The organism is Allobosea sp. NPDC003192 (assembly GCF_050275675.1).
GTDB lineage: Bacteria > Pseudomonadota > Alphaproteobacteria > Rhizobiales > Beijerinckiaceae > Allobosea.
In genome coordinates, this window is the sequence record NZ_JBNNPK010000009.1 from 54184 (window position 1) to 109814 (window position 55631).

General features: G+C 67.2%; 53 protein-coding genes and 2 riboswitches. Of the genes, 16 read left to right on the forward strand and 37 right to left on the reverse strand.

From position 1 onward, the window contains the following. Window positions 1–124: 124 nt before the first annotated feature. Window positions 125–2017, forward strand: a complete 1893-nt coding sequence (locus ACQKLX_RS14060) for a methyl-accepting chemotaxis protein (RefSeq protein WP_427362190.1) — start codon at window positions 125–127, stop codon at window positions 2015–2017. Between the two features lie 61 nt (window positions 2018–2078). Here ACQKLX_RS14060 and ACQKLX_RS14065 read toward each other — a convergent pair whose 3' ends face one another. The 3 genes from ACQKLX_RS14065 to ACQKLX_RS14075 form a co-directional block, all read right to left on the reverse strand. Next, window positions 2079–2987: a DUF937 domain-containing protein gene (locus tag ACQKLX_RS14065; RefSeq protein WP_427362191.1), complete on the reverse strand. Its 909-nt coding sequence runs from the start codon at window positions 2985–2987 to the stop codon at window positions 2079–2081. Between the two features lie 125 nt (window positions 2988–3112). After that, window positions 3113–4486, reverse strand: a complete 1374-nt coding sequence (locus ACQKLX_RS14070; RefSeq protein WP_427362192.1) for an MATE family efflux transporter — start codon at window positions 4484–4486, stop codon at window positions 3113–3115. Continuing rightward, the gene (locus ACQKLX_RS14075; RefSeq protein WP_427362193.1) at window positions 4483–6348 is read right to left on the reverse strand and encodes a monovalent cation:proton antiporter-2 (CPA2) family protein; all 1866 of its coding nucleotides are present in this window, start codon (window positions 6346–6348) and stop codon (window positions 4483–4485) included. Before ACQKLX_RS14075 ends, ACQKLX_RS14070 begins: the two co-directional genes overlap by 4 nt. A gap of 191 nt (window positions 6349–6539) precedes the next feature. On the opposite strand from ACQKLX_RS14075, the gene ispH reads away from it, so the two are divergent. The 4 genes from ispH to argC all read left to right on the forward strand — a co-directional run bounded on the left by ispH (window position 6540) and on the right by argC (window position 10203). Continuing rightward, complete coding sequence (gene ispH / locus ACQKLX_RS14080) at window positions 6540–7511, forward strand: 4-hydroxy-3-methylbut-2-enyl diphosphate reductase (protein WP_427362194.1); 972 nt, start codon at window positions 6540–6542, stop codon at window positions 7509–7511. A 15-nt stretch (window positions 7512–7526) separates the two neighbouring features. Continuing rightward, complete coding sequence (locus tag ACQKLX_RS14085; RefSeq protein ID WP_427362195.1) at window positions 7527–8492, forward strand: homoserine kinase; 966 nt, start codon at window positions 7527–7529, stop codon at window positions 8490–8492. Further along, window positions 8489–8935, forward strand: a complete 447-nt coding sequence (rnhA, locus tag ACQKLX_RS14090) for a ribonuclease HI (RefSeq protein WP_427362196.1) — start codon at window positions 8489–8491, stop codon at window positions 8933–8935. Before ACQKLX_RS14085 ends, rnhA begins: the two co-directional genes overlap by 4 nt. A gap of 293 nt (window positions 8936–9228) precedes the next feature. Next, window positions 9229–10203, forward strand: coding sequence for an N-acetyl-gamma-glutamyl-phosphate reductase (gene argC, locus ACQKLX_RS14095; protein ID WP_427362197.1), 975 nt, complete (start codon window positions 9229–9231; stop codon window positions 10201–10203). Between the two features lie 132 nt (window positions 10204–10335). Here argC and ACQKLX_RS14100 read toward each other — a convergent pair whose 3' ends face one another. Beyond that, the gene (locus ACQKLX_RS14100) at window positions 10336–11358 is read right to left on the reverse strand and encodes an LLM class flavin-dependent oxidoreductase (protein WP_427362198.1); all 1023 of its coding nucleotides are present in this window, start codon (window positions 11356–11358) and stop codon (window positions 10336–10338) included. Between the two features lie 206 nt (window positions 11359–11564). Then, a complete protein-coding gene (locus ACQKLX_RS14105; protein WP_427362199.1) occupies window positions 11565–12041 on the reverse strand; it encodes a MarR family winged helix-turn-helix transcriptional regulator in 477 nt (158 codons plus the stop codon). Window positions 12042–12137: 96 nt separating this feature from the next. Here ACQKLX_RS14105 and ACQKLX_RS14110 point away from each other — a divergent pair, with 96 nt between their 5' ends. Beyond that, window positions 12138–12653 (forward strand): hypothetical protein, encoded by a 516-nt coding sequence (locus tag ACQKLX_RS14110; protein ID WP_427362200.1) that lies wholly within the window; start codon window positions 12138–12140, stop codon window positions 12651–12653. 197 nt (window positions 12654–12850) lie between these two features. On the opposite strand, the gene ACQKLX_RS14115 is transcribed toward ACQKLX_RS14110, so the two are convergent. From ACQKLX_RS14115 to ACQKLX_RS14125, 3 genes are all read right to left on the reverse strand, one after another. Continuing rightward, window positions 12851–13300 (reverse strand): GNAT family N-acetyltransferase, encoded by a 450-nt coding sequence (locus ACQKLX_RS14115; RefSeq protein ID WP_427362201.1) that lies wholly within the window; start codon window positions 13298–13300, stop codon window positions 12851–12853. Window positions 13301–13455: 155 nt separating this feature from the next. After that, on the reverse strand, window positions 13456–13941 hold the full coding sequence (locus ACQKLX_RS14120; RefSeq protein ID WP_427362202.1) for a peroxiredoxin: 486 nt from the start codon (window positions 13939–13941) through the stop codon (window positions 13456–13458). 45 nt (window positions 13942–13986) lie between these two features. Next, window positions 13987–14826 carry a protein-disulfide reductase DsbD domain-containing protein gene (locus tag ACQKLX_RS14125; protein ID WP_427362203.1) on the reverse strand — a complete coding sequence of 280 codons (840 nt, stop codon included), beginning with the start codon at window positions 14824–14826 and terminating at the stop codon, window positions 13987–13989. Between the two features lie 205 nt (window positions 14827–15031). On the opposite strand from ACQKLX_RS14125, the gene ACQKLX_RS14130 reads away from it, so the two are divergent. Beyond that, window positions 15032–15643: a YqgE/AlgH family protein gene (locus ACQKLX_RS14130; protein WP_427362204.1), complete on the forward strand. Its 612-nt coding sequence runs from the start codon at window positions 15032–15034 to the stop codon at window positions 15641–15643. A gap of 188 nt (window positions 15644–15831) precedes the next feature. Here the strand turns inward: ACQKLX_RS14130 and ACQKLX_RS14135 are convergent, their stop codons facing one another. From ACQKLX_RS14135 to coxB, 12 genes are all read right to left on the reverse strand, one after another. Then, entirely contained in the window at window positions 15832–18684 is a 2853-nt protein-coding gene (locus ACQKLX_RS14135; protein WP_427362342.1) for an EAL domain-containing protein, read from the reverse strand. 131 nt (window positions 18685–18815) lie between these two features. Next, complete coding sequence (locus ACQKLX_RS14140; protein WP_427362205.1) at window positions 18816–19427, reverse strand: GNAT family N-acetyltransferase; 612 nt, start codon at window positions 19425–19427, stop codon at window positions 18816–18818. Between the two features lie 5 nt (window positions 19428–19432). Then, window positions 19433–20785, reverse strand: a complete 1353-nt coding sequence (locus tag ACQKLX_RS14145) for a M16 family metallopeptidase (RefSeq protein ID WP_427362206.1) — start codon at window positions 20783–20785, stop codon at window positions 19433–19435. Then, on the reverse strand, window positions 20782–22197 hold the full coding sequence (gene thrC, locus ACQKLX_RS14150; protein WP_427362207.1) for a threonine synthase: 1416 nt from the start codon (window positions 22195–22197) through the stop codon (window positions 20782–20784). Before thrC ends, ACQKLX_RS14145 begins: the two co-directional genes overlap by 4 nt. An 87-nt stretch (window positions 22198–22284) precedes the next feature. Then, window positions 22285–23067 (reverse strand): SURF1 family protein, encoded by a 783-nt coding sequence (locus ACQKLX_RS14155; RefSeq protein ID WP_427362208.1) that lies wholly within the window; start codon window positions 23065–23067, stop codon window positions 22285–22287. Next, a complete protein-coding gene (locus tag ACQKLX_RS14160; protein WP_326873222.1) occupies window positions 23064–23438 on the reverse strand; it encodes a DUF983 domain-containing protein in 375 nt (124 codons plus the stop codon). The genes ACQKLX_RS14155 and ACQKLX_RS14160 overlap by 4 nt, the downstream gene beginning before the upstream one ends. Before the next feature lie 75 nt (window positions 23439–23513). Continuing rightward, the gene (locus tag ACQKLX_RS14165; RefSeq protein WP_427362209.1) at window positions 23514–24371 is read right to left on the reverse strand and encodes a cytochrome c oxidase subunit 3; all 858 of its coding nucleotides are present in this window, start codon (window positions 24369–24371) and stop codon (window positions 23514–23516) included. 49 nt (window positions 24372–24420) lie between these two features. Next, the gene (locus ACQKLX_RS14170; RefSeq protein ID WP_427362210.1) at window positions 24421–24999 is read right to left on the reverse strand and encodes a cytochrome c oxidase assembly protein; all 579 of its coding nucleotides are present in this window, start codon (window positions 24997–24999) and stop codon (window positions 24421–24423) included. Between the two features lie 4 nt (window positions 25000–25003). Then, window positions 25004–25180: a hypothetical protein gene (locus ACQKLX_RS14175; protein ID WP_427362211.1), complete on the reverse strand. Its 177-nt coding sequence runs from the start codon at window positions 25178–25180 to the stop codon at window positions 25004–25006. Further along, window positions 25177–26133 carry a heme o synthase gene (locus tag ACQKLX_RS14180; RefSeq protein ID WP_427362212.1) on the reverse strand — a complete coding sequence of 319 codons (957 nt, stop codon included), beginning with the start codon at window positions 26131–26133 and terminating at the stop codon, window positions 25177–25179. Before ACQKLX_RS14180 ends, ACQKLX_RS14175 begins: the two co-directional genes overlap by 4 nt. A 135-nt stretch (window positions 26134–26268) precedes the next feature. Then, complete coding sequence (ctaD, locus tag ACQKLX_RS14185) at window positions 26269–27903, reverse strand: cytochrome c oxidase subunit I (RefSeq protein ID WP_427362213.1); 1635 nt, start codon at window positions 27901–27903, stop codon at window positions 26269–26271. Window positions 27904–27959: 56 nt separating this feature from the next. Further along, complete coding sequence (gene coxB / locus ACQKLX_RS14190) at window positions 27960–28841, reverse strand: cytochrome c oxidase subunit II (RefSeq protein ID WP_427362214.1); 882 nt, start codon at window positions 28839–28841, stop codon at window positions 27960–27962. Between the two features lie 361 nt (window positions 28842–29202). Between coxB and ACQKLX_RS14195 the strand changes: the two genes are divergently transcribed. The 7 genes from ACQKLX_RS14195 (at window position 29203) to ACQKLX_RS14225 (ending at window position 36681) form a co-directional block, all read left to right on the forward strand. Next, complete coding sequence (locus ACQKLX_RS14195) at window positions 29203–29712, forward strand: invasion associated locus B family protein (protein ID WP_427362215.1); 510 nt, start codon at window positions 29203–29205, stop codon at window positions 29710–29712. Further along, on the forward strand, window positions 29709–30326 hold the full coding sequence (locus ACQKLX_RS14200; protein ID WP_427362216.1) for a hypothetical protein: 618 nt from the start codon (window positions 29709–29711) through the stop codon (window positions 30324–30326). Before ACQKLX_RS14195 ends, ACQKLX_RS14200 begins: the two co-directional genes overlap by 4 nt. Before the next feature lie 76 nt (window positions 30327–30402). Further along, window positions 30403–30502: riboswitch (glycine riboswitch) on the forward strand. Window positions 30503–30506: 4 nt separating this feature from the next. Next, window positions 30507–30604, forward strand: a riboswitch (glycine riboswitch). A 59-nt stretch (window positions 30605–30663) separates the two neighbouring features. After that, a complete protein-coding gene (gene gcvT, locus ACQKLX_RS14205; protein ID WP_427362217.1) occupies window positions 30664–31812 on the forward strand; it encodes a glycine cleavage system aminomethyltransferase GcvT in 1149 nt (382 codons plus the stop codon). 28 nt (window positions 31813–31840) lie between these two features. Next, the gene (gene gcvH / locus ACQKLX_RS14210) at window positions 31841–32215 is read left to right on the forward strand and encodes a glycine cleavage system protein GcvH (protein WP_427362218.1); all 375 of its coding nucleotides are present in this window, start codon (window positions 31841–31843) and stop codon (window positions 32213–32215) included. 104 nt (window positions 32216–32319) lie between these two features. Beyond that, complete coding sequence (gene gcvPA / locus ACQKLX_RS14215) at window positions 32320–33660, forward strand: aminomethyl-transferring glycine dehydrogenase subunit GcvPA (protein ID WP_427362219.1); 1341 nt, start codon at window positions 32320–32322, stop codon at window positions 33658–33660. Continuing rightward, window positions 33660–35234: an aminomethyl-transferring glycine dehydrogenase subunit GcvPB gene (gcvPB, locus tag ACQKLX_RS14220; protein ID WP_427362220.1), complete on the forward strand. Its 1575-nt coding sequence runs from the start codon at window positions 33660–33662 to the stop codon at window positions 35232–35234. Before gcvPA ends, gcvPB begins: the two co-directional genes overlap by 1 nt. Window positions 35235–35364: 130 nt before the next feature. Next, entirely contained in the window at window positions 35365–36681 is a 1317-nt protein-coding gene (locus ACQKLX_RS14225) for a L,D-transpeptidase family protein (RefSeq protein WP_427362221.1), read from the forward strand. A 94-nt stretch (window positions 36682–36775) separates the two neighbouring features. Here the strand turns inward: ACQKLX_RS14225 and ACQKLX_RS14230 are convergent, their stop codons facing one another. The 10 genes from ACQKLX_RS14230 to ACQKLX_RS14275 all read right to left on the reverse strand — a co-directional run bounded on the left by ACQKLX_RS14230 (window position 36776) and on the right by ACQKLX_RS14275 (window position 45797). Further along, window positions 36776–37258: a F0F1 ATP synthase subunit B family protein gene (locus ACQKLX_RS14230; RefSeq protein ID WP_427362343.1), complete on the reverse strand. Its 483-nt coding sequence runs from the start codon at window positions 37256–37258 to the stop codon at window positions 36776–36778. Window positions 37259–37266: 8 nt separating this feature from the next. Further along, on the reverse strand, window positions 37267–37821 hold the full coding sequence (locus ACQKLX_RS14235) for a F0F1 ATP synthase subunit B (protein ID WP_427362222.1): 555 nt from the start codon (window positions 37819–37821) through the stop codon (window positions 37267–37269). Window positions 37822–37947: 126 nt separating this feature from the next. Further along, complete coding sequence (locus ACQKLX_RS14240) at window positions 37948–38175, reverse strand: F0F1 ATP synthase subunit C (protein WP_091831801.1); 228 nt, start codon at window positions 38173–38175, stop codon at window positions 37948–37950. A gap of 62 nt (window positions 38176–38237) precedes the next feature. Next, the gene (locus ACQKLX_RS14245) at window positions 38238–38984 is read right to left on the reverse strand and encodes a F0F1 ATP synthase subunit A (RefSeq protein ID WP_427362223.1); all 747 of its coding nucleotides are present in this window, start codon (window positions 38982–38984) and stop codon (window positions 38238–38240) included. 48 nt (window positions 38985–39032) lie between these two features. After that, window positions 39033–39407, reverse strand: a complete 375-nt coding sequence (locus ACQKLX_RS14250; protein WP_427362224.1) for an AtpZ/AtpI family protein — start codon at window positions 39405–39407, stop codon at window positions 39033–39035. 315 nt (window positions 39408–39722) lie between these two features. Continuing rightward, the gene (smc, locus tag ACQKLX_RS14255; protein WP_427362225.1) at window positions 39723–43178 is read right to left on the reverse strand and encodes a chromosome segregation protein SMC; all 3456 of its coding nucleotides are present in this window, start codon (window positions 43176–43178) and stop codon (window positions 39723–39725) included. Window positions 43179–43205: 27 nt separating this feature from the next. After that, window positions 43206–43826 (reverse strand): DsbA family protein, encoded by a 621-nt coding sequence (locus tag ACQKLX_RS14260; protein WP_427362226.1) that lies wholly within the window; start codon window positions 43824–43826, stop codon window positions 43206–43208. A 184-nt stretch (window positions 43827–44010) separates the two neighbouring features. Continuing rightward, window positions 44011–44481, reverse strand: coding sequence for a DUF721 domain-containing protein (locus ACQKLX_RS14265; protein WP_427362227.1), 471 nt, complete (start codon window positions 44479–44481; stop codon window positions 44011–44013). A gap of 40 nt (window positions 44482–44521) precedes the next feature. Further along, entirely contained in the window at window positions 44522–45079 is a 558-nt protein-coding gene (locus tag ACQKLX_RS14270; RefSeq protein WP_427362228.1) for a GNAT family N-acetyltransferase, read from the reverse strand. Between the two features lie 25 nt (window positions 45080–45104). Then, a complete protein-coding gene (locus ACQKLX_RS14275) occupies window positions 45105–45797 on the reverse strand; it encodes a DUF4336 domain-containing protein (protein ID WP_427362344.1) in 693 nt (230 codons plus the stop codon). 118 nt (window positions 45798–45915) lie between these two features. Here ACQKLX_RS14275 and mutY point away from each other — a divergent pair, with 118 nt between their 5' ends. Further along, window positions 45916–46986, forward strand: coding sequence for an A/G-specific adenine glycosylase (gene mutY, locus ACQKLX_RS14280; protein ID WP_427362229.1), 1071 nt, complete (start codon window positions 45916–45918; stop codon window positions 46984–46986). Here the strand turns inward: mutY and ACQKLX_RS14285 are convergent. From ACQKLX_RS14285 to ACQKLX_RS14295, 3 genes are all read right to left on the reverse strand, one after another. Then, window positions 46983–48188, reverse strand: coding sequence for a site-specific DNA-methyltransferase (locus ACQKLX_RS14285; RefSeq protein ID WP_427362345.1), 1206 nt, complete (start codon window positions 48186–48188; stop codon window positions 46983–46985). The genes mutY and ACQKLX_RS14285 overlap by 4 nt on opposite strands. Before the next feature lie 314 nt (window positions 48189–48502). Continuing rightward, window positions 48503–49114 carry a ribonuclease HII gene (locus tag ACQKLX_RS14290; protein ID WP_427362230.1) on the reverse strand — a complete coding sequence of 204 codons (612 nt, stop codon included), beginning with the start codon at window positions 49112–49114 and terminating at the stop codon, window positions 48503–48505. 235 nt (window positions 49115–49349) lie between these two features. Then, entirely contained in the window at window positions 49350–50537 is a 1188-nt protein-coding gene (locus ACQKLX_RS14295; RefSeq protein WP_427362231.1) for a PA0069 family radical SAM protein, read from the reverse strand. A gap of 116 nt (window positions 50538–50653) precedes the next feature. Between ACQKLX_RS14295 and ACQKLX_RS14300 the strand changes: the two genes are divergently transcribed. Beyond that, window positions 50654–51142 (forward strand): hypothetical protein, encoded by a 489-nt coding sequence (locus ACQKLX_RS14300; protein ID WP_427362232.1) that lies wholly within the window; start codon window positions 50654–50656, stop codon window positions 51140–51142. Window positions 51143–51145: 3 nt separating this feature from the next. Here ACQKLX_RS14300 and ypfJ read toward each other — a convergent pair whose 3' ends face one another. The 4 genes from ypfJ to ACQKLX_RS14320 all read right to left on the reverse strand — a co-directional run bounded on the left by ypfJ (window position 51146) and on the right by ACQKLX_RS14320 (window position 55498). Further along, complete coding sequence (gene ypfJ, locus ACQKLX_RS14305; protein WP_427362233.1) at window positions 51146–52036, reverse strand: KPN_02809 family neutral zinc metallopeptidase; 891 nt, start codon at window positions 52034–52036, stop codon at window positions 51146–51148. 73 nt (window positions 52037–52109) lie between these two features. Next, window positions 52110–53114, reverse strand: coding sequence for a cytochrome d ubiquinol oxidase subunit II (gene cydB, locus ACQKLX_RS14310; protein ID WP_427362234.1), 1005 nt, complete (start codon window positions 53112–53114; stop codon window positions 52110–52112). 11 nt (window positions 53115–53125) lie between these two features. Then, window positions 53126–54556 carry a cytochrome ubiquinol oxidase subunit I gene (locus tag ACQKLX_RS14315; RefSeq protein ID WP_427362235.1) on the reverse strand — a complete coding sequence of 477 codons (1431 nt, stop codon included), beginning with the start codon at window positions 54554–54556 and terminating at the stop codon, window positions 53126–53128. A gap of 141 nt (window positions 54557–54697) precedes the next feature. Then, window positions 54698–55498: a uracil-DNA glycosylase gene (locus ACQKLX_RS14320; RefSeq protein ID WP_427362236.1), complete on the reverse strand. Its 801-nt coding sequence runs from the start codon at window positions 55496–55498 to the stop codon at window positions 54698–54700. Window positions 55499–55631 lie beyond the last annotated feature (133 nt).

Below are 55631 nucleotides of genomic sequence, written 5' to 3' on the forward strand. Positions count from 1 at the left end.
GACGGTCCGGAAGCCATCGTTAACGGCTGAATCCGTAGCGTAACGCTTCATTCAGCAAGTTCGACCACATTTGCGCCGCATTGCGCCGACTCCGGCGCCCCGATCCCTCGCCCCGGGGTTTTCCATGCGACGCTTTCGCTTCCGCCTGCATGATCTCAGGATCAGGACCAAGATCGCCATTCCGATGCTCGTCATGGGAGCGATCGGTGTCGGCTCCGCCGTCTATGGCGCGCTCGAATTCGGCAGGATCGAGAAGACCTATTCGGATCTGGTCTCGCAGCGTGCAGCCGCCATCCTCGACTCGGCGCGCGCCGCCAGCGCCATGGGCGAGATCGTCGGCAATCTCTACCAGGCGATCGCCTATCCCGAATTCATGAAGCAGAACGCGACCAGCATCGAGGAGGTGAAGACCGCCTATACGGCCTCGCTCCAGGCGCTGGTCGAAGCCAAGATCAGCTTTCCGCAACGGGCCGAGAGCTTCGACGAACTGAGCCGGCGTCTGCAGGCGGCCAAATCCGACATCGACCAGATCATCGCCCAGGCCAGCCGCGACGAGGACCTGCCGGCACTCTCGATCATGTCGCAGCTCGACAAGACGATCAGCGAGATCGCCGGCGCAGCGGCCAAGATCAATGACGAGATCAAGAAGGACACCGAGGCGACCTCGGACGTGCTGGCGGCGGATGCGCACCGCGTCACCATGGTCGCGATCGGCCTCAGTATCGCCGGCACCCTGCTCGGTCTGCTTGGTGGCGCGCTGCTCACCGGCGCCGCCATCACCCGCCCGCTCGAGCGGCTCAAGCTCCGCATGGGCCAGATCGCCAGGGGCGACTATGCCGCCGAGATCGAGGGCCAGGACCGCAAGGACGAGGTCGGCGAAATGGCCCGCGCCGTCCAAGTGTTCAGGGAGAACGGCCTCGCCGTCCAGCGCCTTGAGAGCGAAACCGAAGCCGGACGCAGCGCTGCCGAGCGCCAACGCCTCGCCGCCGAAGCCGAGCGCACGGATGCAGCCGTGGTGCAGCAGCGCCTCGCGGCGGAGCAGGCGATCGTGGTCAAGGCCTTGGCGGAAGGGTTGACCCGGTTGTCGCAGGGCGATCTCAGCGCCCGCGTCGACGAAGAGGTGGCCGCGGATTATGTGGCGCTGAAGCAGGACTTCAACGCTGCTGTCAGCCATCTGGCGCAGACGATCGCGACCATTCAGGCGACCTCGGTCGATGTCGGCAGCGCTGCGCGCGAGATCAATTCCGGCGCGACCGATCTGTCGAAGCGCACCGAGGAGCAGGCTTCTTCGCTGGAAGAGACGGCCGCCACCACCGAGCAGCTCGCCGCCTCGGTCAAGGCGTCTGCCCAGGCTTCGCGGCAGGCGGTGCAGCTTGCCAACGAGGCGACGGATGTCGCGGTGAATGGCGGGGCGGTCGCTGGCCAGGCGGTCGACGCCATGGCGCGGATCGAGCAAACCTCGCGCAAGATCTCCGACATCACCTCGGTGATCGACGAGATCGCCTTCCAGACCAATCTGCTGGCGCTGAATGCCGCTGTGGAAGCGGCTCGCGCCGGCGATGCCGGCAAGGGCTTTGCCGTCGTCGCCTCCGAGGTCAGGACGCTGGCGCAGCGCTCGGCCGACGCCGCCAAGGACATCAAGACGCTGATCGGCGAGTCGGGCGCGGAGGTCGAGCAGGGCGTCGGGCTGGTGCGGGCCGCCGGCGAGGCGCTGAGCCGGATCGTCGAGGCTTCCAGGAAGGTCTCGGCCACGGTTTCGGATATCTCGGCGGCCGCGGCCGAGCAGGCGAACGGCATCGACGAGATGAGCCAGACCGTCGCCCATATGGACGAGATGACCCAGCAGAATGCCGCGCTGGCCGAGGAGAGCGCTGCGTCCGCGACTTCGCTGAGCGGCCAGATCGGGCGGCTCAACCAGCTGGTCGCCAGCTTCCGCACCGGCGGCGATGCCGTGGCGTTGGCAGACACCTCGGTCGCCGACGAGGTTTACGAATGGGATGAACGCCGCCGGGCTTGAGCATGAACGGCATCACCGAATTTGATGACGGCCACCTTTCGGTGGCCGTTTGCGTATGGGCTCAGCCCTTGCGCTGGCCGCCGCCGAGCATGGTCTCGAAGATCGAGCGCAGCGCATCCTGCTGGCTCGACTGGACCTGGCGGCCATGCTCGAACATCTGGTTGAGCGCATCGAGTCCGATCGAGCCCGGGCTGGCCTCACCCGATGACGGCGAGGCCTCCTCCGGCTCGGGTTGAGGAGCGGGGCGGCGCGATTTCGGCGCGGGCTGCGGACTGCTCTGCGGCGCCTGTCCCTGCGCACCGCCGAACATGCCGCCGAGAATCTGGCCGAAGATCGCGCCCATGTCGGTCGGCATGCCGGGCATCCCGCCGCCAAAGGGGCCGCTGCCCTGGCCCTGGCCCGCTGGCGGCCTTTGTCCGCCGAACATGCCGCCGAGGATCTGCTCCCAGGGGTTGGCGGTGTTGTTCGCTTGCTGGGTTTGAGGCTGCATGCCCGGCATCTGGCCGCGCATCATCTCGGCGAACTGGCCGAGAATGCCGCCGAGCCCTTGGTTGTTCACCGATTTGAACAGTCCGCCCATCAGGATCGAGGCGATCACCGGCAGCATCTGCTTGAGGATCGCCATGCCGACACCGCTCGTCGCTGCGGCTTGAGCCGCGACGGCGTTGGCGACCTCCTTCGAGCCGAAGAGCTGGGTCATCACGTCCTGCCCGAGCGGCATCGCCCGGTCCGGAATGCCGTCGCCGTCGCTGTCGTACATCTGGCCGAAGGGCGTCGCCGTCATCATCTGGGCGAGGTTGCCGAAGGCGTAGGGGTTCTGGGTCTGGCGCTGCAAACCCATCGTGAAGGCCGGCAGCAGCGCGTCGAGCGCCGCCTGAGTCTGCTGCATCGAGAGACCGTATTGGCGCGCCAGGTTCTGCATGGCCTGGCCGTTCTGGGCCGACTGCATCATCTCGAACAGGTTCATCATGGCGCGCTCTCCCCTTAGAAGCATGGAGACGGATTCACCGGCCAGGCTGTTCGAGCCCGGTCGGATCCGGTTCCTGCGGGACCAGCCCGCCAACTCACGACATCGACGATAGCAGCAGGTCGCCGTCAGGCAAGCGACTGCTTGGCAGCGGCCTGCGCCGCGTTTTCCAGCCTGCTGATGCCGCGATAGGCGGTGACGAGCGCGGCGATGCCGAACAGCACCGCCCCCAGCGCCGCGCCGGCGAGAGCGCCCTTGGGGCCGGCATATTGCGCGCCCAGCCAGGCGAGCGGCACCGTGCCGAGCGTGGCGCGGCCCCAGCTGAACAGGGTCGAGTAGAACGGCATGCCGAGATTGTTGAAGGCGGCGTTGGCGACGAAGAGCGCGCCGACGAAGAGCCACATTGGCCCGGCGATCAGGCAGAAGAAGGCGACGAGCTCGGCGGTCTCGCCGCCGGTCCCGAACAGCGCGGCGATCTGATGGCGCAGCAGTGCCAGCAGTAGCCCGGCGACGGCGACGTAGGCCGCGGCGAAGCCGACGGAATCGGTCAACGCCCGGCGCATGCGGTCATAGCGCTGCGCGCCCCAATTCTGCGCCAGGATCGGCCCCACGGCCCCCGAGAGCGCAAACAGTACGCCGAAAGCGACCGGTACCAGCCGGTCGATGATCGCGCTGGCCGCGATCACCTGGTCGCCGAAGCGGGCGATGATGCCGAAGAAGCAGGCATTGGCGATCGGATTGGCGAGATTGGTGAGGATCGCCGGCGCCGCGATCGCGAAGGTCGGCCTGACGTCGCGGCGGAGCGCGGCAAAGCTCGGGCGCGCGATCATCTTGTGCACGCGCAGCGCGCCCTGGAAGCCGACGGCGAGGAAGACGATGCGCGAGAACACGGTCGCCCAGGCGGCGCCGTCCGGGCCGAGCCCGAGCCCGAAGATCAGCAGCGGGTCGAGCCCGGCCGTGACGATGCCGCCGGCCAGGGTGACATACATCGCCCGCTTGGCGTCGCCGACCGCGCGCAGGACGCCGGAGAGGCCCATGCCGAGCGCCATCAGTGCATTCGAGGGCAGGGTGATCCAGAGGAAGGAGGTCGCGACGGCCAGCGACTCGCCATGCGCGCCGAGCTTCGGCAGCAGCCAGGGCAGCAGCGGCAGCATGATCACGCTCAGGAGCAGGCCGCAGATGGTCGTCGCGGCAAGGGTCGAACCGGCGATGCGGCGCGCGCCTTCGCGGTCGCCGGCGCCGAGCGCCCGCGCCGTCAGCGCGGTCACGGCGATCATCAGCCCGACATTGAAGGAGACCATCAGGTAGAGCACGATCGTGGCATAGCCGACGCCGGCCGTCGCCTCGGGCCGGCCGAGGCGCGAGACATAGAGCAGCGACAGGAAGTCGACGACGAAGATCGCTATCAGGCCGACCGAGGCGGTGCCGGTCATCACCGCGACATGGCGCAGCGTCGAGCCGCTGACGAAGACGGCCTGTTGCGGCTTTTGCGGTGCGTTCACTCGGCCGGCTCCCCGACTCCGCCGACCGCGACCTCGGCGCCGCCATCCTCGATGACCTCCTGGGTCTCCTTGGTGAGCGCCTTCGACTTGCCTTTCGGGGCGACGATAGGCTCGGGCGTGACGCGCGGCACCTTGTCGAGGCCGGCGGCGATGCCCTCGCTGAACTGAATCTCCATGCGCTGCGCGTCGCGATCGCGCACATGCTCGATCACGAAGCTCGCTTCCTCATAGCTGAGACCAAGCGCCTCCAGAGTCACCCGGCCGAAGCCGAGCGCCGATTCGAAGGTCTCGCGCATCTGGTAGTCGACATCGGCGCGCATCAGGTCCATCGCATGGACGCGGTCATAGGCACGGGCGTGGATGCGTGCGGCCGGGAATTCCACCTTGGCCATCTCGACGATGCGCAGCGCCGCCTGCCGATCGTCGATGCAGACGCAGATGACCTTGGCCTTGCCGGCGCCGGCGGCGCGCAGCACATCGAGCCGCGTGCCGTCGCCATAGTAGATCTTGAAGCCGAACTTCGCGGCCGAGCGGATCCGTTCGATGTCGGAATCGATGATGGTGACATCGAGATGCTGCAGCAGCAGCGCCTGCGTCACCACCTGGCCGAAGCGGCCGAAGCCGATCACCAGCACCGAGGGCGTCACGCCGTCGAAGGTCTCCTCGATCTCCTCCGTCGGCGGCGCGTGGGCCGCGAGCCAGATGTCGATCAGCTTGGCGGCGACCGGGCCGATCAGCATGCTGAGCGCGGCGATCGCCATCGCGAGCGCGCCCTGCTTTTCGTCGAGCAGGTTGAGCGATGCGGCGAGCGGCAGCAGCACGAAGGCGAACTCGCCGGCCGGCGAGAGCAGGGCGCCGGCGCGGATCGCCTCGCTCGTCGAGGAGCAGGAGGCGCGCAGGATCGCCGCCGCCGCGGCGATCTTGAACAACACCAGGAGCGGGGCCGCCAGCGCCAGCAGCAGTGCGTTCTCTGCGACCAGCTTGAGGTCGATCGACATGCCGACCGCCATGAAGAACAGGCCGAGCAGCACGCCGCGGAACGGCTCGATATCGGCTTCGAGTTCGTGCCGGAAATGCGAATCCGCCAGCAGCACGCCGGCGAGGAAGGCGCCCATCGCCATGGAGAGGCCGACCTTCTCCATCAGCAGCGCCGCGCCGAGCACGACCAGCAGCGCGGCGGCCGTCATCACCTCCTTGGCGCCGGCCTTGGCCAGCAGGCGGAAGAAGGGGTTGAGCGCATAGCGGCCGGCGAGCACGACGGCGGCGATGGCGAGCAGGGCAAGCCCTAGGCCCGTCAGCGCCTTGGCGGAGCCGCCGCCATGGGCCGCCTCGGTCGTCGCCAGCAGCGGCAGCAGGGCCAGCATCGGCGCGATCGAGATGTCCTGGAACAGCAGGATCGAGAAGCAGCGCCTGCCATAGGGCTCGGCGCCGTCGCCGCGCTCCTCGAGCAATTGCAGCGCGATCGAGGTGGCGGAGAGGGCGAGCGCCAATCCGACGGCCAATGCTCCAGCGGGGCTGAGCCCGAGCTTCCAGGCGACGGCGCCGATCGCTGCCGCACTCAGCAGCATCTGCGCGAAGCCGGCGCCGAGGATGTCCTTGCGCATCGAGTAGAGCCGTTCCGGCTGCAATTCGAGCCCGACAAGGAAGAGCAGCAGCACGACGCCGATCTCGGCGGTGCTGCGCACCGTGTCCGGGTCCTTGATCACGGCGAGCGCCGAAGGTCCGATCACGATGCCAGCGGCGAGGTAGCCGAGCACCGCCGACAGGCCGAAGCGGCGGAACAGCGGCACCGCGATCACCGCGCCGGCGCAGAAGGTCAGGATCGGCGGCAGATAGCTGGCATGCGAAGCGGCATCGGCCATGCAGGAACTCGTGCTGAAGCGAAGATGGGCCGCGCGGAGGCGATGGCCGGTGACGTGTAATGTAGGGCCTGCCGCCGCATCCTGCGAGAGGCGCTTTGCGTCGTCGGCCATGCGCTTGCGGCGTCGGGCTTTCTTGACATCGAAGCCGCCAGACCGAAAGAAGGCGCGACCGTCTCGGAACCAGCGCCCCAGTGACCGCCAAGCCGCCGCTCGACATCCTGCTCTGCGCCCCGCGCGGCTTCTGCGCCGGCGTGGTCAGGGCGATCGACGCCGTCGAGAAGGCGCTCGCCCTCCATGGCGCGCCGGTCTATGTGCGACACGAGATCGTGCACAACAAATACGTGGTCGAGTCCCTGAAGCGGAAGGGAGCTGTCTTCGTCGCCGAGCTGTCCGAGGTGCCCGATGCGACGCGGCCGGTGATCTTCTCTGCCCATGGTGTGCCGAAATCCGTGCCCGCCGAGGCGCAGTCGCGCCAGTTCTTCGCCATCGACGCGACCTGCCCGCTGGTCACCAAGGTCCATCGCGAGGCCGAGGTTCATCACAAGCGCGGCCGGCACATCCTCCTGGTCGGCCATGCCGGCCATCCCGAGGTGATCGGCACGATGGGACAGCTGCCGGACGGCGCGATCACGCTGATCGAGACGCGCGAGGATGTGGCACGGCTGACCCCGCCCGAGGGCAGGGAGCTCGCCTATGTCACGCAGACCACGCTCTCGGTCGACGATACCCGCGAGATCGTGCAGGCCCTGCAGGTCCGCTTTCCGGCGCTGATCGCTCCGCACAAAGAGGACATTTGCTACGCCACCACCAACCGGCAGGAGGCGGTCAAGCGCGTCGCGCCGCTGGTCGACGGGCTGATCGTGGTGGGCTCGCCCAATTCCTCGAACTCGCAGCGGCTGCGCGAGGTCGCCGAGCGCGCCGGCTGCCCGGTCTCCCGCCTCGTCCTGCGCACCGACGAGATCGACTGGTCGCTCTTCGGCGCGATCCGCCGTCTCGGCATCACCGCCGGAGCCAGCGCGCCCGAGGTGTTGGTCGAGGAGATCATCGACGCTTTTGCCGAGCGCTACGAGGTCACGGTCGAGACGGTCTCGACTGCCGATGAGAGCGTCTTCTTCCCGCTGCCGCGCGAGCTGCGCGAGCCGACCCCGACCGCAGCCGAGTGAGCTTCAGAGTTTAGCGTGGCCGTTTACACCGAAGTACCTGATGAGGAGATGGCTGCCTTCGTGGCCGGCTACGGCATCGGCGACCTGCTCTCCGTGAAGGGCATCGCCGAGGGCGTCTCGAACTCCAACTTCCTGCTCCACACCAGCAAGGCCTTCTACATCCTGACGCTGTACGAGGAGCGGGTCGATCTTGCTGACCTGCCCTTCTTCATCGGCCTGATGGAGCATCTGGCGGCGCGCGGGCTGATCTGCCCGCAGCCGGTCAAGGCGCTGAACGGCTCGGCTGTCGGCCGCCTCGCCGGGCGGCCCGCCGCGATCGTGACCTTCCTCGACGGGCTTTCGGTCAGGCGCCCGAACGTGACGCATTGCGCCGAGCTCGGTCGCGGCCTGGCGCTGCTGCATCAGGCCGGCGCCGATTTTCCGATGGAGCGGGCCAATTCCCTCTCGGTGCCCGACTGGCGGCCGCTGGCCGAGCGGGCCGGGGCCGCCGCCGACACCGTCTCGCCTGGCCTCGCCAACCGCGTCATGGCCGAGATCGAGGCCCATGAACGGTCATGGCCGCAAGGGTTGCCGCGCGGCGTGATCCACGCCGATCTCTTCCCGAACAATGTCTTCTTCATCAAGGACAGGCTGTCGGGGCTGATCGACTTCTATTTCGCCTGTACCGACGCCTTCGCCTACGATCTCGCCATCTGCCTGAATTCCTGGTGTTTCGAGGCCGACGCCTCGTTCAACCTGACCAAGGGCCAGGCGATGCTGGCGGGCTACGAGAGCGTGCGCCGGCTCGATGACGCCGAGGTTGGCGCGCTGCCGGCGCTCTGCCGCGGCTCGGCACTGCGCTTCCTGCTGACGAGGCTGGTCGACTGGCTGAACGTGCCGCCGGGTGCGCTGGTCAAGCCGCTCGATCCGCTCGAATACGACCGCAAGCTCGCTTTCCACCAGCGGGTGAGCGATGCGCGCGAGTATGGGCTGCGGCGATGAGCGATCCCGTCGAGATCTGGACCGACGGCGCCTGCTCGGGCAATCCCGGCCCGGGTGGCTGGGGCGCGATCCTCAGCTACAAGGGCAAGGAGCGCGAGCTTTCCGGCGGCGAGGCGCTGACCACCAACAATCGCATGGAGCTGATGGGGGCGATCTCCGCGCTGGAGACGCTGACCCGGCCCTGCACCGTCGCGCTCCATACCGACAGCCAGTATCTGCGCCAGGGCATCACCAGCTGGATCCATGGCTGGAAGAAGAATGGCTGGAAGACGGCGGACCGAAAGCCGGTCAAGAACGAGGAGCTCTGGAAGCGCCTCGATGCTGCCCTCAAGCAGCACAAGATCGAGTGGAAATGGGTCAAGGGTCATGCCGGCGACGAGATGAACGAGCGCGCCGACGCGCTGGCGCGCGCCGGCATGGCGCCGTTCAAGCCGGGGCGGTGAGGGGCCGGGGACGGCAGCTGAGGGGCGGAAGCGGACATTCCGCTTGACGGTGATTATGGGCCGCGACAGTGTCCCGGAGCATGTTCAGGAACCGGACCATTTGCGATCGACGCCGACGCCGCTTCACCCAAGCGGCGGCTTCTTGGCTGCGCGTCGATCAGCGTCCTTCCGCGTGGTGACCGCTTCATTGTAGGTCCCACTCGCCGGAACGGCCCCGGCCCGCATTCCTGATCCCCCGCAGCCCTCGGCTCCGGGGGTTTTCTTTTGCCCGAACCCCAAAAAAGGACATCACCATGAACATTCGCGTAGGCATTGTCGGCATCAGCGGTTTTGGCGGCGGCGAGGCGCTGCGCCTGATCGCGAGCCACCCGTTATTCGATCTGGTCTACGCCGCCGGCGAGAGCAGCGCTGGCAGCCGTCTGGTCGACCGTTTCCCCGGTGTGCCGGCCAGGCTGGCGGGCCTGGTGATCGAGAAATGGGACCCTGCGACCCTGCCGAAGCTCGACGTGCTGTTCGCGTCACTGCCGACGGGTGCCTCGGCCGAGGTGCTGGCGCGCGTCCCCAGGGATGTGAAGATCGTCGATATCGGCGGCGATCACCGCTATGTCGACGGTTGGGCCTATGGCCTGGCCGATATCTGGCCAGCTCAGATCGAGGGCCAGACCCGCGTCGCCAATCCCGGCTGCTTCCCGGCCGCGACGCTGACCGCGCTCGCGCCGCTGCTGGCCGACAAGCTGATCGAGCCCGGCGATATCGTGATCGACGTCAAGACCGGCATCTCCGGCGCCGGCCGGGGCGGCGACAGCAAGTTCGGCTACGCCGAGAGCAACGAGAACCTGGTGCCCTACGGCCTGCTCAAGCACACCCACATGCCCGAGATTGCCAGGACGATCGAGCGGCTGAGTGGCGGCAGCGCGGCCGGGCTGGTGTTCACGCCACATCTGGTGCCGATGACCCGCGGCATCCTCGCAACCATCTACTGCCGCGGCCGCGCCACCACGGACCAATGCCTGGATTCAGCCCGGCGCTTCTACGCCGGGCGCTCCTTCGTCCGCGCGACCGACAAGCCGCCGCAGACCAAATGGGCGACCGGCTCGAACCTCGCTTTCGTCAGCTATGCAGCCGACCCGGAGCGCAATCTGGTGATCGCGATGGGCGTGGTCGACAATCTCGGCAAGGGAGCAGCCGGCCAGGCCGTGCAGAATGCGAACCTGATCTGCGGCCTGCCGGAAACGGCGGGGCTGGACGGCGCACCTGTCTGGCCATGATGAAGGCGGGCTTCCAGGCAGCCGTTCGCTCCGCTTCGTGGGTCCACAGCGGAGCGACGGCAGACCGGTCCGTCGGCACGACAAGCTCTGGCACCCGGCGCTACGAAGGCGCGCACGCCGGAGCGCCAACCCTCACCGCCAGCCCAGCCCCGGCGCGACGTGTTTCAGGATCGCCTCGATGACATGGGCGTTGTAGTCGACGCCAAGCTGGTTCGGCACCGTCAGCAGCAGCGTGTCGGCTTCGGCGATCGCCTCGTCCCGTTTCAGCTCCTCGATCAGCTTGTCGGGCTCGGCCGCATAGCTGCGCCCGAAAATGGCGCGCGTGCTGTCGTCGATGTAGCCGATCGAATCGTCGCTCTGATTGCCGCGGCCGAAATAGGCGCGGTCGCGCTCGTCGACCAGGGCGAAGATGCTGCGGCTGACCGAGACGCGCGGCTCGCGCTGATGGCCTGCCTCCTTCCAGGCCTGCCTGAACAGCTGGATCTGCTTGGCCTGCTGGATGTGAAAGGGCTCGCCGCTCTCGTCGGTCTTCAGCGTCGAGCTCTGCAGGTTCATGCCGCGCTCCGCCGCCCAGACGGCAGTGGCGTCGGAGGAGGCGCCCCACCAGATGCGCTCGCGCAACCCTTCCGAATGCGGCTCCAACCGCAGCAGGCCGGGCGGGTTGGGAAACATCGGGCGCGGATTGGGCTGCGCGAAGCCTTCGCCGCGCAGCACGTCGAGGAAGACTTCGGCATGGCGGCGCGCCATGTCGGCATCGCTCTGCCCTTCCGCGGGCTGGTAGCCGAAGTGGCGCCAGCCATCGATGACCTGCTCGGGTGAGCCGCGGCTGATGCCGAGCTGCAGGCGCCCGCCGGAGATGAGATCGGCCGACCCCGCATCCTCGGCCATGTAGAGCGGGTTCTCATAGCGCATGTCGATGACGGCGGTGCCGATCTCGATGCGCTTGGTCCTGGCGCCGACCGCCGCCAGAAGCGGAAAGGGCGAGGCGAGCTGGCGGGCGAAGTGGTGCACCCGGAAATAGGCGCCGTCCGCGCCCAGTTCCTCGGCCGCGACGGCAAGATCGATCGACTGCAGCAGCGTATCACCAGCCGAGCGGGTCTGGGATTGTGGCGAGGGAGTCCAGTGCCCGAAGGACAGGAAGCCGATTGTCTTCATTGCGTGATGCTCGTGAGCGATCGAGGAGCGGACTTCTCCGCCAAAGGAGAACGCCCGGGCGGCCGGAGCCGCCGGGCGTGCGTGCCTGTCATATAGGCGTGATCCGCGGCCTCGCCTTGGCGTTCATGCACGCACACCAATGTGTCGATGCAATCTCGGTGGCGGCAGCGCATCGGCCCGCATCCGGCGAGCGCGCCGTGTCCGGCTCAGCCCCGCTCTTCGGCATCGGTCTCCCGTTCGAGCTTGTTTCGCAGGACGACCATGACGCGGTGCGCGGCCTCTAGGTCAGCCTCTGAAAGCCCTTCTGCCAGAATATCCGCCTTTGGATTGTAACTTGCCACGGCAGCGGCGTAGGCCTGCTGCCCCTTCTCAGTGAGCAGGACAAGCTGGGCACGTCGGTGATGCGGGTTCGGCGCGAATACGACCAGCCCTTCCTTGTGCAGGTCGTTTACGATGCGCTGCACGTTCTGGCGATTGGCGCCGAGGTCGCGGGCGAGCCACGACACTGGCTGTGGCCTCTCGGCGAAGACGATCGCGCCGAGGATTTGCCAGCGCGCGCTGGTCAGGCCGAATGGGGCCACGAGCTTGTCGCCCCAGCTCAGCGTCAGGTTGTTCACCCGGAACAATATCAGGATGAGGCCGGTCAGGGCGTCCCGGGTGGAGAAGTCGCGTGCCTCGCTCATAGGCATCATGAAAACGATTTGACATCATAATGTCAAATGACATAGGGGATGCGAAACCAAATTGACACTATGATGTCATATAGGAGTGATGGAACCATGATCAGGATCATCCATCCCGTCGCGGGCGCGGTCGCGCTGCTCACGGTCACGACGTTCTGGCTCTCGACAGTCCTGGCCGAATTGTTCGCTTCCGAAGCGACCCTGGTCGCGGTCAAGACGGCTATTCCATGGGGCTTTCTCCTCCTCGTGCCGATGCTGGCTGCGGCAGGAGGGTCGGGATTCGTCTTGGCAAAGGGACGGCGCGCCGGGCTGGTCGGAGCCAAGACCAGGCGCATGCCGATTATTGCGGCGAACGGAATCCTGATTCTCATCCCGGCGGCGCTGTTCCTTGCGGACAAGGCTCACCATGCCGAGTTCGACAGCATTTTCCATGTAGTTCAGGCGCTGGAGCTGATCGCCGGGGCGGTCAACATCACGCTTCTTGGGCTGAATATGCGCGATGGTCTGAAGATGAAGGGGCGGCTGAGATGCCGCCCGGAGACCGGGCCAAGGCAAGCCTTTATCGCCACGGCATCGAGGGCATCGAGCGGACGCAACTCTCACCGTCGCTGAATACGCTCAGCCAGCGGAACGAAAGCGAAGGTCACGGCAATTCCCAGCCAACCTGTCGGCGGGCTTACGCCGATCCGTGCGCGAGGGAATGAACAGCCGCTCACATCCCGCGAAATCGGTTCGATGTGGCGGATTTGCTGCTGATTCCCCGACCGACCAGTGGGTCGGTCATGGTCGGGGACGGGGCGAGCAGCCGGTCAGCCCAGTGGCTGCCGGTAGACGATGAAGCCCGATTTCTGCGCGACCTTGTCGTAGAGCTCCTGCGCCTGCAGATTGCTCTCATGCGTCTGCCAGTAGACGCGGAAGCAGCCCTTCGTCTCCGCCATCTGCCGGACCTGCTCGATCAGCTTGCGACCGACGCCATGGCCGCGCGCCTCCTCGCTGGTGAAGAGATCCTGCAGGTAGCAGATTTCCTTCGGGCTCCAGGTCGTGCGGTGCAGCACATAGTTGACGATGCCGAGAGCCTTGCCGTCGCGCTCGGCGATGAAGCCGCCCATCGGTTCCTGGCCGCCCGTCAGGCGCGAGAAGGTGGTGTCCGTCGTCTCCGGCGTCAGCGAGGCCTTGTAGAAGGTGAGATAGCCCTGCCAGAGCGGCTCCCAGGCGGCGCGATCATCGGCCGTAAGCCGGCGGATGGCGATCTCTGACATGGTCGGCGTCTCCTCGATGTTTTCGCGAGGCTAACGAGCGCCTGTCGCGCTGTCTCATGACAAGCGCAGATCGGATCGATCGGATTTGGTGCTGGAAAACCAAAGCCCGCGCCAAGGTGGCGCGGGCTCAGAACGACTGGGGTTGATGTCGAGGCTCAGAGCTGGTTCAGCATCGTCTCGGCGCCGGAGAGGTCGGCCTTGCCCGGCGCGTCCTCGACGTTGAGCGCGGTGACGACGCCGTCCTCGACGACCATCGAATAGCGCTGCGAGCGGGTGCCGAGGCCAAAGCCCGAGCCGTCCATCGACAGGCCGATCTCCTTGGCGAAGTCGGCATTGCCGTCGGAGAGGAAGGTGATGACGCCGGCCCCGCCGGTCGCCTTCGACCAGGCGTCCATCACGAAGACGTCGTTGACGCCGGTGACGAAGATCTCCTCGACGCCCTTGGCCTTGATCTCGGCCGCCTTGTTCACATAGCCGGGCAGATGGTTCTTGTGGCAGGTCGGCGTGAATGCGCCCGGCACGGCGAAGAGCACGATCTTGCGGCCCTTGAACAGCTCGTCCGAGGTCTTGGCCGCCGGCCCGTCGGCCGTCATCACGCGAAACGTCGCCTGCGGAAGCTTGTCACCGACCTTGATCGCCATAGGGGGTTCTCCTGCTCGCGGCGGTGCGCCGCTTCGAGGGCAGGGTTACGGCTTCGCGGTGCCGATGTCGAGTTCGAGCCTCGTCTCGACCGCCTGCGGTTTTCCGCGCACGGTGATGATCAGGGGGGTCGGCCCCGTCGCGCCCTTGGGGCGCTCGACGATCTTGAGCTTGGCGATCACCGTGCCGTCCGGCTGTGGCGTCAGCATTGGCCGGCCGAAGGACCACATGCCGGCTCCCTCGACGAAGACGTCGTCGACCGAGCCGCTCTCGGGCGCTTTCAGCGACAGCTTCACCGCGGCGTCGCTATGCGTGACCTCCAGGATCGACAAGCGGTCGCCGGTCGACCCAAGCTTGACCGCGTGCGGAATCCGCGCCTCGAATTGCTCCAGCCGCGGCGAGGTCACCGAGGTGACGCCGGGCTCGAGCCAGAGGCGGGCCTCACCTTTGGCGGGAACGCAGATCTTGTCGCAGACCGCATAGTCGAGCTTCAGCACCACGGTGACCGGCCGAGCGGGATCGATCGGCTGGACCGAGACCGGCACCACCACTTCGCCGACATAGCCGATGCCGGAGCCGGCGCCGTCCTCGAAGCGCTCAGGGGTCGGCCAGCGCACGTCGAGGCCGCCGACATTCTCCGAGCCGCTCCAGTCGAAGACCGGCGGCACACCGGCATCGCCGGGGCTGCGCCAATAGGTCTTGAAGCCCTGCGACATCGTGATCTCGACGCCGACGCGCTGCTTGCCCGACGGGGCGGTGGCGCCGGCGATCAGGCGCATCGACGAGTAGGCGGCCTTCGACCATGGCGAAACCGCGGCCTCCTGGGCGGAGGCCGGTGCGCCGAGCGCCAGCGCGGCGAAGAGGGGGAGGGCCGTGATCGTTTTCACGTGGTCTGATTTAGGCGATCCAGCCGAGTTTTGCGAGGACGATGCCGGTGCTGTGATCCGCACGAGCATCGCCAGCTTTGCGCCAGCATTGCGGCGGAGGCTGGGCCGGCGTTCCAGGCAGCGTTCGGTCCATCTCCGAAGGTGGGGATCGAACCTCGAGCCAAAATGGTTCCCACATCGGCCCATCATGCTCTAGCATGGCGGCATGAATCTCGGGTCGAACCAGCGCATCAGCGGCCGCAGCTATCTCGACGGGCAGTGCCTGATCGCCATGCCGGGCATGAGCGATCAGCGCTTCGCCCGCAGCGTCGTCTATCTCTGCGCCCATTCCGAGGACGGCGCGATGGGGATCATCGTCAACAAGCCAGCCGCCGACACGCATTTTCCGGAATTGCTGGTCCAGCTCGACGTGATACCGCCCGACCAGGCGATCCGCTTGCCGAGCCAGGCCGAGAAGATGAAGGTGCTGCGCGGCGGGCCGGTCGAGACCAAGCGCGGCTTTGTCCTGCACAGCGCCGATTTCTTCCTGGAATCGGCGACGCTACCGATCGATGACGGCATCTGCCTGACCGCGACGCTTGACATCCTGCGCGCCATCGCCGTCGGCACCGGGCCGGAGAATGCGGTTCTGGCGCTCGGCTATGCCGGTTGGGGTGCGGGGCAGCTCGAATCCGAGATCCAGTCCAATGGCTGGCTGCATTGCGCCGCGGACCAGGCGCTGCTCTTCGACGACGCGCTCGACACCAAATATGCCCGCGCGCTCAACAAGCTCGGCATCGACCAGGCTTTCCTCTCGAAGGATGCCGGGCACGCCTGATGAAGAGCGCGGGGAACCCTTCTCCCGTGTGGGAGAAGGGCAGGGATGAGGGCCCGCCCTACCCACAGAAGGCACAGCAGCCCCGTCGCATTCCAATGATCAGCGGCGGTCCCTCACCCCTGCCCCTCTCCCATCCGGGAGAGGGGTTCCCCGCGGATGTTCGCTCCGCCCGAGAATGACGCGGCGCTCTACGCCGCCTCGAAGGACGAGCTCGACGCTCCGACCAGCCGCCGTGCCTCCGCCGCCGTCATCGGCTGGCCGAAGGTGTAGCCCTGCGCATACTGGCAGCCGAGCTGGTAGAGCTCGATCGCATCCGACTCGGTCTCGGCGCCCTCGGCGACCACGTCCATCTGGAGGTCGGCGGCGAGCTGGACGATCGAGCGCAGGATCACCGGCGGCTTGCCGTTGCCCATCTGGCGCACGAAGCTCTGGTCGATCTTGATCGTGTCGAAGGGGAAACGCTGCAGATAGGACAGCGAGGAATAGCCCGTGCCGAAATCGTCGAGCGACAGCCCGGCGCCAAGATCGCGGATGCGGCTGAGCATCTGCGCCGCATATTCCGGGTTCTCCATCACCAGGCTTTCGGTGATTTCGAGCTTGAGCGTGCCCGGTAGCACGCGCCGGCGCGCCAGCACGGCCTTCACGTCGCGCAGCAGGTCGTGGCGCAGGAGCTGGCGGCTCGAGACGTTGACGCTGGCGAAGATCGGCGGCTCGACTTCGAGCGCGGCCTGCCAGGCGGCGAGCTCGCGAGCGGTGCGGTCCATCACATAGACGCCGAGGTCGACGATCAGCCCGGTTTCCTCGGCGATCGAGATGAAGTCCTGCGGCAGCAGCCGGCCTTCGCGCGGATGATCCCAGCGCATCAGGGCCTCGAAGCCGGCGATGGTCCGGTCCTCCAGCCTGACGATCGGCTGGTACATCACCTGGATCTCGCCGCGCTCGATCGCCCGGCGCAGGTCGCTTTCGAGCGCGAGGCGGTCGTTTCGGTCGCTACGCATCGCCGGAACGAAGACCTCGACGAGGTTGCCGCCCTGGTTCTTGGCATGCGCCATGGCGAGTTCGGCGTTCTTCAGCGCATCGTCCTTGCGCGCCGTCGGCGTGCCGTCGAAGAGCGCGAGGCCGATCGACGGCGTCAGCACGATCTCGCGCTCGGCGAAGGTGATCGGCGTCGAGACGGCGCGGCGGATCAGTTCGGCCAGTGCCAGGATTCGCTCGGGATCGCTCTCCGAGACGATGATCATCGCAAAGATGTCGCCGCCGATGCGGGCCAGCGTGTCCTGCGTCCGGAGCAGGCGGCCGAGCCGGCGCGCCAGCGTCAGCAGGATCGAATCGCCGGCCGAGAAGCCAACCGATTCGTTGACCTGCTTGAAGCGGTCGATGTCGATGACGATCACGGTCGGGCGGATGGCGTCGTCGGCGCGACTGAAGCCGAAGACTGCGGTGAGCCGGTCCTGGAACAATTCGCGATTGGGCAGGCCGGTCAGGTTGTCGTGCACGGCGTCGTGCAGCATGCGTTCCTGCGCGGTGCGCTGCTCGGTGACGTCGCCGAGCGTGCCGATCACGCGGATGACCTCGCCGTCCGAGCCGATTACCGGGCGGGCCTTGAGGCTGAACCAGTGATAGGCGCCATTGGCGGCGCGCAGGCGGAAGTCGAGCTGCAGCTTGCCGCGGCGTTGCTCGATCACCGCGTCGAGCGAGACGCGATAGCGGTCGCGGTCGGCGATGTGCATGTGCTCGAGCCAGCGCGCGGCCGAGCCTTCGAGCGCGCCCTTGCTGAGGCCGAGCAGGATCTCGGCCTGCGGCGAGACGAAGATCTTGTCGGCGGAGACGTCCCAGTCGAAGACGAGATCGCCCGAGCCGGAGAGGGCGAGCGCCCGCCGCTCGGTGTCGGAAACCAGCCCCTGCGCGAGCGCGCCGCCGGCGAAGGCGTGCTGCACCACGGTGAAGCCGATCAGCAGCACGATCAGCACGAGACCGCCGATCAGCGACGGCGGCACGAGATCGCGGGTGACCTGGCCGATCACGGTGAAGCCGGCCGCCGTCACCCAGACTAGCAGCAGGAACCAGGTCGGGATCAGCATCACCGCTCGCTCATAGCCATGGGTGGCGAGATGCAGGATCAGGACGAAGCCAATCGTCGCGACGGCGGCGATCGAGATTCGGGCGATGCCGGCCGCCATCGGCGCATCGAACACCGCAAGGCCGACAAGTCCGGCGAGACCGAGGATCCAGATGAAGGTGATATGGCTGTAGCGCACGTGCCAGCGCGACAGGTTGAGATAGGCGAAGAGGAAGACCAGCAGCGTAGCCGCCAGCACGACCTCGGCGCCGGCGCGGTATATTCGCTCGATCGCCGGGGTCAGCGGGAAGATGCGCTGGAAGAAGCCGAAGTCCAGGCCGGCATAGGCCAGGACCGCCCAGGCCAAGGCCGCCGCGGCCGGGAAGATCACCGCGCCCTTGACCACGAAGATGATGGTCAGGAACAGCGCCAGCAGGCCGGCGATGCCGATGATGATGCCCTTGTAGAGCGTCAGCCCGTTAGTCTTCTGGCGATAGGCCTCTGGCTCGAACAGATAGAGCTGCGGCAGGTTCGGCGATTTCAGCTCGGCAACGAAGGTGACGGTGGTGCCGGGGTCGAGCGTGATCTGGAAGATGTCGGCGTCGGGCGCTTCCTCGCGCTCGGGCCGCAGTCCCTGGCTCGCGGTGACCGCCTCGATGCGGCGGTCACCGAGATCGGGCCAGACGACGCCGGAGCCGATCAGGCGATGGAACGGCGCGACCAGCAACCGGTCGATCTGCTCGTCGGAATCATTGGTCAGCGCGAAGACGATCCAGTCCGGTCGCGCCCCCGATTCGCGCGCCCTGACGGCGATGCGCCTGACGATGCCGTCGGCGCCCGGTGCGGTTGAGATTTGGATGACGTCGCCATCGGATTTGTTGCGCTCGACCACATCGGTAAGGTCGAGCACCGGCACGTCGAGCGGCACGCGCTGCGCCTCGACCGCCAGCGCCGGCCGCAGCAGCGAGAGCAGCACCAGCATCAGGAGGCCGAAAACGGCGATGCCGGACCGGAGGAAGCGGAGCGTCGATGACAAGATGGACTCTGCGGGGAACTCTTCAGGCGTGGTGGTCAGTGGTATCGGCGGGACGTGGCGAGGGCAAGGCAACCTGTTCACAGCTTGCGATCGGTTTCGGCGGGACGACGCAGCTCCGAGGCCAGGATGCCATAGAGCAGATGGTCAGCCCAGACGCCGTTGATGCGCAGATAGCCGCGCGCCTCGCCCTCGTGCTTGAAGCCGACGCGCTCCAGCAGCCGGCGCGAGGGCTCATTGTGCGGCAGGCAGGCGGCTTCGACGCGGTGCAAGGCGAGTTCGGAGAAGGCGAAATCGAGCGCACCGCGCACCGCCTCGGTCATGTGGCCCTTGCCGGCATGGCGCTGGCCCATCCAGTAGCCGAGCGTGCAGGCCTGGGCGACGCCGCGCCTGACGAGACCGAGGGTAAGCCCGCCGAGCAGGGCCTCCGAGCGGCTGTCGAGGACGAACAGGGAATAGGCCTCGTCGGTCGCGATCTCGCGGGCGGCGCGCTTGACCCGCAGCCGGAACGAGGCTCGGCTCAGGTCGTCCTCGGTCCAGACCGGCTCCCAGGGGGTGAGGAAGTCCCGGCTCTCCATCCGCAGGCTCACCCAGGCCGAATAGTCGCCAGCGAGCGGGGCGCGCAGGACCAGGTTCTGTGTCCTGATCAGGGGCCGCGCCGGCGGGTCGGTGGCGAAGCGGAAGAGGGCCATTGGAGTCAGGCTGCTCGCGCCAGCATGGCGCGCAAGGCGGTTGCCGGGACGAGGTCGTCGAGCGGGCCGACGGCCGCGACCGTGACCACGCCATCGAGCAGGGCCTGACCGGCTGCGCGCACATCGGCGAGGCTGACCGCATCGAGCCGGCGTGCCAGCTCCTCTCGCGGGATCGCCCGGCCGAAGACCAGCACCTGTCTTGCCATCTGCTCGAGCTTGCCGCCGGGGCTTTCCAGCGAGGCCAGCAGGCCGACCTTCATCTGCGCCCGGGCGCGGGCGACTTCGACCTCGCTGACGTCGCGGGCCGCCTGGCTCAGGCAATCGAGCGCGACCTCGACGAGTTCGCCGACATCCTCCGGTGCGGTGCCGGCGCTGATGCCGAACACGCCGCAATCGGAGAAGGGCCAGTGGAAGGCGTCGATCGCATAGGCGAGGCCCCGGCGCTCGCGCACCTCCTGGAACAGCCGCGAGGACAAGCCCCCGCCAAGCACCGCCGAGAAGATCTGCAGCGGGTAGTGCGCGCCGTTGGTGAAGGGCTTGCCGGGGAAGCCGAGGACGATGTGGACCTGTTCCTCGTCGCCGTCGATACGGGCTTCGCCGCCATGGTAGCTCGCCTGCGCGCGCGCCTCGGGAGTAGCGCTGGGCTGCGCCGGCAGGTCAGCGAGCGCCCGCTCCGCTAGGGCGACGAGCTCGTCGTGGTCGACCGCGCCGGCGGCAGCCAGCACCATGTTGCCGGCATGGTAGTGCCGGCCGAGATAGGCGCGGATCGCCTCGGGCGTGAAGCTCTTCACCGTTTCTGCCGTGCCGAGGATCGGCCGGCCGAGCGGCTGCTCCGGGAAGGCCGCCTGCAGGAAACGGTCATAGACGAGATCGTCAGGCGTATCCTGGACGGCGCCGATCTCCTGCAGGATTACGCCCTTCTCGCGCGCCAGCTCCTCTTCGGTGAGCGAGGGCTGGGTCAGGATGTCGGCGAGGATGTCGACTGCCAGCGGCAGATCCGTGCCGAGCACGCGGGCGGTGTAGCAGGTGTACTCGACCGAGGTCGCGGCGTTGAGGTCGCCACCGACGCTTTCGATTTCCTCGGCGATCTGGAGGGCCGAGCGTCGCGCCGTGCCCTTGAAGGCCATATGCTCGAGCAGATGGGCGAGGCCGTGCTCATGGGGCAGCTCGTCGCGCGCGCCGGCACCGATCCAGATGCCGAGCGAGACGGTGGAGGCATGGGCCATGCGCTCGGAGACGATGCGCAGGCCGGACGGCAGCGTCGTCAGGCTGACGGCCGGGTCGTGCCCGGTTGCCTCCTCCTGCTTGGCGGCCAGGGGCTTCTCGGTCTTGGCCTTGAGGGTCTTCGCCGCCGTCATGCCGCGGCACTCCTGACCGCCCGAGCCCGCTCGGCGATGAAGCGTTCGAGCTTGCTTTGGTCGTTCGGCAGCAGGCTGAAGCGCTCCTTGCGCTCCATCAGATCGGAAAGATGCGCGGGGAGGGCGGGCGTGACGCCGCTCGCAGCGGCGACGGCGGCGGGGAACTTGGCGGGATGGGCGGTGCCGAGCGCGACCACAGGCGTCGCCCGATCGTTCGCCAGCAGCTTGCGCGCGGCGGCGACGCCGATCGCGCTGTGCGGATCGAGCAGATAGCCGGCCTCGCGCCAGACCGTGCCAATCTCCTTGGCGATCGAAGCCTCGTCCTGCGAAACCGCGTCGAAATCGGCGCGGATGCGGGCGAGCGGCTCGGCCGCGATCTCGAAGCGGCCGGACTGCGCCAGCGATTGCATCAGGCGGCGCACGGCGGCGCCGTCGCGGCCATGCGCCTCGAACAGCAGCCGCTCGAAATTCGAGGAGATCTGGATGTCCATCGAGGGCGAGGTCGTCGCCGCGACGCCGCGCATCTCGTAGACGCCGGTCTCGAGCGTGCGTGCCAGGATGTCGTTGCTGTTGGTGCCGACCATCAGGCGGCCGATCGGCAGGCCCATCTGCTTGGCGATCCAGCCGGCGAGGATGTCGCCGAAATTGCCGGTCGGCACCGCAAAGGAGACCGGCCGGTGCGGGGCGCCGAGCGCGACGGCAGCGGTGAAGTAGTAGACGACCTGCGCCGCGATGCGGGCCCAGTTGATCGAGTTGACGCCGGAAAGGCGCAGTTCGTCACGGAAGGCATGGTGGTTGAACAGCGCCTTCACCAGGTTCTGGCAGTCGTCGAAAGTGCCTTCGACCGCGATGGCGTGGACATTGTCCGCCTCCACCGTGGTCATCTGCCGGCGCTGCACGTCTGAGACGCGGCCATGCGGATAGAGGATGAAGACGTCGACGCGCTCCAGCCCCTTGAAGGCGTCGATCGCGGCGCCGCCGGTATCGCCGGAGGTCGCGCCGACAATGGTGGCGCGCTCGCCCCGCTGCGCCAGGACATGGTCCATCAGCCTCCCGAGCAACTGCATCGCCACGTCCTTGAAGGCGAGCGTCGGTCCGTGGAAGAGTTCGAGCGAGAACAGGTTGTCGCCGAGCTGGACGAGCGGGCAGACGGCCGGATGGCGGAAGGTGCCATAGGCCTCGCCGATCATGGCCTTCAGCGCATCAGCGGTGATGTCGCCATCGGCCAGCGCACCGACGACGCGCTCGGCGACATCGGCATAGGGTTTGCCGGCGAAGCTCGCGATCTCCTGCGCACTGAAGCGCGGCAGGGCTTGCGGCAGATAGAGGCCGCCGTCACGGGCAAGTCCGGCGAGCAGCGCGTCGGCAAAGGAGAGCGACGGCGCTTCGCCGCGGGTCGAAATATGCAGCACGGTGATGATCTCTGATGTCGTGCTGATCCTATAGGCCCGTTGGCGGGGGAGGGCAAAGTCCGGCTGCGCAAACCTGCCTTGCCCTTCTCACGTCTGAGCGCCTCGGCTCTCCGGATCGGGTTTCCGGCGCGCCTGCCACGCATAGGCGCCGAACACCCCGATCAGCGTCAGCGCCAGCCCCCACCAGGTCAGAGCATACTGTAGATGATTGTCCGGGATGCGTGCGATCAGTTCCTTGACGTCGACGCCGGCAGGCGGCGTCAACCCGTCACCCTGGCGCTCGGCCTCCAGATAGAAGGGCGCTATCGTCCCGAGGCCCAATGCCGCGGCGATGGCGACGGGATCGCGCGTGTAGAACTCGCGCTGCTGCGGCAGATCGGCCGGGGTGAAGCTGTTGCGGGCTTCCGGCGCGCGCAGGAAGCCCGTGATCGTCGCCTGGCCGCTGGCCGGCGTGATCGTCGCGAAGCGGCTCTCCGGCACGAATCCGCGATTGACCAGGATGGTCGCGCCGTCCTCCAGGCGGAAGCCCTGGAAGATCCAGCGGCCGAAGCCGGAGAGCTGGCGCGAGCCGGGCGGTCCGGCGGCGATGGTGGTGCGCACACCGGCGATGCCGTCGAGATAGGTTCCGGTGGCGGTCGACCGCGTCAGGTCCAACGCTGCCGGATCGAGCTTTTGCCAGTCGCTAGCTGGCGGTAGTGGCGCGGCAGGGCCCTGCGTCTGCGTTTCCAGTCGCGTGATGAAGGCGCGCTTCTCGTCCATGCGCTGCCATTGCCAGGCGCCGAGTGTGAAGAGCACGCCGACACCGATGACGGTCAGCACGGCCGGCAGCAGGAGGTTCGGCCGGGAGGCAGGGGAAGGCTGTCCGCTCACTTCTTCAACCTGCCTTCCTCGGCCTTGTGGGCATATTGCAAGGCGACGGCGAGCCCCTTCATCGGCCTGAGCAGCCCGAGGCAGGTGATCAGCGCCAGCGGCAGCCAGAGCAGGAGATGCAGCCAGATCGGCGGGGTGTAGGCGATCTCGACATAGAGCGCGAGGCCGAGCACGAAGAAGCCGGCGATCAGCATGATGAACACCGCCGGCCCGTCGGCCGAATCGGCGAAGGCGAAGTCCAGCCCGCAGGCGGCGCAGCGCGGCTTCAGCTTGAGATAGCCGTCGAACAGCTTGCCCTCGCCGCAGCGCGGGCAGCGGCCGGTCAGGCCCGTCGAATAGGGCGAGGGCGGGGTGATCTGCGGCTGCGCCATGGCGGGCTCCTCAAATGGAAAGGGCGGCCTTGCGGCCGCCCCTTGTCAGGTTCGCGGCCGCTTCCGGCCAGGACCTCAATGCGCTGCAGGCGTACCGGCGCCCCAGACGTAGATCGAGGCGAACAGGAACAGCCAGACCACGTCGACGAAGTGCCAGTACCAGGCGGCGAACTCGAAGCCGAGATGCTGGTCCGGCTTGAAGTGGCCGAGATAGACGCGCCACAGGCAGATCGCCAGGAAGATCGTGCCGATGATGACGTGGAAGCCGTGGAAGCCGGTCGCCATGAAGAACGTCGCGCCGTAGATGTTGCCTTTGAAGGCGAACGCGGCGTGCGAGTACTCGTAGGCCTGGCACAGCGTGAACAGGATGCCGAGGATCACGGTGAGCCACAGGGCCTGCTTCAGGCTCTTCCGGTCGCCCTGGATCAGGGCGTAATGCGCCCAGGTCACGGTCGTGCCGGAGGTAAGCAGGATGAGCGTGTTGAGCAGCGGCAGGTGCCAGGGGTCGAAGGTCTCGATGCCCTTCGGCGGCCAGTGCCCGCCGGTGAATTCGGCGCGGGCGAACTGGATGTGCTCGCCGGTGAACAGGCTCGCATCGAAATAGGCCCAGAACCAGGCGACGAAGAACATCACCTCGGAGGCGATGAACATCATCATGCCGTAGCGGTGGTGCAGCTGCACCACGCGGGTGTGGTGCCCCTCACGCTCGGCTTCGCGGGTCACGTCCATCCACCAGGCGAGCATGGTGTAGAGCACGCCGAGCAGGCCGACGCCGAAGACCAGAGGGCCGACGGTCATGCCGGCGACCGGCATCGCCTTCATCCACATCACGGCGCCGATCGCCATGATGGTCGCGCTGGCGGCGCCGACGATCGGCCACGGGCTCGGGTCGACGAGATGGTAGTCGTGGTTCTTGGTATGGGCCCCGGCCATCGTGCTCAAGTCTCCGCGTCCATAGAAGTGCAGCGCTTGTTGCGCAGCTTTATAGTTTCGATTGGTTGCCGTCACCCTTGCTTTCCGCCACCGGCTGCCCGTTCTTCGACGGGAAGTAGGTGTAGGACAGGGTGATCGATTTCAGGGTGGCGAGCTCGCGGTTCAACTCGATCTCGGGATCGATGTAGAACACCACGGGCGCTTCCAGGGTCTCGCCAGGCTGCAGCGTCGTCTCGGTGAAGCAAAAGCACTGGATCTTGACGAAATAGGCGCCCGACTGGTTGGGCTGGACATTGTAGGTCGCGATCCCGGTCATCGGCCGCGAGGACGTGTTGGTGATCTTGTAGAACACTGTCTGCGTCACGCCGACCTGCGCCTTGATCTCGGTCCTCTCCGCCTCGAAGCGCCAGCCCAGCGCAGGGGCGACATTGGCGTCGAAGGCGACCGAGACGACGCGGTCGCTGGTCTTGCCGGTGGCGGCGGTGCCGACCATCGGCGTGCCGGCAAAACCGGTCACCTTGCAGAACAGGTTGTAGAGCGGCACCGCGGCGAAGGAGAGCCCGGTCATGGCGAGCACGGCGGCGCTGCAGGCAAGGACGGTGCGGCGGTTGCGGGAAGCGGTGCTCATCGCGTCACAGCGGCCGGTTGAGGATCGCCGGCCCGGTCTTGGCCAGCGTCACGACGAAGAAGAACAGCACGAGGCCGCCAAGCACGAGCGCGAGCGCGACCGAGCGGCGATTGCGCCGCGCCATGTCCTCCGGCGAGAACGCCGCCGGCTGCTGTTTCTTGTCCTGCGGGCCCTGGCTCATCCCAGCACCTTGGGCAGGGCCCACATCAGGCCGAGGCCGTTCTCGGCGAGCAGCACGGCGAAGAGCAGGAAGAGATAGAGGATCGAGAAGCCGAACAGGGCATAGGCTGCCTTGTTGGCCGCTTCGCCTTCGGTGACCCTCAGCACGCGCAGCGACAGGCCGATCATGGCGAGCCCGGTGACGACCGAGACGATCAGATAGATCAGCCCGCCAAAGCCCATCAGCGCCGGCAGCACGGCGACCGGAGCGAGGACCAGCGTATAGGCGACGATCTGGCGGCGCGTCGCGGCCGGGCCGGCGACGTTCGGCAGCATCGGGATGCCGGCGCGGGCGTAGTCGCCTGACTTCACCAAAGCGAGTGCCCAGAAGTGGGGCGGTGTCCACAGGAAGATGATCGCAAACAGGACGATCGAGGTCAGGCCGAAATCGCCGGTGACCACGGCTTCGCCGATCATCGGCGGAAAGGCGCCGGCGGCGCCGCCGATGACGATGTTCTGCGGCGTCGCCCGCTTCAGCCACATCGAATAGACGACGGCGTAGAAGAAGATCGTGAACGCCAGCATCGCCGCCGAAAGCAGATTGGCGACGAGGCCGAGCACCAGCACCGAGCCGATCGAGAGCGTCAGCCCGAAGGCGAGGGCTTCCGACGGCAGGATGCGGCCGGCGGGAATCGGGCGGCTGGCGGTGCGCGCCATCACCGCGTCGATATCGGCGTCCCACCACATGTTGAGGCAGCCCGAGGCGCCGGCGCCGACCGAGATCGCCAGCAGGGCGGCAAAGCCGATCACCGGATTGACCGAGCCGGGCGCTGCGACCATGCCGCCGAGCGCCGTCACGATCACGAGGAACATCACCCGCGGCTTGAGCAGCGCGAAGAAGTCCTGCGCCTCGCCGGGGGAACTCAGCGAGACGCCGTCGTCAGCCTGGGTGATCTGATCGAAGGCAGCAGACATCGAAACTCGTTCACTTCAACATTCGAAGACACCCCGACCGGGTGTCGCTTGCGGGATCCGCCCGTCTCCGGAACGCCCTGGATCAGGCGCTCGGGGGAGGGGCGGCGGCGGGCTTTTGACCCGCCGCCGGTGTGTTCAGTGGTCCGAGCCGGTGATGCGCGGCAGCGTCTCGAACTGGTGGAAGGGCGGCGGCGAGGACAGGGTCCACTCCAGCGTGGTCGCGCCTTCGCCCCACGGATTGTTGCCGGCGAGCTCCTTCTTCGTGAAGGCGACGACGATGCCGAAGAGCCAGATCAGCAGGCCGGCCGCGAAGATGTAGGAACCGATCGACGACCAGAAATGCCAGCCGGCGAAGGCGTCGGGATAGTCGACATAGTGCCGCGGCATGCCGGACAGGCCGAGGAAGTGCTGCGGGAAGAACAGCAGGTTCGCGCCGATGAAGGCGACCCAGAAGTGCAGGCGGCCGATCCAGTCCGGGATGATGTAGCCGCTCATCTTCGGGAACCAGTAGTAGAAGCCCGCGAAGATGCCGAACACCGCGCCGAGCGACAGCACGTAGTGGAAGTGCGCCACCACGTAATAGGTCGCGTGCAGCGAGCGGTCGAGGCCGGCGTTGGCCAGCACCACGCCGGTGACGCCGCCGACGGTGAACAGGAAGATGAAGCCGATCGCCCAGACCATCGGCGCGGTGAAGCGCAGCGAGCCGCCCCACATCGTCGCGATCCAGGAGAAGATCTTCACGCCGGTCGGAACCGCGATCACCATCGTCGCGAAGACGAAGTAGCGCTGCGTGTTGAGCGACAGGCCGACCGTGTACATGTGATGGGCCCAGACGATGAAGCCGACCACGCCGATCGCGACCATGGCGTAGGCCATGCCGAGATAGCCGAAGATCGGCTTCTTCGAGAAGGTCGAGATGATGTGGCTGACGATGCCGAAGGCCGGCAGGATCATGATGTACACTTCGGGGTGGCCGAAGAACCAGAACAGGTGCTGGTAGAGCACCGGATCGCCGCCGCCGGCGGGGTCATAGAAGGTCGTGCCGAAATTGCGGTCGGTCAGCAGCATGGTGATCGCGCCGGCCAGGACCGGCAGCGCCAGCAGCAGCAGGAAGGCGGTGACCAGGACGCCCCAGGCGAACAGCGGCATCTTGTGCATGGTCATGCCAGGCGCGCGCATGTTCAGGATGGTGGTGATGAAGTTGATCGCGCCCAGGATCGAGGCTGCGCCGGCAACGTGTAGCGACAGGATACCGAAATCGACCGACGGGCCGGGGTGGCCTGTCGACGAGAATGGCGGATAGATCGTCCAGCCGGTGCCGACGCCCTTGGCGCCGGGGGCGCCCTCGACGAACATCGAGATCAGCAGCAGGATGAGCCCCGCCACCGTCAGCCAGAACGAGATGTTGTTCATGCGCGGGAAGGCCATGTCCGGCGCGCCGATCATCAGCGGCACGAACCAGTTGCCGAAGCCGCCGATGACCGCGGGCATGACCATGAAGAAGATCATGATCAGGCCGTGGCCGGTGACGAAGACGTTGTAGCTCTGGCCGTTGGCGAAGATCTGCAGGCCGGGCTGCTGCAACTCGATGCGCATCATGATCGACAGGAAGCCGCCGATCAGGCCTGCGACGATCGAGAAGATCAGATAGAGCGTGCCGATGTCCTTGTGGTTGGTCGAGAGCAGCCAGCGGCGCCAGCCCGTCGGGGTGTGGTGCTCGTGGGCGTGGGCGTCGTCATGCCCGTGGGCGTGGGGAGCCGCGGTAGCCATGGAATTCGTCTCCTCCTGCGAATGCGGTTCGCGTGAGTTCTTTCAAGATGTCGGGTTCAGCGGGCCGCTTCGGCGACCTTGCTGGCGGCGTCGGCTGCGTTGGCGAACTTCTGCTTCGCTTCCGCGAGCCAGGCCGTGTAGCGCTCCTGGCTGACGACGCGGATGGCGATCGGCATGAAGGCGTGGTTCTGGCCGCAGATGAACGAGCATTGGCCGTAGAAGATGCCTTCGCGATCGGCCTTGAACCAGGTTTCGTTCAGGCGGCCGGGGATGGCGTCGATCTTCACGCCGAAGGCCGGCAGCGCGAACTTGTGGATGACGTCGGCGCCGGTGACCTGCACGCGCACGATCTTGCCGACCGGCACGACCGCCTCGTTGTCGACGGCGAGCAGGCGGGGCGCCTCGGATTCTGCGATCTTCTTGGACGAGATCGCCTCGGCCCGCTGCTTCTCGTCGAGCATCAGCGAATCGAAGCCGAAGCTGCCGCCGTCCTGCGGGTACTCATAGGACCAGTACCACTGCTTGCCGGTGACCTTCACGGTCATGTCGGCCTGCGGCACTTCGAGCTGCAGCTTGAGCAGACGGAAAGAGGGGATCGCGATCACGACCAGGATCAGGACCGGGACGATCGTCCAGGCGACCTCGAGCAGCGCGTGGTGCGTCGTCTTCGAGGCGACCGGGTTGCGCTTCTCGTTGAAGCGCCAGGCGACATAGACCAGCAGCGCCAGCACGAAGAGCGTGATGATGAAGATGAGGACATTCACCCAGTCATGGAACCAGTGAATGAACGTCATCACTTCGGAATTGGCCGGCTGGAGATTGATCTCCCAAGGCTGCGGCATGCCGTTCTGGGCCGATGCGACGGCCGGCGAAAACGCTACCAGGGCAGCAGCGAGGGCCGCCAGCGCGTTCCTGAGAGGAGTGGTCACAAATCGCATCGGTCCGACATAGCTCCTTTGATGCCGCGCGATCTGTCTGGGTCAGCTTCAAGACAGGCGCGCCGGGACGGCCACGTCTGGCTGCCCCGGTTCTTCGGCATTGCGATAAATCAAAGATCACGCTTGCGCCAGTGGGGCAATGACAGGCTGTGACGCAGTCAGTGCGGCATAAGTACGCGACATGTGCATGGATGCCTGGCGGCCGATCGGCGCCGCTCGCGGCGAGTCCAAGGCGCAGGCGCCCGTGATCCTTCGCCTTGACAGGAATCGGGACGCATGGTCGGAACGCACTCTCGTATGGCGGGGGCGCCGTTCGGCGTGGGTATGCGCGCATTCCCACGCTTGGAAGAGGAGGACAGGGATGCGCTCAATCATCGGTCCCGTGGCCGCGGCGCTCGCCGTCCTCGGCTGCGGCTGGCTTTCGGCCTCGCCGGCCCAGGCGCAGGGCGCGGTGCGCTCCACCCATGGCGACTGGCAGATGCGCTGCGAGACGCCGCCGGGCGCCAAGGCAGAGCAATGTGCCCTCGTGCAGAATGTCGCGGCCGAGGATCGCCCGAATCTGACGCTGCTCGTCATCGTGCTGAAGACGGCCGATCAGAAGAGCCGGCTGCTGCGCGTCGTCGCCCCGCTCGGCGTGCTGCTGCCCTCCGGCCTCGGGCTCAAGATCGATGACAAGGATATCGGCCGTGCTGGCTTCGTGCGCTGCCTGACCACCGGCTGCGTCGCCGAGGTGGTGATGGACGATACCCTGCTCGGCCAGCTCAAGACTGGTAAGAGTGCCACATTCATCGTGTTTCAGACGCCGGAGGAAGGGGTCGGCATTCCGGTTTCGCTCAACGGATTCGGCCCCGGCGTGGAGGCTTTGCCGTGATTGATCGCTTCGCTGGCCGCATCGGCCGGTTCATTTTCCCTGCGGGTCTGGCGCTCGCCCTTGCCGGCTGTGGCTCATCGGGGTCGTCGAGCACCGGCGAGCCGAGCACCACGCAGAAGCTTGGCAATATCCTCATGTTCCAGTCGGCCACGCCCCCGGCGCCTAATCAGCTGCCGCAGGACGACGAGGTCAATTTCATCTGCCCGCAGGTGATCGTCGCCGATGGCGGTGCCGCGATCCGCGCCCAGTCGGGACCGGACAGCGGCAGCCTGCGTAGCCAGGTCTCGATCAACACCGTCGCGCGCGAATGCACGCCGGTCGGCAAGGATGGCGCCTTCACCCTCAAGGTGGGCGTCGAAGGCCGCATCCTGATCGGTCCGGCCGGCAGCCCTGGCAATTATGGCGCGGCGCTGGTCACCCAGGTGATGCGCAACAATCAGGTCATCGCGCGCCGCAGCGCCCGCGTCGGCGGCGCCATCCCCGGTGGTCAGACTGGCGCCGACTTCTCGCATGTCGAGGGCAATATCAGCGTTCCCGCGGGCTCCGGCGAAGTCGAGATCATCGTCGGCCTGAGTCCTGGCGGTGGCGAGCCGGCGCGGCGCCGGCGTAGATAAGCGGCAGGCTGCCGTGAATTCGCGCGGGTGGGCCGATTGACTCGGCCTCCCGCTCGTCTATTGCTGACCCAGCCGCATCATCCCCGCGGGAGAGACCGGAGCCGGACCTGTCCGGCGCCGGCGCCGAAGGCGCAACCGCCCCGGAAACGCTCAGGCAAACGGACCGCGTGGGAATTGGCGCTCTGGAAAGCGGCGGGCTTTTGAAGCTCGCCCACCGACGGGGGTAACCCGCCCAGGCTTCGGCCTGGCGGGGAAATCTCTCAGGTCCCGAGACAGAGGGGGCGCGCTCCGGACGAATCCGTCCGGGGTCCGCGCTCGATTCTGTTGAGGGGATGCCATGGCTGCCGAAGCCGAGACTGCAAGCACCGAACCGCTGCTCGAGACGCCGCTGCACGCCCGCCACGTCACGCTCGGCGCGCGCATGGTGCCTTTCGCAGGCTACGACATGCCGGTGCAGTACCCCGCCGGCATCATGGCCGAGCACAACTGGACGCGCGAAAGCGCCGGCCTTTTCGACGTCTCGCATATGGGCCAGGCCTTCCTCGTCGGTCCCGACCACGAGACCACGGCCCGGGCGCTCGAGGCGCTGATCCCGGCCGACATCGTCAACCTGCCGCCGGGCAAGCAGCGCTATTCGCAGCTGCTCAACGAAGAGGGCGGCATCCTAGACGATCTGATGGTGACCCGCTCGGCCGATCCGGACGAGGACGGTGCGTTGCTGCTCGTCGTCAATGCCGCCTGCAAGACTGAGGACTACGCCCATATCGAGGCACGGCTGCCGGCCAATGTGAAGCTGGTCAAGGCCGAGCATCGAGGCCTGATCGCCCTGCAGGGCCCGAAGGCCGAGGAGGCGCTGGCTGCGCTCAATCCCGAAGCCGCCGAGATGGGCTTCATGACCCTGCGCACGATGAAGCTCGGCGGCGTCAAGGCCAATGTCAGCCGCTCTGGCTATACCGGTGAGGACGGCTACGAGATCTCCGCCGCGGCCGACCGCATCGGCGAGATCTGGGACGCGCTCCTGCTCGACGCACGCGTCAAGCCGATCGGGCTCGGCGCCCGCGATTCGCTGCGCCTCGAGGCGGGCCTGTGCCTCTATGGCCACGACATCGACACCACGACCTCGCCGGTCGAGGCGGCGCTCAACTGGTCGATCCAGAAGCGCCGGCGCGAGGAGGGCGGCTTCCCGGGCGCCGCTCGCATCCAGCGCGAATTCGCCGAGAAGCCGGCCCGCATCCGCGTTGGCCTGCTGCCGGAAGGCCGGGCTCCAGCGCGCGAGGGCGCTGATATCGCGACTGCCGACGGGACCATCGTCGGCAAGGTCACCTCGGGCGGCTTCGGCCCGACCCTGAACGGCCCCTGCGCCATGGGCTATGTCGCCAGGGAGCACTCCGCTCCCGGCACGAAGCTCGACCTGATCGTGCGTGGCAAGCCGCTGCCGGCGACCATCGCCGCGATGCCTTTCGTCCCCAACCGCTACAAGCGCTGAGCTCCACCCTTTTACGTCGGAGGAAACCATGGCCGAGACCCGCTACACCAAGGACCACGAGTATATCCGCATCGAGGGTGACACCGGCACGGTCGGCATCACCGACTACGCCCAGGGCCAGCTCGGCGACGTCGTCTTCGTCGAGCTGCCGAGCGTCGGCAAGGCGCTCGCCAAGGGCGGCGAGGCCGCCGTCGTCGAGAGCGTCAAGGCGGCGTCCGAGGTCTATGCGCCGGTCTCCGGCGAGGTCGTCGCCGTCAACAGCGAGCTGGAAGCTGCGCCCGGCACGGTCAACGAGGACCCGGCCGGCAAGGGCTGGTTCGTCAAGATCAAGCTGACGAACACAGGCGAGCTCGATGGCCTGCTGAGCGAGGCCGAGTACCAGGACTACGTCAAGACGCTCTGAAACCGTCACTCTGGTCCGGAGAGCCCCAAACCTCCGGACCAGAAGGCACTGGTCGAAGAGATGCTCGGGCCGAGCCCGTGCATGACGCCATTCAAGGAACCTCCATGCGCTATCTCCCCCTGACCGAGACCGACCGCGAGGACATGCTCGCGCGCATCGGCGTCGCCGATGTCGACGCGCTCTTTTCCGACGTGCCAAACGGCAAGCTGCTGAAAAAGCCGCTCGACCTGCCGCGCGCCAAGGGAGAGCTCGAGGTCGAGCGTATCCTCGGCAAGATGTCGGCGAAGAACACCGCGGCCGGCTCGGTGCCGTTCTTCGTTGGGGCTGGGGCTTACAAGCACCATGTTCCCGCGACGGTCGACCATCTGATCCAGCGCTCGGAATTCCTGACCAGCTACACGCCCTATCAGCCCGAGATCGCCCAGGGCACGCTGCAATACCTCTTCGAATTCCAGACCCAAGTCGCAGGCCTGACCGGCATGGAGGTCGCCAACGCCTCGATGTATGACGGCTCGACCGGCACAGCCGAGGCGGTGCTGATGGCGCATCGCGTCACCCGGCGGCGCAAGGCGGTGCTCTCCGGCGGCCTGCACCCGCATTACACGCAGGTCGTCGAGACCCTCTCCGAGATGGCGAATGACGAGGTCGTGGCACTCAAGCCCGACGTCCGCGCCACCGAGGACATCCTCAGCCAGATCGACGACAGCGTCTCCTGCGTCGTCGTGCAGTCGCCCGACGTCTTCGGTAATCTGCGCGATCTCAAGCCGATCGCCGACAAGGCGCACGCCCATGGCGCGCTGCTGATCGCGGTCTTCACCGAGGTCGTCTCGCTTGGCGCGGTGGTCCCGCCGGGCGCCCAGGATGCCGACATCGTCGTCGGCGAAGGCCAGTCGATCGGCAACGCCCTGAACTTCGGCGGGCCCTATGTCGGCCTCTTCGCCGCCAAGTCCAAATATATCCGCCAGATGCCCGGCCGGCTCTGTGGCGAGACCGTCGATGCCGATGGCCGCCGCGGCTTCGTGCTGACCCTCTCGACCCGCGAGCAGCACATCCGCCGCGACAAGGCGACCTCGAACATCTGCACCAACTCGGGCCTCTGCGTGCTGGCCTTCACCATCCATATGACGCTGCTCGGCCAGGCCGGGCTGACACGGCTCGCCGAGGTCAACCACGCCAATGCGGTGAAGCTCGCCGATGCGCTCGCCGGGGTGAAGGGTGCCGAGGTCCTGAACGAGAGCTTCTTCAACGAGTTCACGGTGAAGCTCGCCAAGCCTGCCGCCCAGGTGGTCGAGTCGCTCGCTGCCAAGGGGATACTCGCCGGCGTGCCGGTCTCGCGCCTGCTGCCGGGCGCCGGGCTCGACGATCTCCTGATCGTCGCCAATACCGAAGTGAACACGGATGACGATCGGGCGGCCTTCGTGGCGGCGCTCGCGGAGGTGCTGTGATGCTGAACCGTCAGGGACGTCCCACCCAGGCCGGCGAGGGCGAGAGCCAGCGCCACGAGACCTTCACCGGCAATCGCGCGCTGCAGCAGATCGAGCCGCTGATCTTCGAGATCGGTCATCACGAGACGACCGGCGTCGACATCGACAAGCCGGCGCCGTTCAAGAGCCGCCTCGGCAAGCATGCTCGCCAGGGCGAGATCGGCCTGCCCGGTCTCTCCGAGCCGGAGGCGATGCGCCACTATGTGCGCCTCAGCCAGAAGAACTACGGCATCGACACCGGGCTCTTCCCGCTCGGCTCCTGCACGATGAAGCATAATGCTCGCCTCAACGAGAAGGTGGCGCGCCTGCCGGGTTTCTCCGACGTCCATCCGCTGCAGCCGGTCTCGACCGTGCCGGGCGCGCTCGACGTCATGCTCGAGCTCGCCCGCTATCTGATGACGCTGACCGGCATGCCGGCCGTGGCGCTCTCGCCGAAGGCCGGTGCTCATGGCGAAGCCTGCGGCATGATGGCGATCAAGGCCGCGATCGCCGCCAAGGGCGAGGGTGCGACCCGCAATGTCGTGCTCGTGCCCGAATCGGCTCACGGCACCAACCCGGCGACGGCGGCGCTGATCGGCTTCTCGGTCAAGGCCGTTCCGGCCCGCCCGGACGGCACCGTCGCGGTCGAGGACGTCAAGGCGCTGCTCGGCCCGGACGTCGCGGCGATCATGCTGACCAACCCGAACACCTGCGGCATCTTCGAGCCTCAGATCGTCGAGATCGCTGCGGCGATGCACGAGGCCGGCGCCTATTTCTACTGCGACGGCGCCAACTTCAACGCGATCGTCGGCAAGGCGCGTCCGGGTGATCTCGGCGTAGACGCCATGCACATCAACCTGCACAAGACCTTCTCGACCCCGCATGGCGGCGGCGGTCCGGGTGCTGGCCCGGTCGTGCTGTCGGAGCGGCTGGCGCCCTATGCGCCGGTGCCGTTCATCCATGTCGAGGGCGGCAAGGCGCACCTCGTCGAGCACAAGGGCGATGCGCCGGCGGGGAATGATCCGTTCGGCCGCATGACCGCCTTCCACGGCCAGATGGGCATGTATGTCCGCGCTCTCGCCTATATGCTCAGCCACGGCGCCGACGGCATGAAGCAGGCTTCGGAAGACGCGGTGCTGAACGCCAACTACATCCGCGCCGGCCTTGCCGACCTGATGTCGCTGCCCTTCCCGGACCATCCCTCGATGCACGAGGCGTTGTTCGACGACGAATGGCTGAAGGGCACCGGCGTCACCACGCTCGACTTCGCCAAGGCGATGATCGACGAGGGCTACCATCCGATGACGGTGTATTTCCCGCTGGTCGTCCACGGAGCCATGCTGATCGAGCCGACCGAGTCCGAATCGAAGGCCTCGCTCGACTTGTTCATCGCGACGCTGCGTGACCTCGCCATCGCCGCCAAGGGCAACGACAAGAGCCGCTTTACCGCTGCTCCGCACCATGCCCCGATGCGCCGCCTCGACGAGACCAGGGCCGCGCGCCAGCCGGTGCTGAAATGGGAAAGGCCCGCTCCGGTGAAGGAAGCGGCGGAGTAGGTGCCAAGAGAGGGCAGCGCCATTTGGTAGCTGCCCTTTCGTCAGCTGAGCCGGCTGCCTTAAGGCTTCCTTGACCATATGCGAGGGAAGCTTCCGACGGCGTGTATCCTCGCGCCTTGGAAGCTGGCCCATGTATCGCGTTCGCCTTCGTCATGTGCTCACCGCCGCGGTCTCCTTCGCGGCGATGCTCTCGGCCTCCCGTGCCGAGGAGCCGGGCTATGGCCCCAAGACCTACGACCGCACGCTCGAGGCGCTGATCACGCATGAGGATATCGCCGGCCGCGGTGGCTGGCCGAAGGTGCCGGGCACCGCGACCGCGCTGAAGCCCGATTCGCAGGGGCCGGACGTGGCCTTATTGAAGCAGCGCCTGATGCTGAGCGGCGACCTGCCGCCCGATGCGCTTCCGGGCGACGTCTACGATGCGGCCGTCATTGCCGCGGTGAAGCGTTTCCAGCGCCGCCACGGCCTGTCGGATCTCGGCACGGTCGGCCGCCTCACCCTCAAGGCACTGAACGTGCCGGTCGAAGTTCGCCTCAACCAGCTCACCGCGACGCTGGAGCGGCTCAAGGGCAACGGCTTCAGCTTCACCGGGCGCTATGTCGTGGTGAACATCCCCGGCGCCAGCGCCGAGGCCGTCGAGGGCGGCGTAGTGCAGCGCCGCCACCTCGCCATCGTCGGCCGGCCCGATCGCCCGTCACCGGTGCTCCAGGCCAATATCAGCTCGGTCAACCTCAATCCGTACTGGACGGTGCCGATGTCGATCGTGAAGGCCGACATCATCCCGCATATGCGCAAGGATCCCGGCTTCATCGCCAAGTCCAACATGAAGCTGCTCGGCGCCGAGAATCGCGAGATCGATCCGGCCAGCGTCAACTGGGCCAGCCTGAGCAACCCCTATTTCTATGTCCGGCAGGAGCCGGGCCCGACCAATTCGCTCGGCCAGCTCAAGATCGACATGCCGAACAGCGAGGCTGTCTACATGCACGACACGCCGAAGAAGTCGCTGTTCCGCAACGATGTCCGCTTCAACTCCTCGGGCTGCGCCCGCATCGAGGGCGTGCGCGACCTCGCTGCCTGGCTGCTCGAAGGCACCGAATGGACGGAAGCGGCGATCGAAGCGGAGATCGCCAAGGGCGAGCGCAAGAACATCGCGTTGAAGAAGGCGGTGCCGGTCGCCTGGGTCTACATGACCGGCTGGCAGGATGCCGAGGGACTGGTGCAGTTCCGCGACGACATCTACGGGCTCGACACGCCGCATGGCATCGTCACCTCGACGATCCAGCCGCGCCGACCCAAGCCCAAGCCGGTCGTCGCTCCGGCGGCAGGCGCTGCCCCCGCCACGGTGAAGCTGCCCCAGCCCGCCGTCCGTCCGGCTGCGCCGAAGGCTGCGGCCGCTCCCGTTGTCGCACCGCGTGCGGCCGCCCCGACTGCCGTCGCCATACAGTAGGATAGGGCGCAGCCCTTTCCGCTTCCGGAGCTCAAATGAAAAACGCCGCGATCCGAAGATCGCGGCGTTTTCTGTTTTGCGATGACGCAGCGGCTCAGTTGAGCTTGGCGCGCACGTCCTTGAGGCCGGCTGCGATCAGCTCGGCGCCGGCCTTGCCGGCGACCTGGCCGCGCAGGATGACCTCGGCGGCGCGGGTGGCAGCCTCGGCGGCGGCGGCACGAACCTCGGCGGTAGCCTGCGTCTCGGCCTGGGCGATCTTGTCCTCGGCCGACTTGGTCCGCCGGGTGACGAACTCAGCCAGCTTTTCCTCCGCGTCCTTGGCGAGGCGCTGGGCCTCGTCCTTGGCGTTGGCGACGATCGCCTCGGCCTCGGCCTCGGCGGCCTTGCGCTTGCCCTCGAACTCGGCGAGCAGCAGCTCGGCCTCGTGACGCAGGCGCCGCGCCTCGGCCAGCTCGCGGGCGACGAGCTCGCCGCGGGCGTCGAGCGCACCGGTGAGGCCCTTGAGAGCGCCCATCTTCACCGCCATGGCGAGGAAGATGACGGTCGCGACGAGGACCCAGAAAGTTGGATTGGCCAACATGGTGCTCAGCCTCCCAGCGCGGTCTTGACCGCCTTGGCGGCGTCGGCCGGGGCCGGAGCCGTGCCGGTCAGGTGGCCGACGATGGCGCCGGCCGCTTCGGCGGCGATCGCCTCGACATGGCTCATCGCCTCGGTCTTGGTGGCGACGATCTTCGCCTCGGCATCGGCGAGCTTGGCGGCGAGGTCGGCCTCGACGCCCTTGCGCCGCGTGGCGCTGTCGGCGTTGACCTTCTCGCGCGTCTCCTGCGCGATCGCCTGCGACTTGGCGCGGGCCTCGGCGAGGGACTTCTCATAGGCCTGGCCGGCCTCTTCGGCCTTCGCCTTCATCCCGGCCGCCTCATCGAGATCGTTGCCGATCTTGTTGGCGCGGTCCTCGAGGATGCTGCCGAGACGCGGCACGATGACCTTGGCGGCGAGCCAGTAGAGGAAGCCGAAGGTGATCGCGAGCCAGAGCAGCTGCGAGGCGAAGGTTTCACCCTGGAACGGCGGGAAGCCGCCGCCATGGGCGGGAGCCGCGCCGCCATGGGCGGTCGTTCCGGTGGTCGTGGCTGGCGCTGCCATCACTGAACCTCATCCGGCCGCGCGAGCCCGAACGGTTCGCACGGCGATAGGGAAGGGAGGCGGGAGCCCGCCGCATGACGCCCTATGACAGGCGCCGGCCGCGGCAGGCTCGGGTAGCGTTCGCGATCAGACCGCGAAGAGCAGCAGCAGCGCGATCAGCAGCGAGAAGATGCCGAGCGCTTCGGTCAGCGCGAAGCCGAGCAGCAGGGTGCCGCGCTGGCCATCGGCCGCTGACGGGTTGCGCAGGGCGCCCGAGAGGAACTGGCCGAAGAGGTTGCCGAGGCCGATGCCCGCGCCGGCCATGCCGAGGCAAGCGAGACCAGCGCCGATGTACTTGGCTGCGACGGGATCCATGGAAATGCTCCTTAGGGGGATAGTTGTGACAGTCGAGGGGTGAACTTTAAGATCAGGGCCGCTCAGTGACCCGGATGCAGGGCGTCGTGCAGGTAGATGCAGGTCAGCACGGCGAAGACATAGGCCTGCAGTCCGGCGACCAGGAACTCCAGCGCGATCAGCGCGATGGTCAGCACGAGCGGCAGCGGCGAGAGAATGGCCCAGCCGCCGGCGAAGAGCAGCGTCGCCACGAAGCCGGCGAAGATCTTCAGCGCGATGTGGCCGGCCAGCATGTTGGCGAAGAGACGGACCGACAGGCTGATCGGGCGCGAGACGAAGGAGATCACCTCGATCGGCACCAGGATGATCAGCATCAGCGGATGCACGCCCTTTGGCACGAACAGGCCGAAGAAATGGGCGCCATGCTTGGCGATGCCATAGATGATGACGGTGAGGATCACGAGCGCGGCGAGCGCGGCAGTGACGATCAGGTGGCTGGTGACGGTGAACGAGCCCGGGATCATGCCGAGCATGTTGCAGACCAGCACGAACATGAAGAGCGAGAACACCAGCGGCATGAATTTCATGCCGTCATGGCCGGCCGAGTCTTTCACTGTGTTGGCTACGAATTCGTAGCCCATCTCCGCCAGGGATTGCAGCCTGCCCGGAACCAGCGAGCGGTTGCGTGTGCCGTAGACGAAGAGCAGCACGATGATGGCGACGGCGGCGACCATGAACAGGGCTGAATTGGTGAAAGCGATTTCGCTTCCGCCGATCTTGCCAAGAGACACGATCGGTTTGATCTCGAATTGTTCGATCGGACCAGCCATCTGTCGCCCTTGTTCCTGCCATAAGACGGCCCCTTTCGGGGTCGTGCCTCAATTCTGCGCGCCCGACTTATCGTCAGTGCGCGATTTCATCAAGCCCGCTGCGCGCACGACGTTCATCACGCCAGCGCCGAAACCGAGCATCAGCAGGACGATCATCCCGAACGGGGCCGTCCCGAGCCACTTGTCGACGGCCCAGCCGAGCCCGCCGCCGACGATGATGCCGGCAACGAATTCCGTGGAAAGCCGCATCGCCTGCCCGATTCCGCTGGAATCGGAAGATGTGCTCTCGCGCCGGATTTCGGCTTCCGTCTGGTTGGTCGCACGCTTCAGGCCCGCATCGAGGGATTTGAGCCGGCTCTCCAGGCTCGCATCCCCATCCGCAGGCCGCCCCGGGCTCGAACCCTTATCGTCCTGGCCCGTCATCGCCGTTCAACCGTCGTCATGACACGACCCCTCCGTGCTCGGTTCCCTCGGGAACCGGACAATACCGGAATTGTCGCTGATTTACGCTGCCTGATCGGCCGATCCGGAACCGGATCGTCGTGGCGGGCGCTCATCGGATTGCCGATCGTTCCGCGCGATGAAAAAGCCCCGCCGCCCGGAAAAATCGGGCGCACCATATTGACGGGGTCATATGGTGTCAAGCTGAGTGAGGAGCTATTAATGCCTTGAAAAATAAAATGATTTTAGAGTGCGGAGGGGAGCTCGAGACGAATCTTGTGCGTCGCGGCAATTATGTCAGACCGCCTCGCGAATGCGCTCGGCGGTGGCGAGGTCGACCGAGACCATCTGGCTGACGCCGCGCTCGGCCATGGTGACGCCGAAAAGCCGGTCCATGCGTGCCATGGTGATCGGGTTGTGGGTGATCAGGATGAAGCGCGTCGAGGTGTTGCGCGCCATCTCCTCGAGCAGGTCGCAATAGCGCTCGACATTGGCGTCATCGAGCGGCGCATCGACCTCGTCGAGAACGCAGATCGGCGAGGGGTTGGTCAGGAACACCGCGAAGATCAGCGCGGTCGCGGTCAGTGCCTGCTCGCCGCCGGAGAGCAGCGTCATCACCTGCGGCTTTTTGCCCGGGGGGCGCGCGATGATTTCGAGCCCGGCTTCAAGCGGATCTTCCGAATCGACCAGCGTCAGATCGGCCGTGCCGCCGCCGAACAAGACTCCGAACAGATGCTGGAAATGGCCGTTGACGATCTCGAATGCGGCAAGAAGCCGCTCCCGGCCTTCACGGTTCAGCGCGCCGATCGCCTGGCGCAGGCGCCTGATCGCCTCGGTGAGGTCGTCGCGCTCGGTCGCGAGGCCACTGCGCTTGCCTTGGACTTCGGTCAGTTCATCGTCGGCGCGCAGGTTGACTGCACCCAGCCGCTCGCGCTCGGCCTTGAGTCCGCCCAAGCGGCGCTCGACATCCTCGGCATCCGGCGGCGTATCGCCAACTTTCAGCCCGGCCAGCTGATGCAGGCCGGCGACTTCGGTCTCCAGCCCGTCGACGATCTGGCGCACGACATCGGTGAGCCGCTGGCGCGCTGCTTCCAGCCGGGCTTCGGTGCTCGCGCGAGCCTCGCGGGTTGCCGACAGCGCCTCCAGTGCCGTGCGCGCCTGCCGGTCGGCCTCGGCCTGCGCGACTTCGCCGGCGGCTAGCTTGTCGGCTGCCTCGCGGCGTGCGCCTTCGGCCGTCTCGATCTCGGCCAGGAGGCGGCGGCGCTCGACCAGGAAGGTGTCGGGCGCTTCCAGCAAGGCGTTGTGCTCGGCCGCGGTCGTCTCGATTCGCCGGCGCGTATCGGCCGCGCTCTGCTCGCTTGTCGCAGCGCGCTCGCGCCAGGCGCGCAGATCCCCTGCGATCGCCTCGCGCCGGCGGCTGCGCAATTCGGCCTCGCGCCCCTGCGTCTGCACACGCGCCCGCGCTTCCGAGGCGGCGGCGCGCCGTTCGCCCAGCTCCGCCCGGGCCGCGAGCAGGGCGCTTTCCAGTTCGGGCGCCGGGGCGAGGCCCTCTAAATCCTGATTCGCCGCCCCGCCCTGCGCCTGCGCATCGGCGATGTTCTGGCCGAGCCGGCCGATCGCCTCGGTCAGGGCCGAGCGGCGGGCCGCCGTCTCGCCAGCCTTGCGCTCGGCCTGTGCCAGCCGTTCGCGCGCCTGGTCGAGATTGCGCCTGGCTTCACGGGCTGCCTCCAGCGCCTTCGTCTCGGCCTGGGCGGCAGCCTTGGTGCGCTCGCTCGCTACGTCGAGACCGTCGCGCGCCGCCTCGGACGCCTCGCGGGCTTCCTGCGCCTCGCGTTCGAGATCGCCGAGCCGGTTCTTCTCGGCGAGCCGGCGGGCGGCGGGCGAGGGCGCCTCTGCCGCGCTGGTGAAACCGTCCCAGCGCCAGATGTCGCCTTCGCGCGAGACCAGCCGCTGGCCCGGCAGAAGCTTCGGTCGCAAGCCCGCACCATCCGCCCGCGCGACGACGCCGATCTGGCGCAGCCGCCGGGCGAGCGCCGCTGGGCCGCGTACATGTTTGGAGAGGGGTTCGACACCGTCCGGGAGAGCAGGGTCGTTCTCGCTGCCACCGCTCTCGGACCAATGCGCAGGCGCCGCCGTGTCAGCGGAAGCATCGAGATCGTCACCGAGCGCTGCGCCGAGTGCCGTCTCATAGCCCTTGGCTGCGGCGATTGCCTCCAGCACGGCTGGCCAGCGCCCGCCTGCCGCCGGGGCGAGCAGCTTCTGCAAGGTGCGGACTTCGGTTTCCAGGCGCTGCGCCTTGCGATCGGCTTCCGCGACCGGACCGCGCAAGCGCGCCTCTTCCTCGCGGGCAGCGGCGAGTGCGCTGCGCGCCGAGCCGGCGGCTGTATCCGCGCCTTGCATCGCCGTCTCGGCCGCCGCGACCGTGCCGCGCAATCCGTCGAGCGAGGCTGCGGTGCCGTCGGCATCGAGCGCCACCTGGTCGCGTTGCAGCCGTTCGCGCTCGGCAGCATGACGGGCTTCGCGCTCTTTGGCCTCGCGCAGAGCCCGTTCGAGCGCGCCGCGCCGGGCGGCGAGCTCGGACAGCCGTGTCTGCACCGCCGCATGCTCGGCTTCCGCTGCCGCCAGCGCCTTCTCGGCTTCGGCGAGCTCGGTCGCTGCGGCCTTGCTGCCGCCAGCGGCAGCCTCGGCCTCCAGTCGCAGGCTCTCATCCTCGGCCGTCAGCCTGGACAGGCTGTCGCTCGCATCCTTGCCGAGGCTGTCCTGCCGGGCGAGATCGCTCTGCAATTCGGCGAGCCGCTTCGCCAGTTCCTCGGTGCGCTGCTTGGCGCGCCGGTTCTCGGCCTCGATCTCGTCGAGACCGCGCTTCAAACGTACGAGCGCCGCGGCTGCTGCCGCCTCGCCCTCGCGCAATGCCGGCAGCGCATGTGCCGCGATTGCCTGCAGGCGCGCCGCTTCCGCCTGCACGCCGGTCCTGTCGGCGACTTCGCGCACTGCGGCTTCGAGGGCGCGCTCGGCCACCGCCTCCTGCGTCTTCGCCTCGTGATGGGCGATCAGCGCCAGCACCGCCTCGGCCTTGCGGATGTCCGAGGCGAGGTTGCGATAGCGTGTCGCCTGGCGCGCCTGGCGCTGCAAAGCCTCGACCTGCCCGTCGATCTCGGCGAGCACGTCTTCCAGCCGGTTGAGATTGTCCTCGGCGCCCTTGAGCCGCAGTTCCGCCTCATGCCGGCGGCTGTGCAGGCCGGCGATGCCGGCGGCGTCCTCGAGGATGCGCCGGCGCGATTGCGGCTTGGCCGAGATGATCTCGCTGATCTGGCCCTGGCGCACCAGCGCCGGCGAGCGCGCGCCGGTCGCGGCATCGGCGAAGAGGAGCTGCACGTCGCGAGCCCGCACCTCCTTGCCGTTGATCCGGTAGGTCGAGCCTTCCTCGCGCTCGATCCGGCGCGTGACTTCCAGCACCTCGGCGTCGTTGAAGGCGGCGGGCGCCTTGCGGTCGCTGTTGTCGAGGGTGAGCGCGACTTCGGCCATGTTGCGGGCCGGGCGCTCCGACGAGCCGCCGAAGATGACGTCGTCCATCCCCGAGCCGCGCATGTTCTTGAACGAGCTTTCGCCCATCACCCAGCGCAGGGCTTCGACGAGATTGGACTTGCCGCAGCCATTGGGGCCGACGACGCCGGTCAGGCCCGGCTCGATCTGGAACTCGGTCGGCTCGACGAAGGTCTTGAAGCCGGCGAGCTTGAGGCGCGTCAGATGCATCGACGCGCCATCAGGCTATCACGCCGCTCAGCTGCCGAGCAGCGGCTCGAGGATCTTGTCGAATTCGGCGAGGCTGAGTGCACCGGAGCGCTTCTGCCCGTTGATGAAGAAGGTCGGGGTGGAGTCCACGCCAGCCTTGGACCCACCTTCCTTAACCTGCGTGACAGCGTCGTAAATGTCCTGACGTTTCAGGCAGGCTTCAAAAGATTCCTGTGTGAAACCGGCCTGCTTGACCATGTTCGAGAGCGCATCGACCGGCTTTTCGGTGAAGGCCCAGTTGCGCTGCTGCGCGAACAGCAGGTCGGTGAGCGGGTAATATTTGTCGTTGCCGTTGCAGCGGGCCAGCATGAAGCCGGCCGTGGCGAGCGGATCCAGCGGGAACTCGCGCAGCGCGAAGCGCACCTTGCCGGTGTCGATGTACTTCGCCTTCAGCGCCGGCCAGGTGTCCTTGTGGAACGTGGCGCAGTGGCTGCAGGTCAGCGAGGCGTATTCGACGATCGAGACCTTGGCGTCGGCGTTGCCGAGCCAGACGTCGCCGAGCGGATTGGCGACACCGGGAAGCGTCTGGGCCGAGGCGCCCTGGCTGGCGAGAAGCGGCGAGAGGGCCAAGGCGGCGGAGCCGATCAACACCTGGCGGCGGCTGGTCATGAGATGATCCCTGATGGCGAACTGGTTGCGCGGACCATAGTCGCCATCAGGATTGTGGCAAGATCGGTTCGCCGGTTCCCGCTCACGAAGCCGTGTCGTCGCCCGCGACCTAGTGTCGTGATTTCGAAGTTCGCTCCGCACTTGATATGGGCCGATGGCGAATTTCAGAATCAGAAGCAGGATGCTAGCGCCGTTGCGCGATGCCGCGCCCGAGCCGCGCCAGCGCCTCGCGTAGCTCGGGGCTCTCTACGCCTGCGACCTGCGCCTCGATCCGCGCCAATACAGCCGGGTCAGGCGGCGGTGCCGGTTTCGGCGCCGGGGGCGGCGCGACCGGTCCCTGCTTCAAAACGAGCTTGCCGACCGCGCGCCAGCCGAGATGGCTGTTGACCCGCTCCAGCACCAGCGGGCCGAGCTGCTGCATCTCCAGGGCGAAGGCGCCTTCGACACGCACCACCAGCGTCGCCGGCTCCGAGAGCTCGCCCGGCGCGCCGCGCCGCCGCGGCCAGTCGATCTTGAGCGGCCGGCAGCGCTCCGCCAGGCGTTCGCCGACGATCTCCGGCCAGAAGGCGACGACAGAGCGCCCCGCGAAACCCTGCGCCGCGAGCGCAGGCGCGAGGCAGTCGTCGATCAGTTCGGCGAGAGGTTTTGCGGGCATGAGATCATTTTGCGACGGGAGCCATCCGGCGGCAAGCGGATCAGCCGGCCGCTCTGTGGGCGCGCCATTCCGCCGCGGTGATCTCCCAGATTTCCGCCGGATGCTCGCCGGAGACGAAGCTGTGGGTCTCGACGCCGACCATGCGCATGCCGCTGCTCTGCGATATGCGGCGTGACGCGATGTTCTCCACCGCTTTCGGCGCTCGCAGCAGATCGTGGCCAAGCGCCTCGAACCAGAAGTCGGTAACGGCGACGACCGCCTCGCTCATCAGGCCCTGGCCACGCCATTCGGGCGCGATCCAGAAGCCGCGATTGTTCTTCTCTCCCACCAGCAAGCTGATGACGCCGATCAGCTGTCCCGGCTCCGTCTTTGGGCGCAGACTCCAATGCCATTCCGTACCTGCGGCCATGCCGGGCAGGGCGACATCGCGCAGGAAGCTCTCGGCGCCATCGGGCGGATAGGGCCAGGGGACGTGGCTGGCGAGGAAGCGCACGATCTCCCATTGCGGAAAGATCGTCTGGATCGCCGGCGCGTCGTCGAGCGCCAGCGGCTTGAGCAGCAATCTCTGAGTTTCGAGATTCGGGATAAGGTCGGCCATGATCGACAGGATTATCCGCAATCGCTCAGCGGGTCAGCCAGCGAAACGCCCGCTTCAGGAACGCACGACCATCGCTTCGCACCGGCGTTCCGTGCGCCATCAGAACCTTCTCGGCAGGCCATGATAGCAGCCGCTCGGTCGCGGCCCTTGCTGCCTGCCTGTCGGTGAAGGCGAGGCGGAATTTCCTTGGCACCGACGGTTCCGGGGCGAGCATCAGGTCCCATTTCGCGATGAGTGCGCGCCAGCCGCCGAACCAGCGCGGCGGAAACTGCTGCAACAGGTCGGTGAACAGCACCGTGCCGCTCTTCGCGTGAAAGAAGACGACCTCCGTCGTGATCACATTGCCTGCCATGACGATGTGGGCGATCTCGCTCGTCCAGGGCAGGATCGCCTCATCGGTGATCTCGGCATCGAAGACGAGGTCCTTGCGTTTCTGCTGCAATCTCGGCGCGGCATAGAGGCGGGCTTCGGGATAGGCCTGCTTCCAGCTCGCGATGAACAGGTCATGCAGCGAGTTGGGAGCGACGAGATGGCGGACCGTGCCGAGCGATGAGAGCTCCGCGCGGAGTTCCTCGCTCAGCGCGACCGGCGACCAGACGAACAGCTCGCCATCGGCGAGACGGATCACGGCCATGCGCGTCGGGTAATTGAACCCGAGTGCAGCCGTCACCTGCGGCCCGCTCGCGATCCAGATTTCGGGACCGAACTCTTCCAGCATCGCCATCACAACCGCTTCGCCTCATCAGGTTTGCGAAAGGCTCCCGCCCGCCGCAGACATTCATATGACGGCTCATACTGAGCTTGCCTGTCCCGCCCGACGCATTACACCCGGAATCATGGACGCTCCCGTTCCCCAGCCCCGCGCCACCGATCTCTTCGCCTGGTATGACCGCCATCGCCGCGTTCTGCCCTGGCGGGCGCTGCCGGGCGAGCGGGCGGACCCCTACCGCGTCTGGGTCTCCGAGATCATGCTGCAGCAGACCACGATCGCGGCGGTGAAGCCCTATTTCGAGCGTTTCATGGCGCGGTTTCCGAGCGTCGCGGCGCTCGCCGCAGCGCCGTCCGAGAATGTCATGCAGGCCTGGGCGGGGCTTGGCTACTATTCCCGTGCCCGCAATCTCCATGCCTGCGCCAAGGCGGTCGCGGAGCAGCATGGCGGCCGCTTTCCCGATACCGAGGAGAACTTGCGTGCTCTGCCCGGCATCGGCGCCTACACGTCTGGCGCGATCGCTGCGATCGCCTTCGACAGGCCGGCGGTCGCGGTCGACGGCAATGTCGAGCGGGTGATCACCCGTCTCTTCGCGATCGAGGACGAGATGCCCGGCGCCAAACCGCTGATCCGCGAGCGGGTGCTGGCGCTGCTGTCGCATGAGCGGCCCGGCGATTTCGCGCAGGCGCTGATGGATTTGGGCGCCACGATCTGCACGCCGCGCTCGCCGGCCTGCGGGCTCTGCCCCTGGCGCGAACCCTGCCAGGCGCGCATCGCCGGCGCGCAGGAAAGCTTTCCGCGCAAGGCGGCCAAGAAGACCGGCAAGATCCGCTATGGCGCGGCTTTCGTCGCGATGCGCGAGGACGGCGCCGTCCTGGTGCGGACCCGGCCGGCCAAGGGACTGTTAGGGGGCATGGTCGAGGTGCCCGGCAGTGATTGGCGAGCGGATTACGAGTTGGCCGGTGCCCTGCGCGATCAGCCCGTGCCGGCGCGATGGCGCCGGCTTATGCTGCCGGTCCGCCATGTCTTCACGCATTTTCCGCTGGAGCTGACGGTCTTCGCCGGGCGCGTCCCGCTGGAGACGCAGGCGCCGGACGGCATGCGCTTCACACCGTTCAATCGGCTGAAGGAGGAGGCGTTCCCGAACGTCTTCCTGAAGGCGCTGGAGGCCGGATTGGAAGAGCTGCAGCGGCCTTAGGCCGCCGCCAGCTGCGCCCTGATCTCGCCGCGCAAGGCATCGAGCAGCAGCGCTTTTCCGTCACGTTCGACATGCCAGAAGGTCCAGCCATTGCAGGCCGGAAGCCCCTGTGCCAGCGCACCGACCTTATGGATCGAGCCGACGGCCGGGCCAAGCACCAGCGTGCCGTCGGCGCGGATCGTCGCGCTGTGGCGGCGCTTCTCGTCGAAGACGCGCTCACCCGCCTTCACCAGCCCGGCCTCGATCAGGCTGAGGAAGGGCACGCGTGGCTCGCTGCGCTTCGAGGGCGCGGTGGCGAAGGCTTCCGGCGGCAGCGGCTGCACCGCGGCGATGCGCTCGCGCGCCGCCTTGGCGTAGACCTGCTCGCGCTCGATGCCGATGAAATGGCGGCCGAGCGCCTTGGCGACGGCGCCGGTCGTGCCGGTGCCGAAGAAGGGATCGAGCACGACGTCGCCGGGATTGCTGGCCGAGAGCAGCACACGGGCGAGCAGCGATTCGGGCTTCTGGGTCGGGTGGACCTTGGCGCCCTTCTCGTCCTTCAGGCGCTCCTCGCCGGTGCAGAGCGGCAGATACCAGTCCGAGCGCATCTGCAGGTCGTCATTGCCGCCCTTCAGCGCCTCGTAATGGAAGGTGTATTTGGACGCTTCGCCGCGAGCTGCCCAGATCAGCGTCTCATGTGCATTGGTGAAGCGCCGGCCGCGGAAATTCGGCATCGGATTGGCTTTGCGCCAGACGATGTCGTTCAGCATCCAGAAGCCGAGATCCTGCAGGATCGAGCCGACCCGGAAGATGTTGTGATAGGAGCCGATCACCCAGAGCGCACCGTCCGGCTTCAGCGCCCGGCGGCAGGCCGAGAGCCAGGCGCGAGTGAAGGCGTCGTAATCGGCGAATGAGGCGAACTTGTCCCAGTCGTCGTCGACGGCATCGACGAGACTGTCGTCGGGCCGGCGCAGGTCGCCGCCGAGCTGGAGATTATAGGGCGGGTCGGCGAAGACGAGGTCGACGCTGCCCGGCGGCAGCGCCTCGATCGCAGCGACGCAATCTCCCACGATCACCTGGTCGAGCGGAAGCTCGCGAGGCGGGAGGATCTGAGAGGGAAGAAGGCTCTTGGCCTTCATCCGGGCCCCCAGCGCGGGCCGTCCGGTACGCGAAACCTGAATCCGGACGGGAGCGCTGGCGGTCCCGGTACGCGAGGTACTCATGACGCCAAGACCGTTACGCAACTTCAACGCTCGCGATCCTGGCCGGTCAGGGTAAAGGTCGGGTTTCCAGCTTGAAAAAAATGCGTCCCATTCTGGGGCTGCAGATTTTGCCTAGCCCATTGAATATGTTTGGAAATTCGTAACAGAGATTAAGGAAGGGTAAGCGGTGTCAGGCTGCCGTTGGGGCAAGCGTCATGCTCGGGCTCGACCCGTGTATCTCAGGCCGGAGGAGGCTCCGACCTGCGCTCCATCGTCACGAGATTCTCGGGTCTGCGCTTCGCTCCGCCCGAGCATGACACGCCTGCTCGGGGGCGTTATCGCGCCCAGACACCTTTGATCGGGGCGAAGGAATAGCGATGCGCAGGGCAGGGGCCGTGTTCCTTGATGGCGGCGCGGTGCTTAGCGGTACCGTAGCCGGCATGGCCAGAAAAACCGTAAGCGGGGTAGGTCAGCGAAAGCCGGGCCATCATCCGGTCACGCATCACCTTGGCGACGATCGAGGCCGCGGCGATCGACGCGATCAGCCCGTCGCCGCCGATGATCGCTTCGCAGCCGCAGGTCAGCGCCGGCGGGTCGTTGCCGTCGACCAGGACGAGATCAGGCGAGAGATGCAGCGCTCCGACGGCCCGTCGCATGGAAAGAAGCGTCGCCTGCCGGATGTTGATCCTGTCGATCTCGGTCGCAGAAGCGCTGCCGACGCTGACAGCGAGGGCGTTGGCGAGAATGAGAGCACAGAGCTCCTCGCGGCGTTGGGCGCTGAGTTCCTTCGAATCGGCGAGGCCATCGGGAATCGCCGCGGGATCGAGGATGACGGCAGCGGCGACGACCGGGCCGGCGAGCGGGCCGCGCCCGACCTCGTCCACGCCGGCGACGCGGGCGCGCCCGGCAATCATCGCGGCCTGCTCGCGGCTGAAATCGGCGGTCATGGTCCCGCTATGCCAGATCGGGGCTCGGAGGTCTGCGGATCGCTTGGTCGCATCCACAATTCGCTGCGCACCTCGACACCGGCCTTCTCGCATTCACAGCCCTCATCCTGAGGAGGCCGCGCAGCGGCCGTCTCGAAGGATGCTCCAGAAGGCTCAGGAACCATATGGAGCATCCTTCGAGACACAGCCTCCGGCTGCTCCTCAGGATGAGGGCTATGGGTGAAACAGGTGATTCTCAAAACAGGCTCAACTGTGCCTTCTCCTTCTCCGGCTTGACGAAGAGGTCGGTGCGCAGCCGCAGCCGCGCGCTGTTGAAGCCGAGCCGCTCGGCTGCCATCTCGAAGCGCCGGCCGATCATCCAGGCATAGGGGCCGGAGCCGACCTGGCGCTGGCCCCAGGCCGCGTCGTAATCCTTGCCGCCGCGGGTCGAGCGGATCAGCGAGACGACATGGCGCATCTTGTCGGGGTGGTGCGTCACCAGCCAGTCCTGCACGATGTCCTTCACCTCGAGCGGCAGGCGCAGCAGCACATAGCCGGCCTCGCGGGCGCCCGCCGCTTTCGCTGCATCCAGGATGCGCTCGATCTCGTGCTCGTTGATCGCCGGCACGATCGGCGCGACCAGCACGGTCACCGGGATGCCTGCTTCCGACAGCTTGCGGATCGTCTCGATGCGCTTGGCGGGGGAAGCAGCGCGAGGCTCCATGTTGCGGGCGAGCTTGGGGTCTAGCGTCGTCACCGAGAGCGCGACCTTAACCAGCCCCTTCGCAGCCATCGGCGCGAGGATGTCGATGTCGCGCTGGACCAGCGCCGATTTGGTGACGATGCCGACCGGATGGTTGAACTTCGCCAGCACCTCCAGGATCCCGCGCATGATCCGCAGCTTCTTCTCGATCGGCTGGTAGGCGTCGGTATTGGTGCCGATCGCGATGGTGCGGGGCTGGTAGCTCGGCGAGGACAGCTCCTTCTCCAGCAGCAGCGCCGCATCGGGCTTGGCGGTCAGCTTGCTCTCGAAGTCGAGCCCGGGCGACAGGCCGAGATAGGCATGGCTCGGCCGGGCGAAGCAGTAGACGCAGCCATGCTCGCAGCCGCGATAGGGGTTGATCGAACGGTCGAACGAAATATCCGGGGAGTCGTTCCTGGTGATGATGGTGCGCGGCTTCTCGACCGAGACTTCGGTCTTGAACGGCGGCAATTCGCCGAGCGAACCCCAGCCATCGTCCTCGCTGATGCGCTGCTCCGCCTCGTAGCGGCCGCCTGGGTTGATCGTCGCGCCACGTCCGCGCCGCCGCTCGGGATCGATCTGGCTGCCGATATGGGAGAGCGGGTCGACGGGCGCGAGCCGAACCGACGCCGAGACCGAGCCGGGTTCGGCATCGCGGCGCTTGAGCGGTTGCGTCCTGGCCGAGGGTCTGGCCTGCAGCATGGTGTCGTCTCCCGGCGGAATCGGTGGCTCCGAGACCAAGGAATGTGAACATAACAGGAACAAAACGCAAGTGACAGGATTGCGACATGTTGCACTGCGTCATAAGCTGATGCCCCATGATCACAGCCGTCATCCGGGCCAATCGTGACGCCGAGGCGCTTGCCGCGACCTTGTCAGTGCTGATTCCTGCGGTCGCCAAGGGCGTGATTGGCCATGCCGTGGTGATCGACGAAGCGGACGATGCCGCGATCGCCCGCCTCGCCGACGAAACCGGCGCCAGCTACGTCAAGGCGAAGAGCGGCGAGGCCTGGTCGTCCGGTGTCGCGCAGGCGCGTGGCGACTGGGTCATCCTGCTCGAAGCCGGCGATCTGCCGGAGCCGCAATGGACGCCGAGCATCGAGCGGCACCTGCTGACCGCGGCGACGCGTCCGGCGTTGATGCCGCTGCGCGGCATGGCCGCGGCCTTGCGCGAATGGGGGGCGGTTTCGCTGCGCTCGCGCGGCGTCAGGGCGGGGCTGCTGGCGCCGAAGACCCAGATCCTGTCCGGCCGCCTGGCGCGCGCGCCGCACCGGCTCGCCGTCCGCCGCGAGCGCGCTGCGCTCTGAAACTCAGAGCTGGTTGGTCCGGAACGTATCGCAGCTCTGCATGTTGCCGGATTTGAAGCCGGTGTTGAACCAGCGCGTGCGCTGCGCAGACGAGCCGTGTGTGAAGGAATCCGGCACAACGACGCCGCGGCCCTGCTGCTGTAGCTTGTCGTCGCCGATCGCCGAGGCCGAGCGCAGCGCCTCGTCGATGTCGCCGGGCTGGATGCGGTCCATCGCCTGGATGTTGTAGGCCCAGACGCCGGCGAAGCAGTCGGCCTGCAATTCGGTCCGCACCGAGAGCTGGTTCGATTCGCGTTCGGAGACCCGCTGGCGCAGCTCGTTCACCTTGGGCAGGATGCCGAGCAGGTTCTGGATGTGGTGGCCGACCTCATGGCCGACGACATAGGCATAGGCGAAGTCGCCGCCGCCGCCGAGCTTGCGCTGCATCTCCTGGAAGAAGGAGAGGTCGAGATAGACCCGCTGGTCGTTGGGGCAATAGAACGGCCCCATCGCCGCCTGCGCCGTGCCGCAGCCCGAGCGGTCGACGCCGCTGAACAGCACCAGCTTCGGTGGCACGTATTTGCGGTTGGCCTGCTGCGGCAGCACCTTGCCCCAGATGTCCTCGTTCTGTGCCAGCACGGCCGAGACGAAGCGGCCCATCTCATCCTGCGGCGGTCCGGCCGATTTGCGCTGTTCCTGCGTCGGCGCGCTGCGCCCGCCGATGCCGCCGATCAGTTCGGCGCCGCCGATCAAAAGGCGCGGATCGATGCCAAGGGCCCAGCCGAGCAGGCCGAGCACGACCATGGTGCCGATGCCGATGCCGCCGCGCCCGCCGGGAAGGCCGGCATATTCGCCGCCGCCCCCGCCACGCCGGTCCTCGAGGTTCTCGGACTGGCGGTAATCTTCCCAACGCATGCGTGAGCCCTTGTTGCAGCGCCGACAATGTCCGCGAGGCGACGCTGGAACTCAAGCCCCGTCGCACACTCGCTCAATGATAGCTGGAATCTGCTTTCACCTTGCCGCGGAAGGTCCAGTACACGAAGGCGGTGTAGAACAGGATCATCGGCAGCAGGAACGTCACTCCCATCAGCACGAAGATATGCGAGGACGGCGCCGCTGCGGTGTCCCAGATCGTCAGGCCGGGCGGCACCAGATAGGGATAGTTCGAGATCGCCAGGCCGAGGAAACAGAGCACGAAGATCGCGATGGCGAAGGCGAAGGGCGTGAACTCATGCGCGCCGTTGAGCCGCTTCCAGGCCATGTAGCCGCAGAAGGCTGTCAGCAGCGGGAACGGCCAGAGCAGCATCAGGTTCGACGGAGTGAACCAGCGCTCGGCGATGCGCGGATGCGCATAGGGAGTCCACAGCGAGACCAGAACGGCGAAGCCGAGCAGGCCGATAAGCAGTATCTTTGCCTGCCGGCGCGCCCGCTCCGCCACCGGCCCTTCGGTCTTGTAGACCAGCCAGGTGGCCCCGAGGGTGGCATAGCCGATGACGACGCCGGCGCCGCACATCAGCGTGAACGGTGTCAGCCAGTCGAAGGGGCCGCCGGCGAACTGCTTGTCGACGACCTTGATGCCCTGCAGCAGCCCGCTGAGGATGACGCCCTGCGAAAAGGCCGCACAGGTCGAGCCGAGCCAGAAGGCCAGGTCCCAGATGCGATGCTTCGGCTTCGCGACCCAGCGGAACTCGAAGGCGACGCCACGGAAGATCAGCGACAGCAGCATCAGCGTCACCGGCAGATACAGCGCCGGCATGATCACGGCGTAGGCGACCGGGAAGGCGACCAGCAGGCCGGCGCCGCCGAGCACCAGCCAGGTCTCGTTACCGTCCCAGAACGGCGCGACCGAGTTCATCATCTGGTCGCGCTCGCTTTCGTCCCCGGTCGTCGGGAACAGGATGGCGATGCCGAGATCGAACCCATCCAGCACGACATAGAGGATCACCGCGGTGCCGATCAGCCCGGCCCAGATCACGGGGAGGTACCATTCCATTTGGGCTCTCCTCAGCTCGCCGGCTGGATCTTGTCGTCGCCGGGACGGCCGTCGCCGAAAATGGCGGAGGCCGGCGCCTGCACCGCCTTGAGCGGCCGCTTCGACGGCTGTTCAGGCGGGTCTTCGGGACTGATCTCGTCCGGCCCCTTGGCGACCAGGCGGTTGATCAGCGCGATGCCTGCGGCGAAGACGACGCAGTAGACGAAGATGAACAGCGCCAGCGAGATCGCGACCTCGGCGGTGGTGATCGGCGAGACCGCATCCTTGGAGCGCAGGATGCCGGTGGCGAGCCAGGGCTGGCGCCCGACCTCGGTGACGAACCAGCCGGCGAGGATGGCGACGAAGCCGGCCGGCCAGGTGTACTGGGCGATCCAGAGCCAGCGCCGCGACTCGAAGATGCGGCCGCGCCACCAGAGCCAGGCGCCGACCCAGCCGAAGATGATCATCAGCGTGCCGAGCCCGACCATCAGCCTGAAGCCGAAGAAGGGGATAAGCACGGGCGGACGGTCCTGGACGGCGAAGTCCTTCAGGCTCGGGAACAGCGCGTCCATGCTGCCATGGGTGAGCAGGCTGGCAACGCCGGGGATCGAAATCTCGAAGCGGTTGATCTCGGCCTTCTCGTCGGGCCAGGCGAACAGGACGAGCGCGCCGGGCTTCGACGAATCCCAGTGCGCCTCGATCGCGGCGAGCTTGGCCGGCTGGTAGATCGCGGTCTGCTTGCCGTGGAAGTCGCCGATGACAGCCTGCAGCGGTGCAGTCAGCGCGATCATCAGGATCGCCATGCGCACCATCGTCCTGGCCGATTCCGTGCGGTGCCCGGCGAGCAGATGGCGCGCGCCGGTCGCCAGCACCACGAAGGCGGTGGTGAGATAGGCCGCCGTCATCATGTGCGCGTAGCGCAGCGGGAAGGTCGGGCTGAAGACGATCTTCATCCAGTCGACCGGGTAGACGATGCCATCGCGGACCTCGTGCCCGGCCGGGTACTGCATCCAGCTATTGGCGGAGAGGATCCAGAAGCCGGACAGGGCCGTGCCGCCGGCGACGATCACCGCCGAGAGGAAGTGCAGCCAGGGCGGCACCCGCTTCCAGCCGAACAGCAGCACGCCGAGGAAGGAGGCCTCCAGGAAGAAGGCGCTGAGGACCTCATAGCCGATCAGCGGGCCGACGACATTGCCGGTCACCGCCGAGAAGCGGCTCCAATTGGTGCCGATCTGGTAGGACAGCACGATCCCGGACACCACGCCCATGGCGAAGGAGACGGCGAAGATCTTGGTCCAGAAGCGCGCGAGCAGATGGAATTTCTGGTCACCGGTCTTCAGCCACAGCCCGAGCAGCGTCGCGATATAGGCCGAAAGCCCGATCGTGAACGCCGGGGAGACGATGTGGAAGGAGATCGTGAAGGCGAACTGGATGCGTGACAGCAGAAAGGCGTCGATTTCCATCGCATCGCTCCGGCATGCCGGCCACGAGCGTCATGGCCGAAAGACCCTGCTGGTTGCAGCGTCTACTTTGCACTTCGGAATAATCAAGCCGATGCAACGGGGCAGCCGTCGGCAGTGACGCAGTGGCATCGCGCCGCTGCGTCAAAGCGCGTCGAGGGCGGCCTTGAGAGCCCGCAGGTCGCGCCAGGCGAGGCGCTTCTGCAAGGGCTGGCGCAGGAGATAGGCCGGGTGCAGAGTCGCGATAGCCCGGATCATCCGCCTGCCGGTGTCGTATTCCATCCAGCGCCCGCGCGAGGCCAGGATGCCGGTGACGCCGAGCAGCGCCTGCGCCGAGGGGGCGCCGATGCAGACCAGGATGTCGGGGTCGACCAGTTCGATCTGGCGCTGGATGAAGGGCAGGCAGATCGCAACCTCCTGCGGCGTCGGCGTGCGGTTGCCGGGCGGCCGCCAGGGCACGGTGTTGGCGATGTAGACATGCTCCTGCCGGCTGAGGCCGATCGCGCCGAGCATCCGGTCCAGCAGTTGCCCGGAACGTCCGACGAAGGGCAGGCCGGCGCGGTCCTCGTCGGCGCCCGGCGCCTCGCCGACGACCATCACCTTTCCGGCCGGATTGCCGTCGGCGAAGACGAGGTTCTTGGCCGTCGCCTTGAGTGGACAACCCTCGAAACCAGCCATGGCGGCTTTGAGTTCTTCCAGCGTTGCCGCTTCGCGCGCCAGTGCCCTTGCCGACAGCGCCGCCTCGTCGGGCGGGGTGGCGGCAGCCGCGGCGGCGGGGCGCCTTGCCGGTTGCTGGGCCGCGGTCAGTGGGCGTGCGACAGGCTGTCGCGCCGGCTCTACTGCAGCTGCGAAATGGTCGTGCGGTGTCTCGTCGAGCGCCTCGGTGACGCCCATTTCGGCGTACCACGCGATCAGTTCGGCTGCGGAGACGGCATCGAGGGACATGGACGGCAGAATACAGCGGCGCAGGGAACGAAGCGAGCCCGTTCGCTGTTGCAAAATGAGCGGGAGCCCCGGATAGAGGAATTCCAATCAATCCGGCGGCAGCGCTTGGCGGGTTGACCAAGATAGTTCATAT

Coding starts and splice junctions, on each gene's coding strand:
- ACQKLX_RS14060 (WP_427362190.1), top strand. CDS start 125: ATGCGACGCTTTCGCTTCCGCCTGCATGATCTCAGGATCAGGACCAAG.
- ACQKLX_RS14065 (WP_427362191.1), bottom strand. CDS start 2,987: ATGATGAACCTGTTCGAGATGATGCAGTCGGCCCAGAACGGCCAGGCC.
- ACQKLX_RS14075 (WP_427362193.1), bottom strand. CDS start 6,348: ATGGCCGATGCCGCTTCGCATGCCAGCTATCTGCCGCCGATCCTGACC.
- rnhA (WP_427362196.1), top strand. CDS start 8,489: ATGAGCGATCCCGTCGAGATCTGGACCGACGGCGCCTGCTCGGGCAAT.
- argC (WP_427362197.1), top strand. CDS start 9,229: ATGAACATTCGCGTAGGCATTGTCGGCATCAGCGGTTTTGGCGGCGGC.
- ACQKLX_RS14100 (WP_427362198.1), bottom strand. CDS start 11,358: ATGAAGACAATCGGCTTCCTGTCCTTCGGGCACTGGACTCCCTCGCCA.
- ACQKLX_RS14105 (WP_427362199.1), bottom strand. CDS start 12,041: ATGAGCGAGGCACGCGACTTCTCCACCCGGGACGCCCTGACCGGCCTC.
- ACQKLX_RS14110 (WP_427362200.1), top strand. CDS start 12,138: ATGATCAGGATCATCCATCCCGTCGCGGGCGCGGTCGCGCTGCTCACG.
- ACQKLX_RS14115 (WP_427362201.1), bottom strand. CDS start 13,300: ATGTCAGAGATCGCCATCCGCCGGCTTACGGCCGATGATCGCGCCGCC.
- ACQKLX_RS14120 (WP_427362202.1), bottom strand. CDS start 13,941: ATGGCGATCAAGGTCGGTGACAAGCTTCCGCAGGCGACGTTTCGCGTG.
- ACQKLX_RS14130 (WP_427362204.1), top strand. CDS start 15,032: ATGAATCTCGGGTCGAACCAGCGCATCAGCGGCCGCAGCTATCTCGAC.
- ACQKLX_RS14135 (WP_427362342.1), bottom strand. CDS start 18,684: ATGCTGGTGCTGCTCTCGCTGCTGCGGCCGGCGCTGGCGGTCGAGGCG.
- ACQKLX_RS14140 (WP_427362205.1), bottom strand. CDS start 19,427: ATGGCCCTCTTCCGCTTCGCCACCGACCCGCCGGCGCGGCCCCTGATC.
- ACQKLX_RS14145 (WP_427362206.1), bottom strand. CDS start 20,785: ATGACGGCGGCGAAGACCCTCAAGGCCAAGACCGAGAAGCCCCTGGCC.
- ACQKLX_RS14160 (WP_326873222.1), bottom strand. CDS start 23,438: ATGGCGCAGCCGCAGATCACCCCGCCCTCGCCCTATTCGACGGGCCTG.
- ACQKLX_RS14165 (WP_427362209.1), bottom strand. CDS start 24,371: ATGGCCGGGGCCCATACCAAGAACCACGACTACCATCTCGTCGACCCG.
- ACQKLX_RS14170 (WP_427362210.1), bottom strand. CDS start 24,999: ATGAGCACCGCTTCCCGCAACCGCCGCACCGTCCTTGCCTGCAGCGCC.
- ACQKLX_RS14175 (WP_427362211.1), bottom strand. CDS start 25,180: ATGAGCCAGGGCCCGCAGGACAAGAAACAGCAGCCGGCGGCGTTCTCG.
- ACQKLX_RS14180 (WP_427362212.1), bottom strand. CDS start 26,133: ATGTCTGCTGCCTTCGATCAGATCACCCAGGCTGACGACGGCGTCTCG.
- ctaD (WP_427362213.1), bottom strand. CDS start 27,903: ATGGCTACCGCGGCTCCCCACGCCCACGGGCATGACGACGCCCACGCC.
- coxB (WP_427362214.1), bottom strand. CDS start 28,841: ATGCGATTTGTGACCACTCCTCTCAGGAACGCGCTGGCGGCCCTCGCT.
- ACQKLX_RS14195 (WP_427362215.1), top strand. CDS start 29,203: ATGCGCTCAATCATCGGTCCCGTGGCCGCGGCGCTCGCCGTCCTCGGC.
- gcvT (WP_427362217.1), top strand. CDS start 30,664: ATGGCTGCCGAAGCCGAGACTGCAAGCACCGAACCGCTGCTCGAGACG.
- gcvH (WP_427362218.1), top strand. CDS start 31,841: ATGGCCGAGACCCGCTACACCAAGGACCACGAGTATATCCGCATCGAG.
- gcvPA (WP_427362219.1), top strand. CDS start 32,320: ATGCGCTATCTCCCCCTGACCGAGACCGACCGCGAGGACATGCTCGCG.
- gcvPB (WP_427362220.1), top strand. CDS start 33,660: ATGCTGAACCGTCAGGGACGTCCCACCCAGGCCGGCGAGGGCGAGAGC.
- ACQKLX_RS14225 (WP_427362221.1), top strand. CDS start 35,365: ATGTATCGCGTTCGCCTTCGTCATGTGCTCACCGCCGCGGTCTCCTTC.
- ACQKLX_RS14235 (WP_427362222.1), bottom strand. CDS start 37,821: ATGGCAGCGCCAGCCACGACCACCGGAACGACCGCCCATGGCGGCGCG.
- ACQKLX_RS14240 (WP_091831801.1), bottom strand. CDS start 38,175: ATGGATCCCGTCGCAGCCAAGTACATCGGCGCTGGTCTCGCTTGCCTC.
- ACQKLX_RS14245 (WP_427362223.1), bottom strand. CDS start 38,984: ATGGCTGGTCCGATCGAACAATTCGAGATCAAACCGATCGTGTCTCTT.
- ACQKLX_RS14250 (WP_427362224.1), bottom strand. CDS start 39,407: ATGACGGGCCAGGACGATAAGGGTTCGAGCCCGGGGCGGCCTGCGGAT.
- smc (WP_427362225.1), bottom strand. CDS start 43,178: ATGCATCTGACGCGCCTCAAGCTCGCCGGCTTCAAGACCTTCGTCGAG.
- ACQKLX_RS14260 (WP_427362226.1), bottom strand. CDS start 43,826: ATGACCAGCCGCCGCCAGGTGTTGATCGGCTCCGCCGCCTTGGCCCTC.
- ACQKLX_RS14265 (WP_427362227.1), bottom strand. CDS start 44,481: ATGCCCGCAAAACCTCTCGCCGAACTGATCGACGACTGCCTCGCGCCT.
- ACQKLX_RS14270 (WP_427362228.1), bottom strand. CDS start 45,079: ATGGCCGACCTTATCCCGAATCTCGAAACTCAGAGATTGCTGCTCAAG.
- ACQKLX_RS14275 (WP_427362344.1), bottom strand. CDS start 45,797: ATGCTGGAAGAGTTCGGTCCCGAAATCTGGATCGCGAGCGGGCCGCAG.
- mutY (WP_427362229.1), top strand. CDS start 45,916: ATGGACGCTCCCGTTCCCCAGCCCCGCGCCACCGATCTCTTCGCCTGG.
- ACQKLX_RS14285 (WP_427362345.1), bottom strand. CDS start 48,188: ATGAGTACCTCGCGTACCGGGACCGCCAGCGCTCCCGTCCGGATTCAG.
- ACQKLX_RS14290 (WP_427362230.1), bottom strand. CDS start 49,114: ATGACCGCCGATTTCAGCCGCGAGCAGGCCGCGATGATTGCCGGGCGC.
- ACQKLX_RS14295 (WP_427362231.1), bottom strand. CDS start 50,537: ATGCTGCAGGCCAGACCCTCGGCCAGGACGCAACCGCTCAAGCGCCGC.
- ACQKLX_RS14300 (WP_427362232.1), top strand. CDS start 50,654: ATGATCACAGCCGTCATCCGGGCCAATCGTGACGCCGAGGCGCTTGCC.
- ypfJ (WP_427362233.1), bottom strand. CDS start 52,036: ATGCGTTGGGAAGATTACCGCCAGTCCGAGAACCTCGAGGACCGGCGT.
- cydB (WP_427362234.1), bottom strand. CDS start 53,114: ATGGAATGGTACCTCCCCGTGATCTGGGCCGGGCTGATCGGCACCGCG.
- ACQKLX_RS14315 (WP_427362235.1), bottom strand. CDS start 54,556: ATGGAAATCGACGCCTTTCTGCTGTCACGCATCCAGTTCGCCTTCACG.
- ACQKLX_RS14320 (WP_427362236.1), bottom strand. CDS start 55,498: ATGTCCCTCGATGCCGTCTCCGCAGCCGAACTGATCGCGTGGTACGCC.